The 57,671-nt window shown below is 58.6% G+C and carries 33 protein-coding genes, 1 other RNA gene and 1 pseudogene (1 of these 35 cut by a window edge); 21 read left to right on the top strand and 14 right to left on the bottom strand.

The window, feature by feature from the left end; all coding sequences use genetic code 11:
* From V9K67_RS04720 to V9K67_RS04705, 4 genes are all read left to right on the top strand, one after another.
* Positions 1 to 1,060, top strand: the end of a protein-coding gene (locus V9K67_RS04720) for a SusC/RagA family TonB-linked outer membrane protein (protein WP_336720448.1). Its footprint begins 1,946 nt before the window's first position; the window shows 1,060 of its 3,006 coding nt (coding positions 1,947–3,006); its start codon lies off the left edge, out of view; the stop codon is at positions 1,058 to 1,060.
* A gap of 29 nt (positions 1,061 to 1,089) precedes the next feature.
* Positions 1,090 to 2,610 (top strand): RagB/SusD family nutrient uptake outer membrane protein, encoded by a 1,521-nt coding sequence (locus V9K67_RS04715; RefSeq protein ID WP_336720447.1) that lies wholly within the window; start codon positions 1,090 to 1,092, stop codon positions 2,608 to 2,610.
* 43 nt (positions 2,611 to 2,653) lie between these two features.
* Positions 2,654 to 4,969 (top strand): arylsulfatase, encoded by a 2,316-nt coding sequence (locus V9K67_RS04710; RefSeq protein ID WP_336720445.1) that lies wholly within the window; start codon positions 2,654 to 2,656, stop codon positions 4,967 to 4,969.
* 181 nt (positions 4,970 to 5,150) lie between these two features.
* Positions 5,151 to 5,273 (top strand): hypothetical protein, encoded by a 123-nt coding sequence (locus V9K67_RS04705; protein WP_336720444.1) that lies wholly within the window; start codon positions 5,151 to 5,153, stop codon positions 5,271 to 5,273.
* A 34-nt stretch (positions 5,274 to 5,307) separates the two neighbouring features.
* Here V9K67_RS04705 and V9K67_RS04700 read toward each other — a convergent pair whose 3' ends face one another.
* Entirely contained in the window at positions 5,308 to 6,213 is a 906-nt protein-coding gene (locus V9K67_RS04700) for a DMT family transporter (protein WP_336720443.1), read from the bottom strand.
* Between the two features lie 87 nt (positions 6,214 to 6,300).
* On the opposite strand from V9K67_RS04700, the gene V9K67_RS04695 reads away from it, so the two are divergent.
* Positions 6,301 to 7,743, top strand: coding sequence for an aminotransferase-like domain-containing protein (locus V9K67_RS04695; RefSeq protein ID WP_336720442.1), 1,443 nt, complete (start codon positions 6,301 to 6,303; stop codon positions 7,741 to 7,743).
* 14 nt (positions 7,744 to 7,757) lie between these two features.
* Here V9K67_RS04695 and V9K67_RS04690 read toward each other — a convergent pair whose 3' ends face one another.
* The 5 genes from V9K67_RS04690 to V9K67_RS04670 form a co-directional block, all read right to left on the bottom strand.
* Positions 7,758 to 8,492: an SDR family NAD(P)-dependent oxidoreductase gene (locus V9K67_RS04690; protein WP_336720441.1), complete on the bottom strand. Its 735-nt coding sequence runs from the start codon at positions 8,490 to 8,492 to the stop codon at positions 7,758 to 7,760.
* Positions 8,493 to 8,554: 62 nt separating this feature from the next.
* Complete coding sequence (locus tag V9K67_RS04685; RefSeq protein WP_336720439.1) at positions 8,555 to 9,649, bottom strand: NAD(P)-dependent alcohol dehydrogenase; 1,095 nt, start codon at positions 9,647 to 9,649, stop codon at positions 8,555 to 8,557.
* Positions 9,650 to 9,828: 179 nt separating this feature from the next.
* A complete protein-coding gene (locus V9K67_RS04680; RefSeq protein WP_336720438.1) occupies positions 9,829 to 10,218 on the bottom strand; it encodes a YkvA family protein in 390 nt (129 codons plus the stop codon).
* 168 nt (positions 10,219 to 10,386) lie between these two features.
* A complete protein-coding gene (locus V9K67_RS04675; RefSeq protein ID WP_336720437.1) occupies positions 10,387 to 11,304 on the bottom strand; it encodes a helix-turn-helix domain-containing protein in 918 nt (305 codons plus the stop codon).
* Positions 11,305 to 11,393: 89 nt separating this feature from the next.
* Positions 11,394 to 11,552, bottom strand: a complete 159-nt coding sequence (locus tag V9K67_RS04670; RefSeq protein ID WP_336720435.1) for a hypothetical protein — start codon at positions 11,550 to 11,552, stop codon at positions 11,394 to 11,396.
* Here V9K67_RS04670 and V9K67_RS04665 point away from each other — a divergent pair.
* Positions 11,551 to 11,889 (top strand): L-rhamnose mutarotase, encoded by a 339-nt coding sequence (locus V9K67_RS04665; RefSeq protein ID WP_336720433.1) that lies wholly within the window; start codon positions 11,551 to 11,553, stop codon positions 11,887 to 11,889. The two genes, V9K67_RS04670 and V9K67_RS04665, sit on opposite strands and share 2 nt — an antisense overlap.
* Positions 11,890 to 12,087: 198 nt before the next feature.
* On the opposite strand, the gene V9K67_RS04660 is transcribed toward V9K67_RS04665, so the two are convergent.
* From V9K67_RS04660 to V9K67_RS04640, 5 genes are all read right to left on the bottom strand, one after another.
* Entirely contained in the window at positions 12,088 to 12,708 is a 621-nt protein-coding gene (locus tag V9K67_RS04660; RefSeq protein WP_336720432.1) for an alpha/beta hydrolase, read from the bottom strand.
* Positions 12,709 to 12,817: 109 nt separating this feature from the next.
* Positions 12,818 to 14,656, bottom strand: coding sequence for a UbiD family decarboxylase (locus tag V9K67_RS04655; RefSeq protein WP_336720431.1), 1,839 nt, complete (start codon positions 14,654 to 14,656; stop codon positions 12,818 to 12,820).
* A gap of 216 nt (positions 14,657 to 14,872) precedes the next feature.
* On the bottom strand, positions 14,873 to 15,670 hold the full coding sequence (locus V9K67_RS04650) for an SDR family NAD(P)-dependent oxidoreductase (protein WP_336720430.1): 798 nt from the start codon (positions 15,668 to 15,670) through the stop codon (positions 14,873 to 14,875).
* Between the two features lie 31 nt (positions 15,671 to 15,701).
* Entirely contained in the window at positions 15,702 to 16,559 is an 858-nt protein-coding gene (locus V9K67_RS04645) for an AraC family transcriptional regulator (RefSeq protein ID WP_336720429.1), read from the bottom strand.
* Positions 16,560 to 16,649: 90 nt separating this feature from the next.
* Entirely contained in the window at positions 16,650 to 17,687 is a 1,038-nt protein-coding gene (locus V9K67_RS04640; protein ID WP_336720428.1) for a hybrid sensor histidine kinase/response regulator transcription factor, read from the bottom strand.
* On the opposite strand from V9K67_RS04640, the pseudogene V9K67_RS27255 reads away from it, so the two are divergent.
* Positions 17,590 to 17,948, top strand: a pseudogene (locus tag V9K67_RS27255) (hypothetical protein). The gene V9K67_RS04640 and the pseudogene V9K67_RS27255 sit on opposite strands and share 98 nt — an antisense overlap.
* A 146-nt stretch (positions 17,949 to 18,094) precedes the next feature.
* On the opposite strand, the gene ssrA reads toward V9K67_RS27255, so the two are convergent.
* Positions 18,095 to 18,466: a transfer-messenger RNA gene (gene ssrA, locus V9K67_RS04635) on the bottom strand.
* A gap of 365 nt (positions 18,467 to 18,831) precedes the next feature.
* Between ssrA and V9K67_RS04630 the strand changes: the two genes are divergently transcribed.
* Positions 18,832 to 20,904, top strand: coding sequence for a TonB-dependent receptor plug domain-containing protein (locus V9K67_RS04630; RefSeq protein ID WP_336720427.1), 2,073 nt, complete (start codon positions 18,832 to 18,834; stop codon positions 20,902 to 20,904).
* 217 nt (positions 20,905 to 21,121) lie between these two features.
* Here V9K67_RS04630 and V9K67_RS04625 read toward each other — a convergent pair whose 3' ends face one another.
* Entirely contained in the window at positions 21,122 to 22,204 is a 1,083-nt protein-coding gene (locus V9K67_RS04625; RefSeq protein WP_336720426.1) for a heparin lyase I family protein, read from the bottom strand.
* A gap of 700 nt (positions 22,205 to 22,904) precedes the next feature.
* Between V9K67_RS04625 and V9K67_RS04620 the strand changes: the two genes are divergently transcribed.
* The 13 genes from V9K67_RS04620 to V9K67_RS04560 all read left to right on the top strand — a co-directional run bounded on the left by V9K67_RS04620 (position 22,905) and on the right by V9K67_RS04560 (position 55,806).
* Complete coding sequence (locus V9K67_RS04620; RefSeq protein ID WP_336720425.1) at positions 22,905 to 24,272, top strand: IPT/TIG domain-containing protein; 1,368 nt, start codon at positions 22,905 to 22,907, stop codon at positions 24,270 to 24,272.
* Between the two features lie 55 nt (positions 24,273 to 24,327).
* Entirely contained in the window at positions 24,328 to 27,432 is a 3,105-nt protein-coding gene (locus tag V9K67_RS04615; RefSeq protein ID WP_336720424.1) for a SusC/RagA family TonB-linked outer membrane protein, read from the top strand.
* A gap of 18 nt (positions 27,433 to 27,450) precedes the next feature.
* Positions 27,451 to 29,448 (top strand): RagB/SusD family nutrient uptake outer membrane protein, encoded by a 1,998-nt coding sequence (locus tag V9K67_RS04610; protein ID WP_336720423.1) that lies wholly within the window; start codon positions 27,451 to 27,453, stop codon positions 29,446 to 29,448.
* A gap of 32 nt (positions 29,449 to 29,480) precedes the next feature.
* On the top strand, positions 29,481 to 30,380 hold the full coding sequence (locus V9K67_RS04605; protein ID WP_336720422.1) for a BT_3044 domain-containing protein: 900 nt from the start codon (positions 29,481 to 29,483) through the stop codon (positions 30,378 to 30,380).
* Positions 30,381 to 30,558: 178 nt separating this feature from the next.
* Positions 30,559 to 32,745 (top strand): glycoside hydrolase family 43 protein, encoded by a 2,187-nt coding sequence (locus tag V9K67_RS04600; protein WP_336720420.1) that lies wholly within the window; start codon positions 30,559 to 30,561, stop codon positions 32,743 to 32,745.
* Between the two features lie 288 nt (positions 32,746 to 33,033).
* The gene (locus V9K67_RS04595) at positions 33,034 to 34,704 is read left to right on the top strand and encodes a sodium/sugar symporter (RefSeq protein ID WP_336720419.1); all 1,671 of its coding nucleotides are present in this window, start codon (positions 33,034 to 33,036) and stop codon (positions 34,702 to 34,704) included.
* A gap of 222 nt (positions 34,705 to 34,926) precedes the next feature.
* Positions 34,927 to 36,351 carry a TlpA family protein disulfide reductase gene (locus V9K67_RS04590; protein ID WP_336720418.1) on the top strand — a complete coding sequence of 475 codons (1,425 nt, stop codon included), beginning with the start codon at positions 34,927 to 34,929 and terminating at the stop codon, positions 36,349 to 36,351.
* Positions 36,352 to 36,677: 326 nt separating this feature from the next.
* Positions 36,678 to 41,585, top strand: a complete 4,908-nt coding sequence (locus V9K67_RS04585) for a cellulose binding domain-containing protein (protein ID WP_336720416.1) — start codon at positions 36,678 to 36,680, stop codon at positions 41,583 to 41,585.
* 303 nt (positions 41,586 to 41,888) lie between these two features.
* Entirely contained in the window at positions 41,889 to 45,113 is a 3,225-nt protein-coding gene (locus V9K67_RS04580) for a SusC/RagA family TonB-linked outer membrane protein (RefSeq protein WP_336720414.1), read from the top strand.
* Positions 45,114 to 45,139: 26 nt separating this feature from the next.
* Positions 45,140 to 46,951, top strand: coding sequence for a RagB/SusD family nutrient uptake outer membrane protein (locus V9K67_RS04575; RefSeq protein WP_336720413.1), 1,812 nt, complete (start codon positions 45,140 to 45,142; stop codon positions 46,949 to 46,951).
* A gap of 31 nt (positions 46,952 to 46,982) precedes the next feature.
* Positions 46,983 to 48,536 carry a DUF5123 domain-containing protein gene (locus tag V9K67_RS04570; protein ID WP_336720412.1) on the top strand — a complete coding sequence of 518 codons (1,554 nt, stop codon included), beginning with the start codon at positions 46,983 to 46,985 and terminating at the stop codon, positions 48,534 to 48,536.
* Between the two features lie 47 nt (positions 48,537 to 48,583).
* Positions 48,584 to 51,229, top strand: coding sequence for a glycoside hydrolase family 3 protein (locus tag V9K67_RS04565; protein ID WP_336720410.1), 2,646 nt, complete (start codon positions 48,584 to 48,586; stop codon positions 51,227 to 51,229).
* Positions 51,230 to 51,462: 233 nt separating this feature from the next.
* Positions 51,463 to 55,806 (top strand): hybrid sensor histidine kinase/response regulator transcription factor, encoded by a 4,344-nt coding sequence (locus V9K67_RS04560; RefSeq protein WP_336720735.1) that lies wholly within the window; start codon positions 51,463 to 51,465, stop codon positions 55,804 to 55,806.
* 42 nt (positions 55,807 to 55,848) lie between these two features.
* On the opposite strand, the gene V9K67_RS04555 is transcribed toward V9K67_RS04560, so the two are convergent.
* Positions 55,849 to 57,671 (bottom strand): beta-galactosidase small subunit-related protein (locus V9K67_RS04555; RefSeq protein ID WP_336720408.1); only part of this gene is annotated, 1,823 nt, incomplete at its 5' end.

The following is a 57,671-nucleotide window of genomic DNA, read 5'->3' as shown; positions in this document are numbered from 1 at the left end:
GTCGCTGTCCCGGCTTTCGAGCTACCTGTACACTTTTGGCAATAACCTGGTGAACGGCCTGGCCACCAGCAGCTTTGCCAACCCCGACCTGACCTGGGAAAAAACCAGCCAGTTCAACCTCGGTATCGATTTGGATTTATTCGCCGACCGGGTACAGCTTACCTCGGATGTGTACTACAAGAAAACCTCCGACCTGTTGCTGGAAGTTCCCGTACCTTTTTCCTCCAGCCTGACCAGCGCCTTTCAGAACCTGGGCGTGGTGAAAAATAAGGGGGTGGAATTCGGCGTGAAGACGGTCAACCTGAAGGGCGGGTTGGACTGGACGACCCACTTTATCTTTTCCGCCAACCGCAACAAGATCACCTCCTTAGGCGGCGCCCCTTACTTCTTTGTCACCGACCCGGCCAGCCCGACCACCCTGCCCACGCAGATCATCAAAGTAGGGGAGTCGGTGGGCGCCTTTTACATGTATGAAGCGGATGGCGTGGACCCTGCGACCGGCCTTCAGAAGTACAAGGACCTGAACAAGGATGGGCTGATCACACAGGACGCCGACCGCAAGATCGTGGGCAGCTCGCAGCCGAAGTTTTTGGCCAGCATCACCAATACGTTCCGTTATAAAAATTTCGACCTGTCGGTTTTCCTGAATGCTTCTTACGGCAATAAGATCTTTAACTGGACCCGGGCGAACCTGGAACTGGGCACCGGTTATACCGGGGCGGTGGCCACCTTGTTGAACCGCTGGACCCCAACGAATACCCACACCGATGTGCATAAAGCCATCGAAAACCCCGCGGTAACCATAAGCGACCGCTTTGTGGAAGACGGCTCTTTCTTACGGCTGAAGAACCTGTCCCTGGGCTATACACTGCCCAAAAACACCCTTTTTAAAGGGGCCCGCATCTATGTTTCCGGCGCCAACCTGCTGCTGTGGACGAAGTATACGGGCTATGATCCGGAAGTGAATACCAACGGACAGAACTCCATCAGTTCCGGCATGGACCGCGGCGCGTATCCCACCGCCAAATCGGTGATGGCCGGTATCAGCCTGACCTTATAATTCCTGACAACTAAAAATATTTTTTGATAATGAAGCCTGGATATTTCCTGATCGCGGCCGCCCTGGGTGCCTTGTCCTCCTGCATGAAGCTCACCGAGAAGCCCACCTCTTTCCTGTCGCCCGACCAGTTCTATAAAACCGCCAATGATGCCGTTTCCGCGGTCAATGCCATCTATTATCCCATGGTGGACAACAGCACCGGCGCCCAGCCCATTTACAACCGGCTGTTTTATACCGGCCTGGATTTTCTGACCGATGATATGGATGCCGGACCCGGCTCGCCCAACGGCGAGGTGCGGGCCCTGGCGAAGTTGACGCATGCCTCCACCAACCTGAGGATCCAGCAAATATGGACGGAGCACTACGAAGGCATCAACAAAGCCAACATTGCCCTGGAGCGGATCCCCGCCATCGCCATGGACGAAAAGCTGAAAAGCCGCTTGCTGGGCGAGGCGACGTTCCTGCGCGCTTTTTACTATTTCAACCTCGTTCGGCTTTACGGTGCCGTGCCCTTACTCTTGACGGACCAGACCAAGCTTTCCGTCGAAGAGCTGCAGGTGCCCCGGACGCCGGTGGAGGAGGTGTATGCACAGATCATCAAAGACCTGCAGCAGGCGGCCGTCCTTTTTAGAAGCGGTTCGGCCGGTGAGCCGGGACGTGCCACCGAAGGGGCTGCCAAATCGCTGCTGTCCAAGGTATACCTGACCAAAAGGGATTGGGCCAATTCCGTAAAACTGGCGGAAGAGGTCATTGACGGTCCGTATGGCTATGCGCTGCTGGACGACTATGCGCAGGTGTTCCTGCCGGCCTATAAAAACGGGAAGGAGCATATTTTCTCCGCGCAGATCAAAGGCAGCACCATCAGCACCGGGCACCTGGTTACCTCCAGCGATATCCGTTCCGGCGTGCCGGGATTAAAAGGATCTTATGGCAACCAGGTGGCTTTCTATACCGTAGGAACGGATAAATTCTTCAGCGTGTACAAGCTGTTTACGGAAAAGGATAAACGCAAAAGAGTCTCCTTCGTCACCTACTATACCAGCCCTACGGACGGCAAGCGGTACGCGACGGTGAATGCGCCCGGGGATTCCGTGCCCTTCATCAACAAGAACTGGGATCCCAACTATGCCACTACCGGCCAGTCGGATGCCAATGCGAATATTCTGCGCTTTGCCGAGGTGCTGCTGATCCATGCGGAAGCCGAAAATGAATTAAACGGTCCCACCACCAAGGCGTATACCTCCCTCAACAGGATCCGGAAAAGGGCCGGCCTGGACGACCTGACGCCGGGACTGAGTAAAGACCAGTTCCGCGACTCGGTTTACCTGGACCGCCGCCTTGAGCTGGTGGCGGAATACCACCGGTTCTTCGACCTGATCCGCCAGACCGGCACGGAAGTGACCGGCGTAGGGCCCGAAAACAAAGGCATCCTGATCAAAAACCTGAAGTTGGTCGGAAAAACCAATGTGGCGCCGCGGCATTACCTGTACGCCATTCCGCAGGGCGAGATCGACCGGAACCCGAAGCTGACGCAAAACCCGGGCTGGTAAGTGGAAAAGAGTTTTGAAACAAAATTTATACACGAAGATTACTATGAGCAAAATCCATTTAAAAACAGGAGCCCTGCTGCTGTGCGCATCCTCCCTGTTCATGACTGCCTCCGGCCAGCAGCCGGGCCAATGGTCGTCCGAGGACGGCTTTAAAGGAAGGATCGGCCGGACCGTGGCCGAATCGCAGGAATACCATCCCGAAAAGAAGAAAGCCCCGGCCGGGGCGCCCAACGTCATTGTGTTCCTGATCGATGATGCCGGTTATGGCACCTCCAGCGCGTTTGGCGGACTGATGCAGACACCGGTCCTGGACAGCCTGGCCAATAACGGCCTTCGCTATACCAATTTCCACTCGACAGGTGTTTGTTCGCCTACCCGGGCGGCCCTGCTCACGGGCCGCAACCACCATTCGGTGCATATGGGAACGCTGAACTACAGCTCCAGCGGTTTCCCCGGCTACGACGCCATCATGCCGGGCGACAAGGCCACCATCGCCGAAGTGCTGCACGAAAACCATTACAGCACCTTTGCCGTAGGTAAATACCACGTGGCGCCGCTGGAGGAGATCACCGCCAACGGCCCGTTCGACCGGTGGGCCGTGGGCCGCGGCTTCGACCATTTTTATGGCTTCCAGCTGGGCCATACCGACCAGTACCATCCCAATTTGTACGAGGATACGAAGGTGATCGACATCGAGCCGAATAAAAAGCACCTGACCACCTTGCTGGCCGAAAAGGCCATCAGCTATATCGGTAACCAGAAGTCCATCGACCCCGAAAAGCCGTTTTTCCTCTATTTCGCTACCGGCGCCATCCACTCGCCCCACCAGGTGGATAAAAAATGGAGCGACCTGTACAAAGGCAAGTTTGACCAGGGCTGGGACTGGTACCGCGAAGAGGTATTTGCCCGCCAGAAACGACTGGGCGTCATTCCGGCCAATGCCGTGTTGCCGGACCGCGACCCCACGGTAAAAGCCTGGGATAGCCTGACGCCCGAGCAGAAGAAGGTGTATGCCCGCTTCATGGAGGTGTATGCCGGTTTCCTGACCCATGCCGATTACGAGTTTGGCCGTATCCTGGATTACCTGAAAGAGATCGGGCAGTCGGAAAATACCGTGGTGCTCGTGAGCATCGGCGACAACGGCTCCAGCCACAGTCCCCGCAACGGCAGCCTGAATGGCTATATCAGCAGCCTGGACGAAGAAAAGCAGGTGGCGGAACTGTATAAAAACATCGATAAACTCGGTACCGAGCATTCCTTCCAGGATGCACCTTCGGGCTGGACCCAGGCCACCAATACACCTTTCCGTTTATGGAAAGCCGATCCCAACAGCGAAGGCGGCACCCACCAGCCCCTCATTGTCCATTTTCCCAATGGCGGTTTGCATAAAGGCGGCATCCGCAATCAGTACGGCCACGTCATTGACATTGCCCCCACCATTTACGAGCTGACCGGGGCCAAGGTGCCTGCCGTTATTAAAGGGTATGCCCAAAAGCCCATTGAAGGGACGAGCCTGGTGTATTCCTTAAAAAATGCGGAGGCCCCCAACCGCCACAATGTGCAGTATTACGAACTGTTCGGCAAGCGGGCGATCGTGAAGGATGGCTGGAAAGCTTCCGTCTTTCACCAGTCCGGGACCGACTTTTCCAAAGACGTCTGGGAGCTGTATAACCTGAATGAAGACTTTAATGAACGCATCAACCTGGCGGCCAAATTCCCGGATAAGGTAAAGGAGTTGCAGGCCGTGTTTGATGCGGAAGCCATCAAGCACAATGTGTATCCCTTAAATGACAATGCCCTGGGCCACAGCGCCGGCGGCAGGGAACGCAGCCCCTTCGGCCTGAAGAAAAAGGTGGTGTTGTATCCCGGCATCGACCAGTTCCTTACCTACAGCGGACCGCAGTTCCAGAACGATCCTTTCAGCATCACGGCGGATGTGGAGCTGAAATCCAGGGCGGAGCAGGGCGTGCTGTTTGCCACCGGTTCCGAGTTCGAAGGCTTAAGTTTATTCATCAAAGGCGGCAAATTCGTGGTGGCGCATAACACCGGCAGTGTTGTGAAGCACCTGGTATCGGATATTCCCGTGCCGGTAGGTAAATCGAAGCTCCGGTTCGATTTCAATTTCGAGGCGCCCGCCAAAGGCAAATTCGACCGGAATGCGCCTGCCGGGACCGAGGTCCTTTACATCAATGACCGGAAAGTGGCGGAACGCAGCATTACGGCCGCCGAAGGCCGGATCGCCGTTTACAAGGACGGCATCGACGTGGGAGCCGACCGCAATTCGCCGGTATCCGACCGCTACACCGTTCCCTTTGCCTTCACCGGAAAGTTGAATAACGTTACCGTTGAATATAAATAGTAGGTGGACTTCCATCCTTAAAACAAAAGCCCCCCGCTTATTTGAAAGCGGGGGGCTTTTGTTTTAAGGATCTTCTTAGCCGGCGGCTAAAGGTTTTTCCCTGATGTTTTCCGAAAAGCCCCGCAAGCGGACCGCGGAATGGGAGCGGAGCTCATTTTTGTCTTTTCAAAAAACACCAGCCATGAGCGTCGAAGAAGATCCGGATATCCGCCGGATAAAGCGGCAGAAAGTAAAGTTGATCCTCATTAATATCATTGGGTTACTGGTCTTGATGATCCTTGTTTACCTCATCAATAAAACCTGAGCTTTTCCGATGATGCTCCTGCAGGGGTTGAAGATCACTGGCCGGAAGTGGTTTTCAGCCGGAAGCCCGTATTGACCAGGTACACCCCAAACAGGATCACCACCGTGGCCACTACCGTATAGAGGGTGATCTGCTCGTTCAGGATCAGGAAGCCCAGGACCACCGCCACCAGCGGGTTCACATAGGCATACACGGTCACCAGTCCGACCGGCAATTTGGATAAGGCATACAGGTAGGCTGCAAAGGCCGCTACCGAACCGATCACCACCAGGTAGATCCAGGCGAACAGCGTGCTGGCCGATACCGGCGGCAGCGCCGTGTTCTTTTCAAACAGCAGGCTCAGGATCAATATGCCCGCACCGCCGGTAAACAGCTGCACGGAAGCATTCAGGAAGGGGTCGGTGCCTTTCCGGTTTTTTTGCGTGTATATGGTGCCTGCCGCCCAGGAGATGCAGGAGATGATGGTGATGATCATGCCGGCCAGGTATTGCCGGTTTTGCAGGGCCGCCAGCTGGTTGCGGAAGATCAGTACGATCCCTGCCAGGCCCAGAAAGGTGCCCACGCCTATCTGCCAGTTCAGGCGGTCTTTGCGGTCGAGGACCAGGTTGATCAGGATGACGTAGAGCGGGATCATGGAGCAGATCAGCGCCGCCAGCCCGCTGGGGATGTACTGGACCGCCCAGCCGATGATGCCGTTGCCGAACGTGATCATGCAGAGGCCGGGGACCAGCTGCTGCCCGAACAGGCTCCAGCTCCAGGCGGGCTTTTTACCCGACAGCCACAGGAATGCCGCCAGCAGCAGGCCCGCCATGGTCTGGCGCATGCCCATAAACAAAAACGGGGGGAAGTCTTTTACGCCTACCCGGACGGCCAGGTAGGTGGTGCCCCAGACAACACAAATAAAAGCCAGCGCAAGGTAAGCTTTCCATTTTTCCTTCATATGCTTCGATTAAGCAACCAAAGGTCCGTCCATTTTTCATGAGAAAACAGATGCACATTTTGTATTTTTGGCCATAACAGATTTAGGATGAAATGGACGACCCCGCCCCAGGAAGAGGAGTTTTTATACGTGCAGCTGGCCGAAAAGCTGCAGAAAAATATTATGGACGGCGTGCTCAAGACCGGTGAAAAGCTCCTGTCCGTGCGGGCCTTGAGCCGGGAGCAGGGCGTCAGCCTGTCCACGGCGTTCAATGCCTACACGCAGCTGGAGACCAAGGGCCTGATCGAGGCCCGGCCGAAGTCGGGCTATTATGTTTCCTACCGCAAACGGCTGGCGGGCCCGTCCGCGGCCATTGACCGGAAGCTGCCCGAAGAGGCCAGTGTCGATGACATGATTGCCCTGGTGTACCGGGACATCAATACCGAGGGGCTGATCCGGTTGTCGATCGCCGTCCCGGCCATCGAACTGTTGCCGGTGGCCAAGCTCAGTAAAACGATGGCGGAAGCGATAAGGCAAAGCCCGGACAGCTGCATGGGCTATGAGCACAGCCAGGGGAACCTCCGCCTGCGCCAGCAGATCGCCCGCTATGCGTTCAACTGGGGCGGGAACATTACGGAGCAGGAGGTGGTGACCACCCAGGGCTGCATGGAAGCACTGGTATTTTGCCTCAAAGCCGTCTCGGAGCCGGGAGATACCATCGCCATTGAAACGCCTACCTATTTCGGGATCTTCAGCGTCATGAAAAGCCTGGGATTGAAGGTGCTGGAGATACCGGTACATCCCGAAGAGGGGCTGGACCTGGACTACCTGGCCGGGGCCCTCGGGCGGGTGCCGGTAAAGGCCTGCCTGTTTGTGACCAATTTCACCAATCCTTTGGGCTGTGAGATGCCCGACGAAAAGAAAAAGCAACTGGTGGAGCTGCTGGCCGCCAGAGAGATCCCCCTCATTGAAGATGATATTTACGGCGAACTGTTTTTTGGCAAAAAGCGGCCCCGGACCTGTAAAAGCTTTGACCGCAAGGGCCTGGTGCTGCTGTGTTCTTCCGTCTCCAAGTCGCTGGCGCCCGGCTACCGGGTGGGCTGGTGCCTTCCCGGGAAATTTGTGGAGAAGGTAAAGCAGATCAAACTGATGCATATCGTTTCTTCCGCCACGCCCAACCAGGCGGCGGTGGGGCTGTTCTTCGAGACCGGTCGCTTCGACCTGCACCTGCGCAACCTGCGTAAGGCGTTGTACACCCAGAGCCTGCTGTACATAAAAGCCATCATGGATTATTTTCCAGCCTCCACCAAGGTCAGCCAGCCCAAAGGCGGCTGCGTGTTGTGGGTAGAACTGGATCAGCGGATCGATGCCTATGCGCTGTTCAAGTCGGGGTTAAAATACAACATCAGCATTTCGCCGGGTCATATCTTCAGCACGGATGCCCGCTTTACCAATTGCATCCGCATTTGTTTCGGCACCCCGCTCAATAAAGACATCGGGCATGCGCTAAAAATCCTGGGCAGGATCGCCGGCGATATGATCCGGAAGTAAATGGGAGGATGCCTTTATTCCGGAAAGGAAATACCGGTGATCTCTTCGCACCGGTGCAGAAACCGCTCCTGCAGGGAAACGTCATCCGCCCCGGGGTTCGAGCGCCGTTCTTTTTGATGGAAAAAATACCGGCCGCTTACCTGCGCCCGCTCCTCGTTGCTGACGGCCAGCCACACCTGCGTCTCGTATCCTTTTTGCAGGTCGTCCGGTGCGCCGCGGCCGCCCATCCGGGTAGGCACCCAGCCCGGGTCCACGGCATTGGATAAAACCTGCGGCCATCTACGTGCTGCTGCCTTGCACAGCAGCAGCACGTGCAGCTTGGAATCGGAATACGTGATGCGACCGGTATCCTTGTAGAAGTGTTCCAGGTGCGCACGTCCCTGCAAATGCATGCCCGAACTCAGGTAGATCAACCGCTTCGGCCGTTGCACCAGGCAGGTAAGGATATAAGGAGCCAGGGTATTGACGGCAAAAACTTCCGGTGCGGAAACCTGGTACACCCCTGCATTATGGATCACCGCGTCAAAGGGCCCCAGGCTATTTATTGCATGGGCCAGGCGGATCGTTTCCAGGATACTGGAAAGATCGCCGGTGACTACGGATTCGGCTCCCGGGTTTTTCTGTAAGGCCTCCCGTCCGCGTTGGGCATTGCGGGCATGCACGACCACTTTATGGCCCTGTGCGATCAGTGCTTTTGCCGCCAATTGCCCGAGTCCGTCAGCGGACCCTGTAATCACTATTCTTGCCATTTCACTGCCTCCCGGATGATTCCTGATTTGCCCTGTTTTCCTTTCCTGCCCGGATGCCGGTGCTATTTTTTCAAAGACGCCATATCAATGACGAAACGGTATTTGACATCTCCTTTCAGCATGCGCTCATAGGCTTCATTGATCTGCTGGATGTCGATCATTTCTATATCGGAAACGATATTGTGCTGGCCGCAGAAGTCCAGCATTTCCTGGGTTTCGGCGATGCCCCCGATCATGGACCCTGCAAGGTTTCTGCGGTAGGGGATCAGGCTGAAGGCGGCTACCAGGAGCGGCTGTTCGGGTGCGCCCACCAGGGCCAGGGAGCCGTCTACCCGCAACTGGTTTAAGTACGCATTGATGTCGTGCTCTGCCGCAACGGCATCCACGATAAAGTGCAGCTTGCCGGCATATTTGGCCATTTGCGCTTCATCTTTGGAGAGCACTACGTCGTCGGCGCCCAGGCGTTTGGCGTCTTCCACCTTCGAAGGCGAGGTGGTAAAGACAATCACCTCTGCGCCCATGGCTTTGGCGATCTTAACCGCCATGTGTCCCAGGCCGCCCAGGCCTACAACGCCCACTTTCTGGCCGGGGCCAACCTTCCAGTGCTTCAGCGGCGAATAGGTGGTGATGCCGGCGCATAAGAGGGGAGCGGTGGCCGCCAGGTCCAGGTTTTCGGGCACCCGCAGCACAAAGGACTCATCCACCACGATGCTTTCGGAATACCCGCCATAGGTGGCCGTGCCCAGGAATTTATCCGGCGAGTTGTAGGTTTGAACATTGCCCTGTTCGCAGTATTGTTCCAAACCTTCTTTGCAATACTGGCAATCCCGGCAGCTGTCGACCAGGCAACCTACGGCGGCTAAATCACCTTCTTTGAATTTGCTGACATGGCTGCCCACGCGAACGATCCGGCCCACGATTTCATGGCCGGGTACGCAGGGGTAGGTGGTAAAATGCCATTCGTTCCGGGCCGTGTGCAGGTCCGAATGGCAAACGCCGCAATACAATATTTCTATTTCTACGTCATGGGGGGTAGGGGTTCTGCGCTGGATGTTCAGCGCTTGCAGCGCTGCGTCTGCTGCCTCGGTACCAAATGCCTTAACTTCTTTTGTTTTAGGGATCGTGGCTCCTTCTGCTGTTGTTACTACTTTTTCCATAATAATCCTTTATTTATTTCCGGAAGGGGAACAATAATTATACTGTTTTTTAAACGGGTATAGCGTACTTTATGTGCTGCAAAAGTAAACGCCAGCTTTTTTTCCGGGGTAATGATTCTCAAACCAAAAATTAAGAAAATCAAACTTCCGCTGCAGGATTCGGGCCGTTGCCGGAACGGCTATTTCCAAAAATGCCGGGCCTGTTCAAAGACGAGGTAGATCACCGTAAGCCACATCAGGATAATGAGGATGCCCACTATCCAATTGTTCTTTTGATACTGCCGGGGAGCGTTTTTCAGGCGTTCCCTTGCCTCGATAACTACTATTTCAGGGATCAGCCGTAGGGACAGCACGATCAGCGCCGGTACGATGACCAGGTCGTCCAGTAAGCCCAGCACCGGGATAAAATCCGGAATCAGATCAATGGGGCTGAACAAATAACCGATGGTGATCCCGATCAGTATTTTGGCGGCCAGGGGTGTTCGCTTGTCCTGGTAGGCAATCAGTAACACCTGTGCTTCCGATTTCAGCTGCCTTGCCCTTTGTTTCAGGTTTGCCAGTAATTTCATCGCCTTATTTTAGGGGTCATCCAGCAACTCCTTGCAAGGGTACGGCGATTCTGGATGCCGTGCGTACCAGGTTCCTCGCTGTGCGCCGGATCGATCTTCCCTTGTACGGTAGCCATAGTTATTGATTTGTAGTTGGTGACCGTAAATTTTGCGCCAAAAGATCCAGGCTCATGGGTGCGGTCGTTGCGGTACGGTGTATTCATCCAGCGTATGCACCGATTGGTTGAGTCTCCGGTACTGGCCGGGGGTAAGGCTGGTGACTTTTTTAAAAATCCGGGAAAAGTAGGGCTGGTGCTCAAAGCCGGTTTCGGCGGCTATTTCCGAATCCGACAAATTGGTGGTGGTGATGAGGTATTGTGCCCTTTCGATGCGCTTTTCATGGATGTAGGTGAGCGGCCGCTCGCCGGTATGTTCCAAAAATACCCGCGAAAAATAGTCCGGGTGCTGGTTGGCCCTGGCCGCAAGGTGCGCCACCGTCAGGTCCTGGTCCAGGTGCAGTTGAATATAGCTCATGGCCTCCACGATTTTGGAGGGAACGGCCAGTTCGTCTTTCCGTTTGAACTGGGGCGAAGCCAGGAAGCGGGAGAGGAGCTGCATCAGGATGCCCGCGGTTTCCATACTGGTCGCGTCGCTTTGCTGGAGGTTCAGTTCCTTGTAGCTTTTATAAAAGTCGTTCTTCTCATAAACTTTCGGGTTGTCGGAGCGGTTGATGCCCCTGCCCGGGTTGATCTGGTACAGCCGCCGGACATTGGCGATATCCAGTTCCTTTGCCGGCACTTTCATGGGGGTCCGGTTGTTCTGAAACAGGGAAATCCCGTCCGGGGATTCTTCAAAAAAGTGCAGGAAATACTGGCTCAGGTAGTCCGGGCAACTGAGGTTGCAAAGGGTAAAGCTGGGAACGATATATAGATAGGGGGCTTCCAGCTTCAGCGTTTCCTTTGCGTGGGAAAGGAAGCCTTCCCCTTCATCAATAAAGTAAATGCGGAAGTACGGGCTGATCACATTGGTATAATTCCATTTGCGGTTCAGCTTTACATGATCCACATGCAGTAAGGAAAAGGAATGTTTGAGCAGCCGTTGGTTCATGCCGGAATTTGTTCCCGCAATTTAGGGTGAAAGGTCGGATTTGTATAAAGCAAAGTCTGTTTTCGATAAGATTAGCCGGAGGCTGACGGCTACCTTTGTGCGGTGGTAAAGCCGGCAGGCTGAAGGAGTTGTCCTGGTGCCGGACGGCTGCCGGAGGCCTCTGGAGCCAGGGGCTCCTTGCCGGGCAGGTCGGCAATGGCCTGTGCCGGATCATTGATCTTCCGAACGATTGAAACCCAAAATACCATGATGAAAAGATATTGCCTGGCGCTGGACCTGGTGGACGATCCCGTCCTGATTGCCGCCTACGAGCATTGGCACCAAAGAGAAAACGGCTGGCCCGAGATCCGGCAAAGCATCCTGGATGCCGGCATCGCCTCCATGGAAATCTACCGGACCGGCAACCGCCTCCTTATGGTGCTGGAAGCGAACGAGCACTTCTGTTTTAATAAAAAAGCCGCTATGGATGCTGCCAATCCCCGGGTGCGGCAGTGGGAAGAATTGATGGGGAAGTTCCAGCAGCCCCTGCCCTGGGCAAAACAAGGGGAGAAGTGGACGTTAATGGAAATGATCTTTCAACTGTAACCCATAAACAATAGCAACCAGGACAAAAGGATTCCTGCACCGGCTGTACGGAGCTTCCCTGCTCACACTGGTAATGGCGGCCGTGCCTGCGCAGGCGCCAACAAAAGTGGAAACCACTGCAAAACCACCGGAGGAGGTGCCGAAGCATGACCCGCCGGTAATGCGACCCGTAAATGCGGCGATCGGCGCAGCAGTAGCCTATGGAATGAATTTCATCTCCTTCAGCCATTGCGCCGAAAGTGCCGGCCACAGGGCAGCCGAGCCGGGGTTGTTCTCCATGCCTAACCGGTGCCCGCCCTGGGGAAAGATGTGCAGCGAGGCGGGAACGCCGGCCGCTTTCAGCGCCTGGTAATACACCACGCTGTTTAAAGGCGAGACCGCATTGTCGTCATGGGCGTGGAGCAGCAAAGCAGGAGGGGTTTCCTTGGTCACCCTGGTTTCGTTGGAATAGGTGTTGATTTGTTCCGCCGAAGGATGGGCGCCCAGCAGCCGGTCCCTGCTGCCTTTGTGAACAATGCCGTTCTTAAACGAGATGACGGGGGAAAGCAGGATCGAAAAAGCAGGTTTGTAGGGGAATGGATCCAGCGCATCGCCGATGGCGCTGACGTCTTCGGGGTGGGTGGCTAAGGTGGATGCGCCATGGCCGCCGGCGGAAGTGCCGAACACCCCGACCCGTTTGGGGTCGATGCCCCATTTGGCCGCGTTGGCATAGATCATCCGCATCGCCCGTTGAATATCCTGCAAGGGCGCCTTTTCCGGACTGACTAAATCCGGCGATGCCGGCAGCCGGTGCCAGACCACAAAGGCGTTGATGCCCATCGACTGGTAATACAGTGCCGCGGCTACCTTGGTAAAATTGGCCGTTAACCGCGGCGTTCAGAACAAAGAGCGCCAGGTAACCGCGGATTGTTTGAAGCGGGGGGATGACTTACAGAATTCCCTGCAGGCTGCCGCCTTTTTCCAGCAGGCGGTCCACCCGCTTTTCCACGGCGGGATCTTTCTCCAGCGGAGGGGCATGGTGGGGTTTTACCCGGGCGTCCAGCACCAGCGGCCCCCGGCAGCCCCAGTGCTTGTGGCGGGTAAACGCCGCCACTCCATGAATATCGTGGGAGGGGTTGCAACGGGTAAAGGCCACCCATAAAAAGTTATTGAGGGTCTGGCTGACAAACGAGCTGTCGTCGCACAGTACAATAAAGGGCGCCGATTCCAGGGCGGCCAGGTTTTCCTTTAACTGGTTGTCCAGCGCCGCCACTTCTTTTTCAGCGGCCTCGTACGATACAAAGGGCGCCGCCTGCAGCGCCACCACTCCCGGCAGGCACAGCTGCGGGTTGAAAAACTGTTGTAACTCCTTCAAGGCCTGCGGCACTTCGGTGCACAGTTCCCGCACCTTGGCGCCATAGGCGGCAAAAACCACTTTGCTGCCGCTGTTCAGGCCCGTTCCGGAATAATCCAGCGTGTCGAGCGTGGTGTGGGTATGGAAATGGATATCGCGGTCCAGGTGCAAGCGTTCCAGCAGGTAGCGGAAGAACGGCTCGATGTGGTGGGCCGACACCTGTTGTTCCTCGCCGGCGGTAATGAACAGGAATTTAGCCAGGCTGAGCTGCCCGGTACCCAGGACGTGGTTGGCGATGGTGAGCAACTCCGCCGGCTGCCGGGTGGGCATATAGGGCGTATACCGTTCGCTGCCCACCGCCAGCAGCAGGGGGTGCACCCCGGCGGCATCCACGGCGTTCACTTCTTTCAGTCCCGGGATCTCGTCTTTTAAGGCGTTGCCGGTGATCTCGTGGATCAGTGCCCCGAAGGAAGTGTCCTCCTGCGGCGGACGGCCCACTACGGTAAACGGCCAGATGGCATTCTGCCGGGCATAGACCTTATGCACCTTCATCAGCGGGAAGGGGTGCGTCAGGCTATAGTAGCCCAGGTGGTCGCCAAAGGGTCCTTCGGGCTTGTTTTCACCGGGATGCACCAGGCCGGTGATCACGAAGTCGGCATCGGCACTGAGGCAAAAGCCTTCTTCATAGAGGTAACGGAAGCGCCGCCCGCCCATCAGGCCGGCAAAGGTCAGTTCGCTGATGCCTTCGGGCAGCGGCATGACGGCCGACAGGGTGTGCGAAGGGGGACCGCCCACAAAGCAGCTTACCCTGAGCGGCTGTCCCTGTTGGGTCGCCTTGGATTGATGCACGCCGATACCGCGGTGCAATTGGTAGTGCAGGCCTATTTCCTTGTCGGGCACATAGTCGTTGCCGGTCAGCTGGATGCGGTACATGCCCAGGTTGGCTTTCATGATGCCCGGCTTGTCGACGTCCTCGGTATATACCTGCGGCAGCGTCACGAAGGCGCCGCCGTCCATGGGCCAGTGATGGATCAGGGGCAGGTCGGATATGCGGATCTGCTGGTGCAGGATGGGTTTTTCGGAGGGATTCTTCAGCGGCAGGGCTTTTAAAGCCGCCAGGCCCAGCGAGAAGTTGCGGACAGGGTGTTTGAGGGCCTGGACGGGGTCGCTGCGGTGCTCCAGCAGCCGCTGGACTTTCTCCAGCGTGTCGCGGAAGATGAATTTGCTGCGCTCCAGCGTTCCGAAAATATTGGAGGCCGCCCGGAACCGGGAACCTTTTACCCGCTCAAACAACAGGGCGGGGCCGCCTGCTTCGTGTACCCGCAGGTGGATGGCCGCCATTTCCAGGTGCGGGTCCACTTCTTCCTTGATGCGTACCAGGTGCCCATGTTTTTCCAGGTCAATCAGGCATTCCTCCATTGAACGATAACCCATAGCCAAACCAGATTGGGATTAAGTAGGAAAATAGTAATGTATCGCCGCAAAAGTAATGGCTGGAGAAATAAGGGTCTTTATTCATTTTCCGGCCTGGTCTCCTGGACCGGCGGCTAAATCCCCGTCCCAGGGGACCACCCGGGCCGGGGCTTTATTATGCGGCCAGTTTTTAGGGTAGGAAAAGGGAAGCGGTAAGCTCTTTTGCATCGGAAAAATCTAAATACTGCGAACAGTGCCGGCATCAACGCGCAGCAGCGCACCGCTGACATAATCGGCATAGGGGCTGGCAAGATAAACCACTGCGGCGGCCACTTCTTCCTGCCTGCCGAACCGGCCGGCGTCATTGGGAACCAGCTCCTTTACCGCAAGGCGTTCCATTTCCCCGAGCTCGGTTCCCCAACCTTTTTGAGGCGCTGCCTGGCGCAGCCATTGCTCCACACCTCCATTCATGATGGCGCCGGGCGCCACTACATTGGACGTAATGCCGGTGCCACTCAGCTGTCTTGCAAGAGATACGCTCAGATTATGGCGGGCGGCCAGGCTGGCATTGTAATGGGGCAGGTCATTAATAGGCTGTATCCCGAGGCCGCCGCCAATATTGATGACCCTTCCCCAACCCTGTGGTTTCATCGCCGGCACAATGCGCTGGATCATGCGTACATACGAGATCACGTTCACATTATAAACGTCCAGCCAGTCCTGGCAGGACGTGTTTGACCAGGAAGTATGTGCATAAAAGCCGGCATTGTTGACCAGGATGTCTACCGGGCCGCCGGCCAGGGCCAGCCGGGCTACATGGTCCGCCCCTTCATCGGTGGCGAGGTCCCCCAATGCAGCTTCCGAGGATCCGCCCGCTTCAATGATTTGCTGTACTACAGCATTGGTCCGATCTGCATTCCGTCCATGCACGATCACATGTACGCCTTCCGTTGCCAGCATAAGGGCAATAGCTGCTCCCAGGCCGGCACTGGAACCTGTGACCAGCGCGCGCTTGCCCGCTAATTTGTAATCCATGATAAGATGATTTATAGGTGAATATGTTTCGTTAAAGCCTCCCCCGGGAGGGCGCCTTTCCGTAAGCTTTCTTATAAGCGAATGAAAAATGAGACAGGTCTTCAAAACCAAGATCTAAATAGATCTCTGATGCCGTTTTACCTTTTTGGCCGATCAGGTAGTACGCCTCTTCCAGCCGCCGTTGGGTAAGCCACCGGCCGGCTGTAGTATTAAACGCCTTCTGGAAATCTCTTTTGAAGGTGGATAAACTGCGCCCCGTAAGAAAAGCCATGCGCTCCAGTCCCACGTTATACCGGTAATGTGTATTCATAAAGGACACGAGGTCTATTTTTCCGGGATCAGTAAAATCAAACAAGGCATGCCTGAGTACCGGGCGGGCCTGCAGCAACAGCAGTACCAGTTCTTTGGCTTTTAAAGCCACAAGCGCTTCTCCGTAAGCACCCGGTGGGTTGCCATAAGGGGCCAGGCTGTTTACATAACTTTCCAAAGATGCATTGGGCGGGAGCAGCTCAATATTCTTTCCAGGGTACGGCTTTTCCGAAGGCCCATACACTTCTGCCATCTCCCGGACGGTTCCCTGGTCGATATGTACCGCAACCGATTTGAATCCATGCTGCCCCGGGCGTTTTACATACTTGGTCAGCTGGTTTCTTCGGAAGAACCGGTAGTCCCCCGCCTTGAAAACATGGGTTTGATTGCCCGACCATACTTCCTGGATACCGGAGACGATATAGCTGAATATATGATCGGTAACAAAGGCTTCCCCTTCTTTAAACGCGCTGCCGTAATCATTGAAAAGAATGATGGGTTTTTGCAGGACCTGTATATCGTTACCGCTCGCCATCGCTCTCGATTTATAAGGCAAAGGTCGTTGATCCAATGAAAGCATTAATGGTTTAAACGGTCAATTTGGTTTGTTTAAAAGGCCAGGCTGGTCATTTGCAGCAGGGGCGGATCGGGAAAGGGTGCCGAAGCCAGCTCACTCCATCCCGCTTTCCTTTTTCTGCACGCTTTGCGGTTCTTTCCGCATCCGGGTCATGTATTCGGAAGGCAGCATATTGAATTTGACCTTGAACGCTTTAGCGAAATAAGTGGGGGTGGCAAAGCCGGTTGAGTAGGCGACCTGGGCGATGTTGAGGTGGCTCTTTTCCAGCAAAACGGCCGCCTTGTCGAGCTTCACCGAGCGAATATATTCCACCGGCTTCTGGCCCGTCAGCGCCAGCAGCTTGTTGTACAGCGAACTGCTGACGATCAGCTGAGGGTGGTGCGTCAGGGCTTTCTGCCAGCCTTCCTTGCCGTTGGCGGCTTCGTATACCTTGTAATGGGCTTTCAGGTTGTCCTTGAGGTAAAAGCGGAAATCCTCGTTGTCCTCCACCAGTAAAATGGCCGGAAGGGCGGTAGGCTCGGCGGAGGGCGGCGGCAGGTTTTCTGCCGGTTCAGGCAGGGCTTCCCGTTCGGCCTCTGCCAGGAAGGATACCGGTTCGGCAGTGGACAGGGGCGGTTCGGCCAGGGGCGTAAAGGGCAGGTGGATAGTAAAAGTGGCGCCCTTGCCTGGTTCGCTGTCTACCGCTATGGTGCCGCCGTGCAGGTGTACGAATTCCCGGGTAATGGACAGGCCGATGCCGCTGCCCTGGTTCAACACCGCGGCCGTACTATCCGCCTGGAAAAACCGATCGAAGATCTTTTGTTTTTTGTCTTCCGGGATGCCAATGCCGGTATCGCTGACCTTTACGGATACCCAGGTGCGCCCCGGGTCAGTTGCCGGGAGCAGCGGGTCCAGTGCAACGCGGATGGTGCCGCCAGTCAGGGTAAACTTAAAGGCATTGGACAGCAGGTTGAACAGGGTCCGTTCGAGCTTGTCGCGGTCGAAAGCCGTGTACAGCCGGTCCAGGGAGCTTTCAAACAGCAGGTGGATCTGTTTGCGTTCGGACAGGTCGCGGAACGAGTCGGTAACCTCCCGGGCAAAGGCCACCACCTCGCCTTCCGAGGGCTGCAGGTGCAGCTCGTGCTCTTCCATCGATGAAGAAGAACCGCAAATTATTAATATGCATGAAGGGGAGAAAAAGCCGGACTATGAATATGCAGCGTGGTGGGCAAATTCGGTAGCAGATCACATCAAGAAGAAACAATCCACGCATAAAGTAACACCCCGGGGGGGCACTCGCTTAAAATCTGGATGATAGATCCCGGTGTTGCCTTTCAGAAATTTGTTATCAGCACGGGCGGTTCACGATCCAGTTATCTCGGACCTCCGGAAAGCCGCTACCTGAAGCCCTGATTAAGATCGCTCAATCCTTAGGGATCAGGGGATGTCAGACTTCGGTGAACGCACCGTATAGCGCACCCCGATTAGCCGCATCTTGCTTTTAATTGAACTGCTGCTAAAATGCAAAAAGCCTGTAAGTGTTTGACTTACAGGCTTTTTAGTGGAGGTGACCGGAATCGAACCGGTGTCCAAACATATTCCCCAAAAGCTTTCTACATGCTTATTCCTGAATTAATTGTCGGGAAGGTGCCGGGACAGGACAAACCAACATCTTCCTTAGCTGAATGGTCTTAAGCAACGGTCACAGCCTTCCGTTGCAGCAGCTTTTACGAGGTTTGATTAAGCGGAGACTCCCCGAAAAGCTAAAGGGTGGTCTCGGCCATAATGGGTGCGCTAATTACTAATTAGGCAGCCATGGCGTAAGTAGATTCGCCATTTGAAGTTTGAATATTCAGATTATCGAGCTAATTATCCAACGCTCGGCATGCTTACACTTTCAAAGACCTATGCTGTCAAAACCAAGCACCCCCAATTGATGTTCCCTTTCGAGGATCTTGTCGGTTTCCCGACAGCTCCCGGCCCTTTTTATCGGAACCGGACAGCAAACTTAACGAACTATCACCAGAAATCCTGTAAAGGATTTAATAAAAAAAACTTTCCATCTTCTTAAAAGATTTCCGGCTGGCAGCCTGTTGGGCCCAGGCCGCCCTTCAAGCAAATGTTTGGAGGTTGCCGGGCTATGTACGATGAAGCCCTTCAGGCTTCTTCTTTTTAGCAGTTGCTTTTCGCCTGTTGGCAGGGGCGTTGCACGGCAGCAGGGGTATTGCCGGTTCCTAAAAACGCTTATCTTCCCCTTCCCGAGAAAAGATTTTACCAACAGCTCAACGCTATGGCCATGAAGAAAACACTACTTGCCCTTTTGCTCCTGGACGCCTTTTCCGCCTTTTCCCAAAAAATCGAAGACCCCGACCGGTACCGGGCATTTGATACGGTCACCATAGCGGCGCTGCGGCGGCAGCTCTACCGCCAAACACCCTTCGCCCTGCAGCAGGTGCGGCTGGCAAAATTGCAGGAAGCGCCGCGGCCCCTGCTGATGCACCACCTTTCCCGCCTGCCTCAGCTCAGCAGCATTTCCTCGGGCAGCGGCATCAACAAGCCCGCCCTCCGCGGCCTGTCGTTCAACCACATCCAGCTCTTCGCCCAGGGTACCCGGCTCGACAACCAGACCTGGGACGACCGGCACGACCTCGGCATTTCGGAAAACGGCTTCGACCGCGTGGAGATCGTCAGCGGCCCGGCAGCCCTGCTCTACGGCCCCAACGCCATGGGCGGCGCCCTGGTCTTTTCGGAACAACCCCCACCCGTAACCGAAAAGGCCAAAGGTTATGTACAGAACGCCTTTTTCGGCAACAGCATGGGCGGAAACGTGGCCGCCGGCGTCCGCAAGGGCTCGGAACATTTTTATTATTCCCTGAACGGCAGCGTGCAGGTCCATGCCAACTACGTGCAGGGACGCGAAGGGGAGGAGGACAAGCCCCTGGCCTTTAACTCGAAATACACCAGCGGCGCCCTGAAAGCCTTTGTCGGCACCCGCAGCGAAAAAGGGTTTCACCAGCTAACCTATAACGGTTACCAGCAGCTGTTGGGCATCATCGAGGACGAAAGCCTGGAGCTGGTGAACAATCCCAATATGAAGGAGGAGCGGGATTACGAAATGGAAGCGCCCTACCAGGACGTGATGACCCATGTGCTCAGCACCGAGCACCAGTTTGCCCTGGGCGGCTCGGCCCTGCTGGTCAACGCGGGCTACCAGTTCAACCGCCGCAAGGAGTTCGAGCCCGGCGCCACGCCCAAATCAAAATACCTGGGCGTGGGCCTCGACCTGTCCACCCTTACCGCCGACGTGCAGTTCCAGACGCCCAAACAACGGGCCGCCGGCCTGACGGTGGGCGTCCAGGGCTTTTACCAAAACAATGGCAACACGGGCAGCCGCATCCTGGTGCCCGACGCCCGCATCGGCACCACCGGCAGCTACCTGCTCGGCCAGTGGAATACCGCCCGCTGGAGCTTCCTGTCCGGCCTGCGGGTAGACCGGCACCACATGGAATTGCGAAAAACCCCGGCACCGGTGGCGGATACCCTGCACCCGGTCGTGCCACGGCCCGGCCAGCAGCTGGAGCGTTCGTTTACACCGGTATCCTTTTCACTGGGCACCGTTTATCACCTCAACTCCTCCTGGCGGTTGAAAGGGAACCTGGCCAACGGCTACAGCGCCCCCAACTATGCCCAGCTGGCTGCCTTTGGCGTGCACGAAGGCACCTATCGCTTCGAGGTGGGCGATAACCGCCTGGACCAGGAACGCAACCTGCAGGCCGACCTGTCGCTGCAATGGGAACGGCCGGGGGTGGCACTGTCGCTGAACGGCTACTGGAACGGCCTTCGGAATTATATCTACATTGCCCCGACGGCCGAAAGCGTAGGCAGGTTCCGCATTTACCGCTGGCGGCAACAGGATGCCCGGATAATGGGAGCCGAGGTAAGCCTGGAGCTGAAGCCGCGGCACCTGCCCTGGCTGGAAGGCTTTGTCACCGGGGGCTATATGCGGGGAAAACTGCAGGAAGGGGGCGGTGACCTGCCCTATACAGCACCGGCCAAGCTGCATACAGGCCTGACCTTTAAAAAGGAAAGCTGGGGCCACTGGCAACAGCTGTATGCCCGGGTGGAGCTCTTTGCCAACAGCCAACAGGACCGGGTAGCGGCCTTCGAGTCGTCCACGCCCGGGTTTGTGCTGACCGATCTTTTCGTGGGCGCCCTGCCGCCGATGGGCAAACACCAGCGCTGGAAGGTGACGGCCTTTTGCACCAACATTTTTGACATTGCTTATTACAACCACTTATCCCTGATCAAATCCATCGGCGTGCGGGAACCGGGCCGCAACCTGGGACTGCAATGGCGGTACGAATGGTAAGGCCCTAATTTGCAGGAACGAAATAAGGCCACCTGCGCCAGATAACCACGGCAAATGTTCGTCCCGGGACGGCCGACGGGAACAATGCAATTAAAACCAATTCCGTGAACCTGTTGCTTGGGTTTACGCACCAGTTGTAAGTCCCGGACGTTCCCCTGGCTATCGATGCTTCCGGCAGGGTGCCGGATTGGTTGCTCCGGCCCCTGTTCCGGCCACCTTAGTGGGTTACCAGGAACTTTTGCCGCTTTACCTGCCCCGACCCAAACAGGTTCAGGATGTAGAGGCCCGGCGGCAGGCCGGCGGTGGACAGGCGGGTCGTACCGCTGAAGAAGGTAGTATAAACCACCCGGCCGCCACCATCGGCGACCAGCAGGCGGTAAGGGACGGTGCTATAAGTATTCACCGTCAGCACCGAACCTTTGGGGGCCGGGTTGGGGTAGAGAAGCAACCGGGGCGTAGTAATGACCATTGTTTGTTCCTCTTCGGGCAGCTCCGCGGCAATGGGGGCCGCCGCCGCCTTCCCGCTGCCTTTAGGCGTCACTTTCATTTCTGCATAGGAGGCCCTGGCATTCCCGAACCTTACTTCGTCCACATACCATATTCGTTTGCGGGTCTCCGTGGTACCTTTCTTGTTCCAGTCACTTTTATAGATGCCGATCTTCCAGCGCCCGTAAGGCCCCTTGTACATGGTGGGGCCCCGGAAATCCATTTTTTTCTTACTGTTCATCCACAACTGGAAAATGCCGTTTTTGACGTCCTGGCGGAGGTGGATCACAAAGGTCACCCATTCGTCGTAGGGGATCTTTCCCAGGTCGTAGACCGTATAATAATGACCGCTGGCCGAGCGCCGCTGCACCTTCAGCCTTCCGTTCACGGTCCGAACCGTCATCATGGGCGTACCGTACTCCCCGCCCTGGTGCCATTGGTTGATGCTCTCGTCATCGTCGTCGGGCCGGTAATGGTCGGAAGGGAAATAAGCCGCGAAGGAATGCCAGGTTTCCTTCAGCCGGTACTTTTCGTCGAACAACACCTCCGCCCGGGTGCCGTCGCTGGCCATGGGGTCCTTATCGCGCAGCTCCCAGCGGCCGGCCCTGTCGCCCGCATAAGAGGGCTTGCCCACGATGGTGAACCCGTAATCGGTGGAGATCTGCAGGGTCTGGCCCGTGAATTTTTTCCCGCTTTCAAAATCTTCTGAGAAAAGGACCCCCGACGATTTTTTGGGGGCCGCCTGGGGCTGGGGGCAGGTACGGTGGGCGGCCCATAGGACCATCCACAGCAATAGAAAGGTACATCTTTTCATATGCATACTGGTTTTTTATAGGAACAACTGGTAGTTGCGCCATAAGGCCGGGGAAGCTTACGGAAGGGCGGAAGGCAGCACAGCTGCGGAAGTGTTTTTGGGAAAGGGCTGTTTCCAGACGGGGCCGGTGTACCAGGAGCCGGGGGCTATTCTGGCAGGCCCACCAGGCTCAGGGCTACAAGGTAGGAAAACTTTACATATAAATAATTGATCAGGTGATGGATGCGGCCCCTTTAAGACGGGGGGTAAATCATACAAAGAGGGGTTTCTAAGGGGAAATACGGATTCGTCCCCCTTTTTTATCGGTTTCTCCCCGCCCGCCCGGCGCCCTTGCCGCTAATTTGCTAACGGGTCCAACGAACCGGCCGCTAACGGCTGGGGGTAGAGGGACCCGGAAAACGATAAATCCGGTTGTATGATCTACCAAAATTGCTATGAGCTGTACGGCCCCGCCACCGGGGCGTTTCCCAGATGTCCCTGTTTCCCGTTTCACTTCTTTTCCGGGTAAGGACGACCCGCCACCAGGTGGAACCGTCTTTCCCCATCGCTCCGCAGGCCGGGTTCGGCATAGGCCGGCTATCGCCATCCGCATTGCCGGGTGTAAGGGGAGCTGCTGCCTTTGAAAAACACCCCGCACATCAAAACGCCGTCCCGCAACGAGCGCGGGAAGGCCTATTCCCCACAAAGAATACTTGCTTATATGAAAAGAGAAATCAGCAGCCTGCGGCCCCTGAGGGCGGCCGCCCCCTCCGCCGCCCGGCGCCTTTTCGGCGCACCGCTCCGAACCCTGGCGGCCCTGTTCCTGGCCGGCCTGGCGGTGACTTCCTGCGACAAGAACGCCCAGGAAGACGCCCAGGGAACGCCCTACAATCCCAACCTCCCCATCACCGTCAACAGCTTTACGTCCGACTCCGGCGGCATCCGCACCAAGGTGATGATCCAGGGCGCCAACTTCGGCTCCGACACCGCCCTGGTACGGGTCTACTTCATCGACAACGAGAAGGAACGCAAAGCCCCGATCGTGAACATGAACAGCGAAAACATTTACGTGCTGGTGCCCAAGCAGAACGGGGGCAACAACCGCATCAAGGTGAAGATCGGCAAGGACTCCGTCGTCACCACCAAAACCTTCAAGTACGTGGTGGCCCAGAGCCTTTCCAACGTGGTGGGACTGACGGGCGTGGCCGGCTCCGTCGACGGCTCGCTGGCCGATGGCCGCATCCAGCGCACCTTTGGCCTGGCCGCCCTGGGCAATGACGAGGTGATCTCCTTTGAAATGCTGAACCGCACCGTCCGCTACATCTCCATGAACGACAACAAGATCACCACCCTGCAAACGGGCTTCGGCGCCGGCCAGCCCGCCATGAACCAGCAGCGCAACCGCCTCTACGCCATTGAATATACCGCTCCGCATAAAGTGATCCAGTACAAAAAGGAAAACCTGTGGGCGCCGGAAGTGCTCTCCTCCGGCATTTACCGCACCAACGGCACCGCCGTGGCGGGCACCATCGTGGCCGCCGCCCTGGACGATACCGAGCAGTGGCTCTACTTCCGCGACCGCAACGGCGTGTTCGGCCGCCTGGAGCTGGCCAACCCCTCCAACGTGCAGGTGCTTAACGAAACCTGCGGCCCCGTGGGCGCGGCCGACTACAACTACATGGTATACAGCCCGGTGGACGACTGCTTCTTCTTCGGCGTACAAAACATCCACAACATTTACAAGGTGAGCAAGGACGGCCAGAACGTGCAGCTGTATGCCGGCTCCAGCCAGGGCACGGTGGACGGCCCCCGCCTGGAAGCCAAGTTCAACAGCCCGGGCGGCATGTCGGTGGACAGCGAAGGCAACCTCTACGTGATGGATACCAACAACAACACGGTGCGCAAGATCAACCGGGGCTCCGGCTACGTGTCCCGCATCGCCGGGGTGATCGGGGTGTTCGGCTTTACCAACGGCCTGCCCCTGGAATCGCAGATGAACTACCCCTACAGCATCTGCGCCGACGACCGCGACAACTACTTTATCGGTGAAAGCTGGGGCGTCACCCTGCGCAAGCTGGCCATCGAATAAAGAAGCGTTCCCCTTTGATCCCCAAAAGAATTTTTACCCAACACACATTCCCAAAATGAAAAAGTTACTCAACATATACCTGCTCCTGGCCTGCATCGCCCTGCTGCCCGGGGCCGTATGGGCGCAGGCCGGCGGCACGATCACCATCTCCGGCACGGTGATGGACGTCAACGGCAAAGAGATCGGCGGCGTCACCATCGCCCTGCAGGGCAGCGCCTCCAAAGCCACCACCTCCGACGAAGAAGGCCGTTTCCGCCTGCAAAACCTGCCCGCCAACTCGGTGGTCGTTTTCTCGCACGTGAATTTCAAACCCTACGAGCTGCCCGTCTTCGAGTCGAAGGACAAGCTGAAGGTGGCCATGGAGGTAAAGGTGAACGACCAGGAAGAAGTGGTGGTGGTGGGCCGCGGCACCCAGCGGAAAATTACCACCACGGGCGCCGTTACCTCCGTCAACGTCAAAGAGCTGCAACTGCCGGCTACTTCCGTGAGCAATATGCTGGGCGGCCGCGTGCCGGGCATCATCGCCGTTACCCGCAGCGGCGAACCCGGTAACGACTTCGCCGAGTTCTGGGTGCGCGGCATCAGCACCTTTGGCGCCTCTTCCGCCGCCCTCATCCTCATCGACGGGGTGGAAGGAAACCTCAACAACGTCGACCCTTCCGACATCGAAAGCTTCGCCATTCTCAAGGACGCTTCCGCCACCGCGGTCTACGGCGTCCGGGGCGCCAACGGCGTGGTGGTCATCACCACCAAGCGCGGCAAGGCCGGCTCGCTGAAGGTGAACTTCCGGGCCAACACCACCGTTTCCCAGGCCGGCCGCATGCCCGAGTACGTGGATGCCTACGAGTATGCGAAGCTGGCCAACGAGGCCCGTACCGGACGCGGCTTTGCGCCCGTGTATTCTCCCGTGGAGCTGGAGCTCTTCAAAACCGGCCTCGACCCCGACCTGTACCCCAACGTCAACTGGCGCGACGTGATCCTGAAAGACCGTGCCCGCTACGACCAGTACAACCTCAATATCTCCGGCGGCGGCACCAACGCCCGCTACTATATGAGTCTCGGTTACCTCAACAAGGAAGGCACCTTCAAGCAGGACAAGTCGGTGACCCAGTACGACGTCAATACCAATTATAAAAAGTACAATTTCCGGGCAAACGTGGACGTGGACCTGACCCGGACCACCAAGCTCTCCCTGCTGCTCGACGACGCCATCGTGATGCAGGGCGCCCCGGCCTTTGCTACGGACAACAGCTACCTGTGGTCCTCGCAGGCCAACATTACGCCGGTGAGCGTGCCGGTGCGGTTTTCCAACGGCCAGCTGGCGGCCTTCGGCCAGAACGGTACCGACCTGACGCCCTACTTCCTGCTGAACTATACCGGCTTCCGGAAAACCAATGCCAATACCGTTAATGCCAAATCCGCCCTGGAGCAGGACCTCAAATTCATTACGCCCGGCCTGACCGCACGGGGCCTATTCTCCTGGACCTACACCGGCTCCAACGACGCCACCCGGGCCGTGATCGGCGCCGAATCGTTCCGGGCCATGGGCCGCGCCAACGACGGCAGCCTGGTGACCATGCGCACGGTGAACAGCTCCACCCCGGGCTACGGCCAGACCGCCGGCATCAACCGCAGCATGTACATGGAAGCCCAGCTGAACTACAACCGCCGCTTTGCCGGCGTGCACAACGTTTCCGGCCTGGTGCATGCCTACCGCCAGGAAGACGTCACTTCCAACGTGGGGGCTTACGAGCTGCCCTACATGAGCATCATCCCGCTGCGCCTGCAGGCCGTGTCGGCCCGCGCCACCTATTCCTACAAGGATATTTACCTGGTGGAAGGCAACGTCGGCTATTCGGGTTCGGAAAACTTCAAGCCCGGCGAGCAGTACGGCCTGTTCCCCGCCCTCTCCCTGGGCTGGGTACCCACCCAGTACGGCTGGACCAGGGACCACCTGCCCTTCCTCAACCACTTCAAGGTGCGCGCCTCCTGGGGCCAGGTGGGCAACTCCCAGATCCGCAACAGCAGCAACCAGCTGGTACGCTTTCCCTTCCAGACCATCCTCTCCGGCGGCAGCAACGACTGGGGCGGCACCCTGTCGGAAACCAAGATCGGCACCGACGACCTGAAATGGCAGACCTCCACCAAGGAAAACCTGGGCCTGGAAATGAAGCTGTTCCGCAATGCCCTGGACCTGACGGTAGATTTCTTCCGCACCAAGGCCGAGGATATTTACCAGAGCCGCGTGTCCATTCCCGAAGAAGTGGGCGCTCCCCAAGTGCCCTGGGTGAACACCAGCTCCATGAAAAGCTGGGGCGCCGACGGTACCGTGGCCTACACGCAGGCCATCAAAAAGGATTTCAGCCTGACGCTGCGCAGCAACTTTACCTTTACCCGCAACCGCGTCACCCATTACGAGCAGACCGGCATCAACTTCCCCTACCAGTCCTTTACCGGCGTGCCCTGGGGCGTGCAGCGCGGACTGGTGGCCCTGGGCCTGTTTAAGGACGAGGCCGACATCGCCAGCAGCCCCCGCCAGACCTTCATGACCAACTACCTGCCCGGCGACATCAAGTACAAGGACGTCAACGGCGACGGCATCATCAATACCGACGACGTAGTGCCCCTGAACTATTCCAACGTCCCGCGAATCATCTACGGCTTTGCCGCGGCCCTGAACTACAAAAAGTGGTCGGCCAGCGCCCTGTTCAACCGCAATTCGCAGGTGAGCTACTTTTTGGGCGGCGCCGGCTACTATCCCTTCTCGGGCGGCGCTACCGGTAACGTGCTCAGCATCGTGGCCGATCCGGCCAACCGCTGGATCCCCGCCAGCGGATCGGTGAAGGAAGGGGCCGAGAACCCCAATGCCCGCTTCCCGCGGCTGACCTATGGCGATAACCCCAACAACAACCGGGCCTCCACCTTCTGGCTGGCCGATGCCTCCTTCCTGCGCCTGCAGAATGCCGAGATCAACTACCGCTGGGAATCGGACTGGCTGAAGCGCAAAGCCATCAGCGCCGTGACCATCAGCCTGCTCGGCGCCAACCTGGCCGTATGGGACAACGTAAAGCTGTGGGACCCCGAACAGGCTTCCGGCAACGGTGCCGCCTACCCGCTGCAAAAGACCTATACGCTCCAACTCTATGTAAACTTTAAATAACCGCAACGCATTACCGCCATGACTAGAAATAACCTGAAATCGGCATTCTTTGCTTCGCTGGCCGCCCTGGCGCTGGCAGTGGGAGGGAGCTCCTGCAAAAAAGAATACCTCAACGTGGACGAATACATTTACGATATGGTGAACCTGGATACGGTCTTTGCCAAACAGGAACGCCTGCGCCAGTACATCAACGGCATCGCCTCCTACCTGCCCGGTGAAAGCCGCCTGTGGACCAATAGCTGGGCGCCCTTCCAGGGAGCGTCGGACGAGAACTTCACCTCGTGGAACGACGACCGCCACGCCGGCATCAAGTTCCTGCTGGGAGAAATAACGCCCTACACGGCCAACACCTACTTCAACAACTACGGCACCTGGTACAAGGGCATCCGCAAGGCCAATACCGTGCTGGCCCGCATCGACGAATGCAAGGAGCTGTCGCTGACCCAGAAGCGCGAATACCTGGGCGAGATGTATTTTTTCCGCGGCTATTTTATGTACCTGCTGCTCCAGCAGTACGGCCCCGCCGTGATCCCTTCCGACGAACTGCTGGACCTGGGCGGCGATGCCGCATCCATGGTGCAGGAGCGAAGCACCTATGACGACTGCGTGGACTACGTGGTCAAAAACATGGAAAAGGCCTACACCTACCTGCCGGTATCCAAGGACGCGCTTTCCGAAGTGTACCGCCCCACCACGGGCGCCGCGCTGGCCGTGCTCTCCCGGGTGCTGCTGACCGCCGCCAGCCCTATGTACAACGGCAACCCTTCCTATGCCAACTGGAAGCGGTCGGATGGCAAACCGTTCATTTCCCAAACAGCCGACAACAGCAAATGGGGGAGGGCCGCCGCTGCCGCCAAACGGGTGATGGAAACCGGCCGCTACGAGTTGTATACCTACCCCTTCGACAAGGCGACGACCGACCCGCTGGCACCCAACGTGCCCACGGCCCCTTATCCCAACGGGGCCGGCGGTATCGACCCGTACCGTTCGTACAAATACAGCTTTATCGGCGAGGTGCCGGCCACTTCGAACCCCGAGGTGATCTGGTGCACAAGGGTGAACCCGGCCGCCGGCGATTCGCCGCTCTGGCTGTCGTCGCCTTCGCACATCGGCGGGGGCAACGGGTTGAACATCACCCAGGACCTGGTGGACGCCTATAAGATGAAGGACGGCCGCGACATCAACAACTCCAGCGCCGCCTTCCCGTACCCCGACGCTGCCAGCGCCTCCCTGACCATCGGCACCGCCAAGAACATCTCGGATGTGCAGCTGGTGGCCAACACCCCCCGGATGTACAACAACCGCGAGGCCCGCTTTTACGCCACCATCGGCTTCAACCACTCGTACTGGAAGGGCACTTCCTATACCGGCAGCACCGCCAACATCAAGAACGTGGAGATCACTTATTATTCCAACGGCAACACCGCCCCGGTGAATACCCGTCCCAACGACTACAACCATACCGGCTATACCGGCATCAAGTACAACCACTTTGCCGACAACATGTCGCAGACCGGCTCGGTGATGGCCAAGGTGTTCCCGGTCTTCCGCTATGCCGAGATCTTGTTGAATTATGCCGAAGCGCTGAACGAAATGAGCGGTGCGTATACCGACACGGTCTCCTCCATTACCGTCAGCCGGGACGTAGCGGAGATCGCCGCCGCCGTCAACCGGGTGCGCTTCCGGGCCGGACTTCCGGGCATGAGCGCCGAGGAGCTGGCCAGCCCCGCCACCATCCGGGCCGCCATCAAGGCGGAGCGTCGCGTGGAGTTTGCCCTCGAAGGCCGCCGCTACCACGACCTGCGTCGGTGGCTGGATGCGCCCGAGGCGTATTCCGTGCCGGTGACGGGCATGAACGTGGTAGCCACCAGCAGCCAGCGGCAGCAGTTCTTTACCCGCACCACCATCAGCAACGCCCTGACCCGCCGGAACTGGAGCTTTAAAATGTACTTCTGGCCTATTCCGAAAAACGCCCTGGACAAGAATTCCAAACTGGTGCAAAACCCCAGCTGGTAATCCTTATTTCATTCATTGTAACCTGATCAAACATGAAAGCAGTAACATATTTAGGCATCATCGGCCTGGCCCTTTCCCTTGGCGGCTGTGAAAAACTGGAAAGCCCGCTGGATTCGGAACAGTACCTCAAAAGCGTGTACCTCGTAGGCGCCAACCAGTCGAGCAACGAAGGAATGCAGGTGGTGAACCTGCCCTATAAATCCGGGGCCGGCGATACGGCGGCCACCTATATTTCCGTAGCCACGGGCGGCAGCCTGGTTATCGACCGCGACCTGACGGCCCAGGTGCAGGAAGCCGGGGGCGAGTCGGTGAAACAGTACAACAGCATGTACCTGTACAAACCCACCGACATCAAATACAGCCTGTTGAACAGCGCGTCGTATGCGATCCCCGATTTTACCGTGCCGCTCAAACGGGGCGCTACCTACGGCCGCCTGCCGATCGCGATCAAAACCGCCGGCCTGCACCCCGATTCATTGTACGCCCTGACCTTCAAGATCGGGTCCGTGTCCGATCCGGACTATATCGCCATCCGCAAAACCGACTCGGTGCTGCTGTTCTCGTTCCGCCTGTACAACGCTTATTCGGGCACCTACCAGGCAACGGGCCGGTTCTATACTTTTAACAATGCCGCCGTCAGGGATACCGCTTCCTTGTCGCTGGGCCGGACGATGAAGGCCATCAACCACAATACGGTGCGCTTCTTTCACCTGGCGACCACCGAAAGCATGGCCAACGTGGCCGCCGGCGGGGTAACGGCCACCGTGAATGCGGACAACAGCCTGACGGTCAGTCCCTGGGGCAGCCTGGTGCTCTCGGCCAGCGGCGGCACCTACGATGGAGCGACCGCCACCTTCACCATCTGGTACAATTACCAGGAGGGCAGCGTCACCAAGCAGTTTAAAGGACAGTTTACCAAAAGCGGCATATAGGGTCCCGCAACCAAAACGCAGCAGGCGGCTCCCCCGGGGCCGCCTGTCTTTTTGGGCCAAGTGGCGATTTAGCCCCCGTTTAATACCATTTAGCCCCGCTTTTGTTCCGTCTTCCCGCGTAATTTGCGCCTTCGTTCCGTACCTGCTATTTATTGACCATAACCTGATTTGCATTTTTATGAACTACCGTAACGCATTGCTGCTCCTGCTGGGCCTCAGCCCCCTGGCCCCCTTTGCCCAGGGCACTCAATGGGCGGGCGCCAAAAACAGCCGTCCGGCCGTGAAACAGGCCCGGGCCCCCTACAGCGCCTATCTGTTCGCCTATTTTACCGGCAACCGCAAGGAAGAAGAAGCGATCCGCTTTGCCCTGAGCCCCGACGGCTACAACTTCCGGGCCCTCAACGGCAACCGCCCGATCCTGTCTTCCGAAACCATCGCCTCCACCGGCGGCGTCCGCGACCCGCATATCATCCGGGGTGCCGACGGCAAGACGTTTTACATGGTGGCCACCGACATGGTCTCCGCCAACGGCTGGAGCTCCAACCGCGCCATGGTGCTGCTGAAAAGCACCGACCTTATTAACTGGACCTCCTCGGTGGTGAATATCCAGAAGAAATACCCCGGCCAGGAAGAACTCAAAAGAGTATGGGCGCCGCAGACCATTTTTGACGAACAGGCAGGCAAATACCTGGTCTACTTCTCCCTGCAGTACGGAAAGGACCCCGACAAAATTTATTACGCCTATGCCAACAAGGACTTTACCGACCTGGAAGGCGAGCCGAAGCAGTTGTTTCAAAGTCCCGATAATGCCGCCTGTATCGACGGCGATATTGTGAAAAAAGACGGGAAGTATTACCTGTTTTTCAAAACCGAAGACCGCCACCCGGGCATAAAGATCGCCGTGTCGGACCGGCTCACCGGCGGCTACACGATGCAAAGCCCCGATTACGTGCAGCAGACCAACCGGCCGGTGGAAGGCGCCGGCACCTTCCCGCTGAATGACGGCAGCGGCTATATCCTGATGTACGATATGTACACCAGCGGCCGTTATCAGTTTACCAAAACCAAGGACCTCAAAAACTTCCAGGTGGTCGACCAGGAGGTGAGCATGAACTTCCATCCCCGCCACGGTACGGTGATGCCCATCACCGCCGAAGAATCGGCCAGGCTGGTGCGCCAGTGGGGATCGGCCGCCGACGTGGCGCCCGCCGCCGCTGCCCCTGCCATTAAAAAAGGCAACGTTGCCTGGGATACGGCCGCCAAAAAACTGTTCCTGCCCGTGAAGCCCGGGACCAACCTGGCCTCCTTTGACCCCCAGTTCAGCACGGTGCCCGGCGTGGGCATGCGCCCCGCAGGCGCCCGCAACTTTGCCAAAGGCCCCGTGAATTACACCCTGGCCCTGGAAGGCCGGCAGGCGCAGACCTACGCGGTGACCGCCCAAGTGGCCCGCAACCCGGTGCTGGAAGGCTTTTATGCCGATCCCGATATCCTGTATTCCGAGAAAACCGGCCGCTTTTATATTTATCCCACCAGCGACGGCTTTACCGGCTGGTCGGGCACCTATTTTAAAGCCTTTTCCTCCGCCGACCTGGAAACATGGAAGGACGAAGGCGTGATCCTGGACCTGCCCAGGAACGTAAGCTGGGCCAACCGAAATGCCTGGGCCCCCTGCATCATCGAGAAGAAGATCGATGGCAAATACAAATATTTCTACTACTTCACCGCCGCCCAGAAGATCGGGGTGGCCGTGGCCGACGACCCGGCCGGTCCCTTCGTGGACTCGGGCAAACCCCTGGTGGATGCGCGGCCCGAGGGCGTATCCGGCGGCCAGCAGATCGATCCAGACGTATTCACCGATCCCCAAACCGGCAAAAGCTACCTGTACTGGGGCAACGGCTACATGGCAGGAGCGGAGTTGAACGACGATATGGTATCCCTGAAGGGGGGCACCACCAAAATACTGACCCCCGACGGCACGTTCCGCGAGGGTACGCATGTGCTGTACCGCAAGGGCACCTATTATTTCCTGTGGTCGGAGGACGACACCCGCAGCGAGAACTACAAGGTACGCTACGGCACCGCCTCGGGGCCGCTGGAAAAAATCAGCGTTCCGCCCAACAACCTGGTGGTTGCCAAAAACAAAGAAGCCGGCATTTATGCCACGGGTCATAATTCCACCATCCAGGTGCCGGGCCGCGACGAATGGTATATCGTGTACCACCGCTTCAACTATCCCAAGGGCATTACCATGGGCGACGCGGCCGGCTTCAACCGCGAGGTCTGCATCGACCGCATGGAGTTCAATGCCGACGGCAGCATCAGGCAGGTCATTCCCACCCATGAGGGCGTGAAGGCCGTGAAATAGATTTCGGATGTCGGATTTCGGATCCCCTTGACAGCAGAAAGTGTTTTACATTAAAAAATGCCTCCGTGATCCGGGGGCATTTTTGTTTCGTTTATCGATCATTTCCACAGAGGAAAGAACCCATCGATTGTCAAGGGGATCCGAAATCCTCTCGCCTGGGGCGAGACGACATCCGAAATCCCAATCTCTCCCTCTTTTATGCTAATTGTCCCCCTGTCGGTTGGCTTTTTCCGGGGTTAATTTGCCTTCTCAAAACACTTATACCCTTAAAACCCCGGTTCGCTGCTTATGAAAATGCTCCAAACCTCCGACTACGTTGTTTTTCTCACTTACTTCCTGATCGTGGCCCTGTACGGCTGGTGGGTGTACCGGCGCAAGAAAACAGAGCAGACCTCTACAAAAGACTATTTCCTGGCCGAAGGTTCTTTGACCTGGTGGGCCATCGGCGCCTCGCTGATCGCCTCCAACATCTCCGCCGAACAATTCATCGGCATGTCCGGCTCGGGCTTTAAAATGGGCCTGGCCATTGCTACCTATGAATGGATGGCCGCCATTACCTTAATTGCCGTCGCCCTGTTCTTTATCCCCGTATATTTAAAGAACAAGATCTATACGATGCCCCAGTTCCTCTCGCAGCGGTACAATTCCACCGTCTCCATGATCATGGCCGTGTTCTGGCTGCTGCTGTACGTGCTGGTGAATTTGACCTCCATCTTGTACCTGGGCGCCATCGCCATTTCCTCTATTTCGGGCATTAACCTCTTTGTATGTATGGCCATCCTGGCCATACCGGCGGTGTTCATTACCCTGGGAGGCATGAAAGTGATCGGGTATACGGATGTCATTCAAGTATTTTTCCTGATCCTGGGTGGTCTGGCCACGACTTACTTAGCCCTCAACCTGGTGGCGGAGCACAATGGCCAGAGCGGCGTACTGGCCGGCTTTGATTTATTACAGGAAAAAGCCGGCGACCACTTCCACATGATCCTCAGCCAGGGCGACGAGAACTACATGGACCTGCCCGGCCTGACCGTTTTATTGGGCGGCATGTGGATCGTGAACCTGAACTACTGGGGCTGTAACCAGTACATCACCCAGCGCGCCCTGGGCGCCGACCTGAAAACGGCCCGCGGCGGTTTGCTCTTTGCCGCTTTTTTGAAATTGCTGATGCCCCTGATCGTGGTGATCCCCGGCATTGCGGCCTACGTATTATTCAAGCAGGATGTGTTCGCTGCGCAGATGATGCAGGGAGGGGAGATCAACCCCGACAAAGCCTATCCCGTGCTGCTGAACCTCCTACCTGCCGGCCTGAAAGGCCTGGCCTTCGCCGCCCTCACCGCTGCCGTTGTGGCATCGCTGGCCGGTAAATGCAACTCCATCTCCACCATCTTTACCCTGGATATTTATAAAAAGAAAATCAATCCCGAAGCCGATGACAAGAAGCTGGTATGGATCGGCCGTGCGACCGTAGTAGTAGCCATGGTGCTGGCCCTGATTGTGGCCCCCTTCATGGGCATTGACAAAAAGGGTGGTTTCCAGTACATCCAGGAATACACCGGCTTTGTATCACCGGGCATCTTCGCCATGTTTATCCTGGGCTTTTTCTGGAAAAAGACCACTTCCAACGCGGCCATGTTTGCTACCATCGGCGGTTTCGGGATGTCGCTGGTGCTGAAATTCCTGCCGAAATTCCTGGATCTTTCGGGGCTCTTTTCCATGGGCTATTCGGTGCGCAATGCCGAAGGCGTTTACGAGATCCCCTTCCTGGACCGCATGGGTATTGTGTTCGTGCTGTGTATCGCCGGCATGTGGGTCATTAGCTTGGCCGAGTCCCGGCCCGGCCGCGAGCCCAAAGGTCTGGAGGTGGACACCCGCCTGTTCCGTCCCTCGCCTTCCTTTGCCGTAGGCTCGCTGATCATCTGCGGCATCCTGGCGGCCCTGTACACTATTTACTGGTAGCGGACCGCTGGTCCCTCCGAATTCTTTCTGTTCATACGCATCAATCAGTTGTTTAAGGCGCCTTGTTTCCACAAGGTGCTTTTTTAGTTCCCTACCCGGAAAATCAGGGGATATGCTTATTGCAGATAGGGCAATTGGAGCATAGATTTGCCCTCAGCCAGCCGGCTGCTGTTCTCCTGCACGAAATTATCCCTAATCATTCTTTCGTTTAATCCCAGGCATATGAAACCGTTTGCTTCCATTCTTTTGTTCCTGTTATTGGCCGCCTGCAGTTGCCGCACCCTTGTAGGGTTAAAGCCGGTTTATTTTTCTGCCGACAGTTCTGTTTTTGCGGACACCTTCTCCCGGGCACATTGGGTGATCTATCCGGGCGTGAAGGGACTCGCTTATCCTTGTGCGGAAATAGTAGAACTCCTCCCCGGGCAGGAGGTAACGGCCTTTGTGGCGGGACCGACCTTTTTCATGAGAGACGGAAGGGAGTTTCTGGTTTATCCCGGCGAGCATATTTTGGTTACCGAAAAGAATTATGTGCCGACGTTCGCCACCGCTTCGCAAAACAAGCTGCGCGACCGGGAACTGCTGGTATTGAAAACCTTCTTCGAGCGGGAGAAAAAACCGGGGTATCCCTTTTTGCCCAATTGCGGTTACCTGACCCTCCTGGGGATGGAGCAGGAATTGAAAGAGCAGGTGGCCGGTGCCGAAAGCGCTTCCCAACGGCTGTTGGATTCGCTCTGTACCGCTTACCAGGTGAGCCCGAAATTCAAAAAACTGACCAGGGATTATGCCCGCAACCGCTATGATTTGTCTGTCCTGGACCTGTATCTGACGTACCGCGATACCCTGCTGGCGCATGGGGCCTACCGGTATAAGCTGAAAGCGTTGCTGCCGGAAGTAAACCAGGTAAAGAAGGTCAGCCAGTTTAATAGAAATGTTCAAAATAACGCCAACGAGCTGCATGACTGGCTGTATGATTCGGGTATGCGCAATAGGGCGGAACAGGGCGGCTTTCAGGCGAGCTTTGACACGGTGGCGGCCACCTTCAAAGGTCCTGTTAGGGATTATTTGCTGAGCCGCCTCCTGTACCGGGCCAGCAATGCAGGAGTAGACATCTCTGCCCGCTACCGGAGGCGCTACCGCCGCTATTCCTACAACAGGGACTACCGAAAGATCATTGCCGGTTCTATCCGGCAGCAGCGGTCCCTTGCTAAAAACAGCCCTGTTCTGCCCAATGAGCTCCTGGCAGCGGACGGCAAAACTAAAAAAAGCCTGGAAGAAGTAATTTCCCGGCACAAAGGCAAATACGTATTGGTGGACCTGTGGGCCAGTTGGTGTTTGCCCTGCATCGAGGCCATGCCGGCCCTGCAGGAACTGAAAAAAAGATATCCTTCGGAAAAGATCGCGTTCCTGGGCCTATCGGTGGATAAATATGCCGCCCCCTGGCAGCGCCGCCTGTCGGACCTGCGTGCCGACAGCAGTACCAGTTATTTGCTGGTGAACCACCACAACGCCGCCCTGGCACGGCAGATCGGGCTGACCGCCATTCCCCGCTACCTGCTCTACGACCGCGAAGGAAAGATCATCCATGCCGATGCGCCCGGCCCCGGAGACCCTGAATTGCAGCAATTGCTGGATAAGCTGCTGTTGTAGTGGGCGTAAAACCTCTCCCCGGCCCCCGCAAGCGGGGGCCGGGGAGAGGTTTTACGCCGGTCTGAAAAACACCCCCTTTTTTACAATTTTCTCCCCTCCCTGCTGCACGTTCATCGGCTAACATTGCCGTGTCAATCCATCGGACCCAGTCGTCCGGACGGTTGCCGTTAAAAATATTGCCGTATGAATTGCCTGCTCCCCCTCCGCAGTCCCCCGAAACCGGGTAAAGGGCTGTGCCGCTATTTTTCTGTTCCCGCCTGGCCGGGACCCAGCCCCCGGACCTTCTCTTTATTCTTCTATTGTTTACCCGCTTGTTCCTGACTTACATGAATCGAATTCTATTCCTGATCACCACCCTCATGGGCGTGTGCAGCCTGGAGGCCTCCGCGCAAGCGCCCAGCCTGCCCACCAAAGGAGCGCTCAGTGAAACGCTCCTGTCTTCCAAAAGCTTTACCAACGGGACGCAGACCGACACCGTCATGCACCTGCGCCCCATAGCCGATAATTACACACTCGAGCTGGTGGGCCGCATCAATGCCGCCACCGGCCGCGGCCTGGATATCGAGGCCCGCAGCGCCCGGCTCAAAGGCTTCCGCCTGTCGCTCGACGCTTCCGCCCTGAAGTGGACCTCCGCACTTTCTTCCGCTTCCTCCCTTTCCGCCAACACGGCCGGCCAGGACCAGAAGATCCGCCTGGCGGTCGCCGGCGACTCGGTCTACCTGTACCAGAACGGCCTGTACCTGCAAACCTTCCCGCTGGCCGCCATAAAAGATATCGCCGCCGGCGTGGAAACCTCCAACCTGCTGAATACTACCAAGGGCGCCAACCTGATTTCCAACTGGGCGGGCGGTACCACCACCGGCACGCTCAGCAAACCCAGCGACTTCGGCTGGCAGCTGAACCCCGCCAACACCACCCTGTTTGCCACGGCCAACTCCACCACCGCCGGCACCTCCCGCCTCATGGACGTGAACACCTCCTCCGGCGGTAACCTCCACACCCTCAACGGCGCTACGTATACCGGCCGCCTGCTGTTCGTGCGCTGGGACAACAACGCCCTGGCCAGCACCGTTTACGCCTACCCGGTAACGTTGGAGGCCAACACCACCTACGACTTCTCCATGCTCACCGGCTATATCTCCAATGCCACCTCCGGCACCACCCTCACGGTGGGCATCGGCACCAACAACACCACCGCCGGCCGCCTTTCTTCCAAAACCTTTACCAATACCGGCACCCGGGCGCTGAAACGCGACAACTTCGTCTTCACCACCGGCGCTGCGGGTACCTATTACCTGACCGTCACCGGTCCCTGGGGACTTTTCTCCATCGGCGAGCTGGCGCTGAACAAGGTAGATGCCCTGCCCCGCTTCATTTTTGGGAAGAACTATCCCACCGGTTCCGTGGACCTGCAGCTGTCCTCGGTTACCTACGAAGAAGGCGCCTATGCCCCGGCCCAGGTGGAAACGGGAGCAAAGCAGAACGTTACCCTCACCGCCCCGGTGGTTTCGGTGCTGCCGACCTTCAATACCAACTTCGTGCTCAACGGCAAGACCGACCTGCACCTCACCGGGGAAACGGCGCCCCTGGCCAATTCCTCCGTGGAGCTGAATTCCCCCGACGCCTGGCTGTTCTTCGACAACCTCCGTCCCTCGGTGGTGCAGGCCGACTGGCTGGACCAGGTGACCATCAACGGTATGCCCGCCCTCAACAATCCCAACATCCGGCTGGCCATCTACAAGAACGGCACCGTGCTGATCCCCAACGGCAACACCGAATCGGCGCACGCCCTGCAGGTGTACGACCAGCCTTCGCTGGCCGGCGATACCGCCACCTATGCCACCGACGCCTTTAACAACAACCTGGGCGCCTGGAACAACAAGATCCGCTCCTTCAAATTGCGCCGCGGCTATATGGCCACCCTGGCCACCGGGGCCGACGGCTCGGGCTACAGCCGCGTGTTCATCGCCAATGACGAAGACCTCGTGATCAACACCATGCCCAACGGCCTGGATACTTCGGTTTCCTTTATCCGCGTGCTGAAATGGGACTGGGTGAGCAAGAAAGGAAAAGCCGGCTGGTCGCCCGCCAAGGTAGGCGCCACCTGGTACTACGACTGGAACATCGGCGGCAGCGCTGCCGCCGATTACGGCTATGCCGCTATCCGGCAGAACGGCGGATGGCCCTCCTGGAACGATATCAACAACAAGAAGAATATCAACCACGTCCTGGGCTTCAACGAACCCGACCGCCCCGACCAGGCCAACATGACCGTGGACCAGTGCGTGGCCCAGTGGCCGGACTTCATGAAGTCGGGCTTCCGCATCGGCTCGCCGGCGCCCGCCAACCCCGAAAGCTCCTGGATCACGGATTTCCTGGCAAAGACAGACGCCCTGAACTACCGCGTCGACTTCGTGGCCATCCACTGCTACTGGGGCGGGCAAACGCCGCAACAGTGGTACAGCCGCCTGAAGAATATTTACAACCGCGTCAAACGCCCCCTCTGGATCACCGAGTGGAACAACGGCGCCAACTGGACCACCGAAACCTGGCCCGCCGACCAAACGGCGCAACTGGAAAAGCAGCTGGCCGACCTCAAGGGCATTTTGCAGGTGCTGGACACCGCCTCCTTCGTGGAGCGCTACGCCCTGTACGACTGGGTGGAAAACAAGCGCGCCCTGGTGCTGGCCGATACGCTGACCCCCGCTGGTAAGTATTACTATGCCGACAAGTCGGATTTCGCCTTCAACCCCCAGACCGCCTTCGTGCACAACTGGAAGCTGGTGGCGCCCACCCTTGCCAGCAGCATCAACAGCGACGACTACTTTAAAGCCACCCTCAGCTGGAAAGACCTGAACGGGGAGCTGGGTGCGAAATACATCCTCGAACGCAAGATCAACGGCCGGGACGCCGACTTTGTGGCCGTGGCCGAACTGAGCGGCTATACCGCTGGCGGCACCGTCACCTTCGTGGACAGCGTGTTTGACAAAGCCACCTACCGGGTGAAGGCCCAAAGCCCCGGCGGCGAGGTGTCGGCTTATTCCGCCACCCTCGACATCGTCCGCGATGCCGCTCCCGCCGCCCCGGCCAGCCTTACCGGCGAAGTGGTTTCCGCTACCCGTACTCAATTGAAATGGCCCGCGGTAACCGGGATCCGCTCGTATAACCTGAAGCGTTCGCTGAACCCCGAGGGTCCCTTTGAAACGGTGGCCGCCCGCACCAGCCTGCTGGAGTTCCTGGACGAACAGCTGGCACCGGCCACTACTTATTATTATGCCGTTACCGGCCTGAACTCCGCCGGTGAAAGCGCCCTTTCCACCGTGTTGCAGCTGGCAACCCCGGAACTGGTAGCGCCCACGGAGGTGAAAAGTCCCCGCATCGGGTCGGGCGATGCCGCCGTTACGCTCACCTGGGAACGCCAGTACGATGTGGTGTACGACATCTTCCGCTCGCAAAACGCCGGTGGCGGGTTTGCCCTCCTGGCCGGGGGCGTGGATGCCCAGCGCTACAGCGACTCCACCACTGCCAACGGTTCGACGTATTATTATAAGGTAGAAGCGTACAATGCCAAAGGCCGCAGCGCTGCCTCCGCCGTGCTGACCGCCCTGCCGGCAGCAGGACGCCACCTCTATATTCCCTTTGATGAAAGTGAAGGCACCGTAGCCGAAGACGTTTGGGGCGGCCACCACGCCACCCTGGCCGCCACGGCGGTCCGCGACAGCGGCTATACGAGGGGCAGCCTGAAGCTGGATGGTACCGCCACCGCCTATGCCGCCGTGCAGCCGGGCGCCCTCAGCACCCTGCGCGATTTCACCATTACTACCTGGGTGAAGCTGGATGCCCTGAGCAACTGGATGCGCATCTTCGACTTCGGCACCGGCACCTCCAAATACATGTTCCTGACGCCGCAGGTGAGCGTGGCTACCGGCAAGTCCACCGTCCGCTATGCCATCAAGAACGGCGGCAGCGAGCTGAGCGTCAGCTATGTCGACAGCCTTTCGCTGAACACCTGGACCCACTTTGCCGTGAGCCAGAGCGGCGATACCGCCCGCCTTTACATCAACGGAAAGCTGGTGGCGGCCAACAACGCCGTGACCATCCGCCCGGCCGACCTGGGCAGCACCAACCTGAACTACATCGGAAAGTCGCAGTTTGCCGACCCGATGCTGAAAGCCTCGGTCGATGAATTCAAGATCTACAACCGGGCGCTGACGGTTTCGGAACTGGCCGACGCCATGAGGGAAGAACAGATCATCAGCTTCCCTGAATTGACGCAAAAAAGGGTAGGGGATGCAGGTTTCGCCGCCGGGGCCACCGCCTCCTCCGGACTGGAGCTTACCTACTCCTCCTCCAATGAAAGTGTGGCGACCGTGGTCAATGGGCAGGTGCAGCTCAAAGGAGCGGGTACCGCCACCATTACGGCTACCCAGGCAGGCAATGCTACTTATGCCCCCGCTTCGAAAGAGCAGGTGCTCACCGTGCTGCCCTTCCACCTGCAGGTATGGCACAAGGATGGCGACGGCGGCAAATCGGCCAACAACAATATGCGTCCCCACCTGAAGATCGTAAGCCTGGACACGGTTCCCGTGCCCTTTAGTGAGCTCACCGCCCGCTACTGGTTCACCCCGGAAAACGCCGGCGCCCTTATCATGAATATCGACTGGGCCAAGATGGGCGCCGCCAAAGTGACGGCCCGCTACGTAGCCCTGGCTGCGCCCCTGCAAGGTGCTACGGGCTATGCGGAGTTCAGCTTCGATACGGCCGCCGGCCTGCTGAAGGCGGGCGCCAACTCGGGCGACATCTTCGGCAAGGTGTACCACGGTAACTGGAAAAATCTCGACGAGCTGAATGACTATTCCTTTGCGGCCACCAGCGCTTACGCTGCCAATAACAAGATCACCCTGTACCGCAACGGGCAGCTGGTGTGGGGCGTAGAGCCCACGGAAGGCGGAACACCCTCCGCTGCCCGCATCGGCGTGCAGGAAGAGCAACTGCAGGCAGAAGGTTTCTCGGTTTATCCCAACCCGGCGCAGGACGTGCTCTACATCCGTGCCGGCAAGGTGGAAGCCGGAGCAATCGTGGAAGTGTACAATATGGCAGGTGTCCGGGTGCACAGCGCCCGACTGGTCAATGGTACGCAATCCCTGTCGCTGGAAGGCCTGGCAGCAGGTACCTACCTGGTGCAGCTGAAAAACGGCACTACCGTTAAAACCGAGAAGATCGTCAAGCAATAACGGTCCCGGTATTTAGTTCCCAATATAAAAGGAGGCTGTCTCAAATAGAGGCAGCCTCCTTTTTTTATGGCAGCTTCCGGTTGTTCCTTTTTGTCGGATGGTAATAAAATTATTTTATAACCTGCTGGTGGTTAATGGGTGAAAATTTTGAAGCCGGAATTTTGAACCCATTTATTGCAAATTTGAACCCCTTCCTTTCGCCGGCAGGGTAGGTTTGCTCCACAACGGTTACCGCATCCATCGGTCCTTAAAAACGCTTACTCCGATTCGTCAAACAAACTGCAACTTCAAATTGATGCCATTATGAAAGTGAAACTTCCCCTGCTACTGCTTGTGTGCCTTTCTGTCGGTACGGCCTGGGGCCAGACCCGAAAAGTCTCCGGGCGGGTACTGTCCGACAGCACCAGACTACCCTTGGGCGGCGTGTCCATCCAGGTAAAAGGCGGCCCCACCTCCACGGCCACCGACGAGGACGGCCGCTTCTCCATCGACGTCCGCGAAGACGCCAACCCCGTCCTGGTCATCACCTCCGTAGGCTTTAACGAACAACAGGTGCCGGTGGGCAAAAAGACCGCCCTTAGCGTCACCCTTTCCCCCGTTTCCCTGGCCATGAACGACGTGGTGGTGATCGGCTACCAGGCCGTGAAAAGGAAGGACCTGACCGGCACGGTCTCCTCCATCACCGGCGCCCAGCTGGAAAAAGTGCCCGTGGCCTCCGCCGCCGAAGCCCTGACCGGCCGCCTGCCCGGCGTGCAGGTAACCACCGTCGACGGCCAGCCCGGCGCCGATATCGTCATCCGCGTACGCGGCGGCGGCTCCATCACCGGCAGCAACGACCCTTTGTATATCGTGGACGGCTTCCGCGTCAACAACATCAATGATATCCCCGCTTCGGATATAGCCTCGATCGACGTATTAAAAGATGCCGCCACGGCGGCCATCTACGGCGCCGCCGGTGCCAACGGGGTAGTGATCGTCACCACCAAGAGCGCCAAAAGCGGCAAAACCTCCATATCGTACAATGGCTATGCCCAGGCACGCCAGTTGCCCCGCAAGCTCGAGGTGCTGAACCCCTACGAATTCGTGCTGGCGCAGTACGAGCAGGCCCGCATCGCCAGCCAGGCCTCGGTGGATAATTTTGCCAAATTCTTCGGCACCTACGAAGACCTGGAATTATACAAATACCAAAAGGGCACCGACTGGCAGGACAAGCTGTACGGCAGTGCCTCCCAATCGCAGCAGCACAGCCTGAGCGTGAACGGCGGCAACGAGAAAACGAAATACGCCCTGAACTTTACCAACAATACCGACGCCGGCCTCATCAAGCGCAACAACTACCAGCGCAATTACATCAGCTTCAAGCTGAACCATGAGATCTCCAAGGCCCTGAAGTTCGACGTGGGCGCCCGCTACACCCACCAGATCGTGAACGGCGCCGGCTCTTCGGGCTCGTCCAACTTCCGCATCGGCGACGGTATCACCACCCGCCCGGTCAACGGCATCGCCGACATGATCCTCCTCGACCCGGGCGCCAGCGACGACAACTACGAACAATTCCTGGCCAACCTGGTGAACCCCCTGAAACTGTCCGAGCAGGACTACCGCAAGCGCATCAGCCGTGCCTTTGCCCTGAATGCCGGCGGCTCCTGGGCGATACTGCCCAGCCTGACCTTCCGCACCGAGTTCAGCTACGGCTTGGGCTTCGGACAAAACCGCCGCTACTACGGTCCGCTGACCGGTACGGCCCGCGACATCGGCAGCAACCTGCCCCTGGGCGAGATCACCCAGAACCAGTCGGAGGACAGCCGCCTGTCCAATACCCTGAACTACGTATTCCGAAAAGGCAAAAAGCACGACCTGAACCTGCTGGCAGGGCAGGAGCTGCTGCGCCGCGGCCAGGGCTTTGAAGAGTACAGCCGCGCCAAGTATTTCGACCTGGGCATTACCCCCCAAAAGCTGTTCGCCACCATGGGCCTGGGCACCCAGGACCTGCACAGCACCACCGAGATCGCCGCCGATAAAACGGCCTCCTTCTTCGGCCGTGCCATTTACCAGCTCGACGGCAAGTACATCCTGAACCTGACCGCCCGCTACGACGGTTCCACCCGCTTCGCCCCCGGCAAGCAATGGGGCCTGTTCCCGGCCGCTTCCGCTGCCTGGCGCATTTCCTCGGAAGAGTTCATGAAAAGCCAGAACGTCCTGTCGGACCTGAAGTTCCGCGCCTCCTACGGCGAAGTGGGCAACAACAACATCGGCGCCGACCAATGGCGCATGCTGTTCAAACCCGAGAACAACCGTCCCTACGGCGCCGGCGACGTGCCCAACCCGTACTACACCTTTGCCTCCACGCAAATGACCAACCCCGACATCCAGTGGGAAACCACCGTCACCCGCAACCTGGGCCTGGACTTCGGCTTCCTGCGCGGCCGCCTCACCGGTACGCTGGATTTTTACCACAATACCACCAGGAACCTGCTGGTGCAGTCGCTGATCCCGCAAACCACCGGCTTCAGCACCCAGCAGCAGAACCTCGGGCAGACCTCCAACCGGGGCGTGGAGCTGGCCCTGATCGCCAACGCGGTGAATAAAAAGGATTTCCAGCTAAGCCTGAATTTCAACGTGGGCGTCAACAAGTCGCGCATCGATAAGCTGGACGGCGTGAACGAACGTACCTACAACTCCAACTGGGCAGGCACCGACCTGAAAAGCCCCGACGACTACCGCCTGATCGTGGGCGGCACCTTCGGCCTGATGTACGGCTACGTATCCGACGGCATGTACAGCGTGGAGGATTTTGAATCCTACGACCCCGTCACCAGGAGCTATAAGCTGAAGCCGGGGGTGCCCTCCGTGGCGCTGGGCGGCATCAGCCTGCGGCCGGGAGTGCTGAAACTCAAAGACCTCGACGGCGATAGCGTGATCACCGCAGAGGGCGACCGCCAGATCATCGGCAACGCCCTGCCCAAGGCCACCGGCGGCTTTGGCGTCAACGCCGCCTGGAAGGGACTGGACTTCAGCGCTTTCTTTAACTGGGTGTACGGCAACGACGTGCTGAATACGGGCAAGATCTCGTTCAACATGAACTACCGCACCACCTACGGCAACCTGCTCCACACCTCCAACTACGCCGACCGCTTCCACTACATCGACGGGGCCGGCAACCTGGTGACCGACCTGCAGGAGCTGGCGAAGCTGAACCCGAACCCGAAAATCTGGTCGCCCTTTTCCATGGGCAACACCTCGCCCTGGTTCCATTCCTGGGCCGTCGAGGACGGGTCGTTCCTGCGCCTGAACAACGTGTCGCTGGGCTATTCGCTGCCGAAGAAATGGATCTCCCGCCTGTACATGACCAAGTTCCGCGCCTACGTGACCGTGTACAACGCCTGGCTGTGGACCAACTACAGCGGCTACGATCCCGAGGTGAGCACCACCCGCAACAGCGGCTACAACCAGCTGGTGCCCGGCGTGGACTGTTCGGCCTACCCCAAAAGCCGCAGCTTTACCGCGGGCCTGAACATCACCTTCTAATTTTCAAAAATCAACCCTCCTAAACAATGAAACGCTTTCTATATACCGTGCTGGCCTGCTCCTCGCTCTCCCTGGCCTCGTGCAAGAAATACCTCGTCTCCGATTCACCCTCCAAGTTCCCCGAAGAATACGTGTTCGGCAGCGAGTCGGACGCCAGGAAATCCGTGAACATGGTGTACGCCCTGTTCAACCAGGATGCCTTTACCTCGCGGGTGTCGACTCTCTTTGCCGGCAACACCGACGTGGAGGTGGGCCTCACGGTAGGGGCCACCCCCGACGGCGCCCGCCGCGACCTCTGGTCGTTCGAAGCCACCAATTCCAATTCCGACCTGCTCAGCGTCTGGAACAATGCCTACAATGCCATCAACCGGGCCAACGAGTGCGCATTCGGCCTCACCACCTACGCCCTGGCCCAGGACCCGGAAAACAAGACCTATAAAAACCTGCTGGGCGAAGTGAAGGCCCTGCGGGCGTACTGGTATATGCTGCTGATGCACCACTGGGGCGACGTGCCGTTCAGCACCAGGCCCACCCGTGCCGGCGACAACTTTTACCTGCCCCGTACCGGCCGCGACTCTATCCTGACTTTCCTGGTCAACGACCTCCGCTCCATCGAACCCCAGATGCAGTGGGCCGACCAGCTGGACTACGGCATCGAGCGCGTCAACCGCGAATTCGTCATCGGCCTCATTGCCCGCCTGTCGCTGCTGCGCGGCGGCTATTGGCTGCACCCCGACATGACCATGAAGCGCCCGGCCGATTTTCTCGACTATTACCGCATCGCCAACGAGTATTGCAAAAAGCTGGTGGACCAGAAGCCCCGCGCCCTGCCGGATTTTGTCACCGTCTTTATGAACGAGAACAAGTACGTCAAGCCCGTCAACAGCGACGTGCTCTACGAGGTGGCCTTCGCGCCGGGCAGTGGCGATGTGGGCTGGTGTACGGGTGTGGGGGTGTCCAACGGCATCAGCTACCATGCCTACGGCGCCACCACCATCTCCATGGGCCTGACACCGAGCTACTATTATTCCTTTGATACCACCGATGTGCGCCAGGGCGCTACCTGCTCCCTGATCTCGTACAACGATACGCTGGCGCAGGTGACCGGCACCGTTACCGGCATCACCATCAACAAGTGGAACCGCCTGCTGGTACCCACGCCGCTGGGACCTTCCTCCAGCAAAGGCACCAGCATCAACTGGCCCCTGCTGCGCTATGCCGACGTGCTGCTGATGCTGGCCGAAACGGAGAACGAGCTGCATGCCGGGCCCACCGCCCTGGCGCAGGAAGCCCTGCGCAAAGTGCGCCAGCGGGCCTTCCCGCCGGCGGTGTGGAGTGAAAAGGTGGAAGGGTACATCGCTACCGTTTCCGCCGGTAAGGACGCTTTCTTCAACGCCCTTGTCCAGGAGCGGGCCTGGGAGTTCGGCGGCGAAATGACCCGCAAGCTCGACCTGGTGCGCTGGAACCTGTATGGCAAAAAGATCGCCGAGGCCCGCAACACCATCAACCAGATGGGACAGGATGCCGTGGGCGGAGTTGGCACCTATGCAAAGCTGCCCGACTACCTCTATGCGAAGCGCAATGCCGACAAGTCCCTGACCTTCCTGAACCGCTTCCACCGCGTAACCGGCACCGTGCCGGCCGAGTACACCATCAAAACGACCTGGCTGCGCAACCTGTGGAACACCACCACCAACGGGCCGTCCAACTACGCCTTATGGCAGTGGCGGGGTTATGCCGACAACACGGGCGAGGCGCCGGTGCGCTACGTGCTGCCCCTGCACTCCTCGGTCATTGCCAACAGCCGCGGCATCCTGAAAAACGAATACGGTTATTAATCCATTAAGACGCAGAAAATATTCAGCCATCATGAAAAAAACAGTTTTCACCTTTGCCGCCGCCCTTTCCCTGCTGGCGGCCTGTAAAAAATCAGAAGACCTGGAGGCCCCGCGGCTGTTCCGTCCCCAGAAGGCGGAGGAGCTGTCGGCCGATTCCAATACCATCGTGGCTTCCTGGCTCAGAGTGGCCGAAGCCCGCAGCTACGAAGTACAACTGAGCCGCGATACCTTCAAGACCGTGGATGCCACCCTGACGCTGGATTCCAACCACGCGGTGTTCAAAAAGCTCCGGTTCAACCAGCTGTACCAGGTGCAGGTGAAAGCCCTGGCCCCCGACAGCCTGAAGCATTCCAGGTGGTCCTACCTGGGCGCCCTAAAAACCCTGTCGTCCATCCTGAAAGTGCCGGCCATCGACGACATTACCATGAACTCGGTGCGCGTGCGCTGGACCACCAAGGGCGCCCCGGTCACGTCGGTCAAAGTGATCAAAACCGCCGACAGCGCCGTCGTGGCCACCGCCGACCTGACGGCAGCCGACCGGGCATCCGAAAGCAAGATCCTGGGCGGGCTGGAGCCGGGAACGGAGTACACGATCCTGATGTACAGCGATGCCGATTTGCGGGGCGACGTGCCGTTCCGTTCCAAGGCGCCGTTTTCCGGCGTGGTCATCAACCTGACCGGCATCACCGGCCGCCCCAACGTGCTGGCCGATACCCTGCCGCTTATTCCTGCCGGCAGCACGGTGCTGCTGAAAAGAGGGGAGACCTACACCATCGCCACCGGCTACAGCTTCGATAAGTCGCTGGTGATCATGAGCGGCCCCGACCTGGCCACCACCGCACAGGCAAAGCTGCTGTTCACCAGCAGCTGGAGCTTTGCCGGCGGCGCCAACGTGGACTCGGTGGAATTCAACGACGTCTACCTTTATGGCGACAACGTCGGTTCACGCTACATCTTCAACAACACCAACAGCGCCAACATCGGCAAGCTGAAATTCATGAACAGCCGCATGGAAATCTTCCGCGGTATGGTGCGCCTGCAATCCGGCACGCTGAACCTGGGCCACCTGGTGATCAACAACAGCATCGTGGACAGCATCGGCAACTACGGCATGATCAACATCGCCGCCTCGAGCAAAATTGACAACATCACGTTCACCAACAGCACGTTTTACAAAATTGAGGGCGTGGTCGCCTCCTCCAGCGCCGCCAACTCGGTGCTGATCGACAACTGCACCTTCAACGAAACGCCGCTGGGCAACAACAAGAACTTCTATTTCGACTGGGGTTCGCAGAACGTGGCAGCCGGCATCACCGTCAGCAACTGTATCTTCGGTACCGGTAAGAACAGCAATAACGCTTTTACCGTAAAAGGGATCCGCGCCGGCTCGGCCACTACCATCGGAACGATCAACAATTACCGTACGGCGGACTATGTATCGGGCGGCAATGATTTTACCAATAGCATCATCTCCAACCGCACCTCCCTTCAATTATGGCAGGCCCCGGCCAGCGGCGATTTCAAAATCATGGACGCCACCTTTCCGGGACGCAACACCACAGGGGATCCCAGGTGGCGGCCGTAAGCAGGCAATTTTATTCAAGCATTAAAATATTTTCACAAAGAGCTACAATGAAACACAAGATCAAAAAAAGGCGGAACCGCTGGTCCAAAGCCTTGCTGGCGGTGCTGCTGCAGGCGGCTGCGGTGGGTTCCTTCGCGCAGGCCGGTGTACACAAATATCCTTTCCAGAACGCATCCCTTTCCTTCGAGTCGCGGGTCAATGACCTGGTGTCGCGGTTGACGCTGGAAGAAAAAGTAGGGCAGATGCTGAACGCCGCCCCCGCCATCAACCGGCTGGGGATCCCCGCCTACGAGTGGTGGAACGAGGTGCTGCACGGCGTGGCCCGCACCCCCTACAAGGTAACCGTATACCCCCAGGCCATTGCCATGGCGGCCACCTTCGATACCTCGGCCCTGGCGCTGATGGCCGACTATTCGGCCACCGAAGGACGGGCCGTGTACAACAAGGCCCTCGCACAGGGACGGACCGGCCAGCGCTACGTGGGACTGACCTACTGGACCCCCAACATCAACATCTTCCGCGACCCCCGCTGGGGCCGCGGTCAGGAGACCTATGGCGAGGACCCCTTCCTGACCTCCATGCTGGGCCGGGCCTTTGTCCGCGGCCTGCAGGGCAACGATCCCAAATACCTCAAGGCGGCGGCCTGCGCCAAGCACTATGCCGTGCACAGCGGCCCCGAGCCGCTGCGCCACACCTTCAACGTGTCGCCGAACAATTACGACCTGTGGAATACCTATATGCCGGCCTTCCAGGAACTCATTACCCGCACCGACGTGGCCGGCGTGATGTGCGCCTACAACGCCTTCAAGGGCCAGCCCTGCTGCGGCAGCGACCAGCTGATGACCCAGATCCTGCGCAACCGCTGGAAGTTCACCGGCTACGTTACGTCGGATTGCGGCGGTATCGACGATTTTTTTAAAAAGCACAAGACCCACGCCACCGCCGAAGAAGCGTCCGCCGATGCCGTCTTCCACGGCACCGACGTGGAGTGCGGCCACGACGCCTACCTGTCGCTGGTGCAGGCGGTGCAGAACGGGCGCATCTCCGAACGCACCATCGACGAATCGGTAAAGCGCCTCTTTATGGTGCGCTTCCGCCTGGGCATGTTCGATCCCGCTTCCCAGGTGCCCTTCAACCGGGTGCCCCAAAGCGTGCTGGAAAGCCCCTCGCATAAGGCCCATGCCCTGCAGATGGCCCGCGAATCCATCGTGCTGCTGAAGAACGAAGGCCGCACCCTGCCGCTGTCCAAAAACCTCAAGAGCATCGCCGTGGTGGGTCCCAATGCCGACAACGCCCTGGCTGTTTTAGGCAATTACAACGGCACGCCCTCCGCGATCGTCACGCCCTTGCAGGGCATCCGCGAAAAGCTGGGCGCCGGTGCGGAAGTAATCTACGAACAGGCGGTGAACTACACCAACGACTCCCTGTTCCAGTCGTCCGATAAGGCCGGCAGCTTTGCCTGGCAGGGACAAAAAGGCTTCCAGGCCGAATATTTTCCCAACCGCGAGCTGAAAGGAAACCCCCTGGCCACCCGTATCGAAGAACGGCTGGACAACGAATGGCAGGAAGGAGAGGTGTTTATCGATACCCTGAAGGCGCTGGCGTTTTCGGCCCGCTACACCACCGACTTTACCGCAGCGCAGGCCGAAACCATCTTCGAGCTGGCGGCCGATGACGGTTACCGCTTTTTCATTGACGGCAAGGAAGTCCTCAATGCCTGGAAGAACAGCGCCGGCAATCCTTCCACCTGCAAGCTGGCCACCGAAAAAGGAAAGACCTATCGCCTGGTGGTGGAGTACCAGCAATATGAAGGCAAGGCCGGCGTGCACCTGAAGGTGGGCCACCTGGCCAAGACCGACAGGGCCGCCCTGGCCGCCCGCCTCAAAAACGTGGACGCCATCGTATACGTAGGCGGCATTTCGCCCCAGCTCGAAGGCGAGTCCATGCGGGTCAATTATCCCGGCTTCAACGGCGGCGACCGCACCTCTATCCTGTTGCCCTCCGCCCAGACCGACCTGCTGAAAACCCTGCAGGCCACCGGCAAGCCGGTGGTGTTCGTGATGATGACGGGCAGCGCCATCGCCGTTCCCTGGGAAGCCGAAAAGATCCCGGCCATCGTCAACGCCTGGTATGGCGGGCAGTCGGCCGGCACGGCCCTGGCCGATGTGCTCTTTGGCGATTACAACCCTTCGGGCCGCCTGCCCCTGACCTTTTATAAGGGCGACAGCGACCTGCCCGATTTCAGCGACTATACCATGCAGGGCCGCACCTACCGCTATTTTTCCGGCAAGCCCCTCTTCGCTTTCGGCCACGGCCTCAGCTATACTACCTTCACCTACAGCGGGCTGCAGCTGCCCCCCATGGTGGCCAAAGGCCAGAGCGTCCCGGTCCGCGCCCTTGTGAAAAATACCGGCAACCAGGACGGCGAGGAAGTGGTGCAGCTGTATGTGACGGGTACGGGCAAAGGCGCCCCCATCCGCTCCCTGAAAGGTTTTTTACGCGTATCGCTGAAAGCGGGGGAGAGCCGGGAAGTGACCTTCCGCCTGCGCCCCGAGGACCTTTCCATCCTCAACGATGAGGGCGTGGCGCAGCCCTTTACCGGCAAGGTGACCCTATCCGTCGGCGGCGCCCAACCTGAAAGTACGGTGCTGGCCCGGAAGGCAGCCGTGCAGGGAATCGTACAAGTGAAATAATACGCCGGCTTTGTTACAGGATTCATGCCGTGCAGATACCGGCAGGCGGGGAGCGGGGCTCCCCGTCGCCGTTTGTACCCTGTGTGCCGAAGAAAAGAAGTCGTATTTTCACCGCCCTTTGTGTTGTGAACCAATGTCCTGAACAAAATTTCGATAACCTTTTGCATTGCCATTTGATGATACGCCGAATTGCCCGTCAGGTAATCTGTTTCCTGGTACCTCTTTTCTTGCTGGTGACAACGGCCGGTGCCCAGCCCAAATGCACTATCGAACACTATTCCACCGAACAGGGCCTGTCGCACCAGTACGTGACCTGCATCCACAAGGACCGCGAGGGCTTTATGTGGTTCGGCACCTGGAGCGGCCTGAACCGCTTTGACGGCCACTCCTTTATTTCCTACCGCTCTGCCCCCGGCGACAGCTCGCGCCTGCTGAACGACCGCATCGATACCATCGTGGAGGACCAGTCGGGCCACCTGTGGCTGAAAGCCTACGACCGGCATATTTACCGCTTCGATAAAAAGACCGAGCAGCTGCTGCCGCTGGCCTCCCTGACCGGGGAGGAAAACAGGCCGCCGCTCATTTGCGACCGCATCTTTTCGGCCGCCCACGGCCGGGTATGGCTGGAGGGGGGCGGGGAGGGCCTTTTCTGCCTGCCCCAGTGGGGCCCCTCGGCCAACCGCCTGCAGCGGTATGCCCGGGGTGCCGCCGCTCCCTTCCGCCTGCCGTCCAATACCATCAGCTTTTTCCACCTCGACCGGCAGGGCCGGGCATGGGTGGGCACGCCCGACGGTCTGGCCTGCCTGCAAGCGGGGGGCGGCGGGCTGTACCGGAACGCCCCCTTGCCCCCCGCCCTGGCCGGGAGCACGGCGTTTACGGCCGTGGAGGAGGATGACGCCCGCCTGTATTTCGGTACGGCGGACGGCCAGTTGCTGGTGCTGGATAAAAAGTCGCGCAGGGCCTTCCGCCGCCCCGTTGCCGGCAGCCGGCTGAACGCCCTGCTGCGGGCACGGAACCGCCCCGTGCTCTATGCCAGCACGGCCGCCGGCGAACTGGTGACCCTCGGCCTGGACGACTCCTCCCGGGTGGCGGTGGCCTGCCGGCCGGCAGCGGCGCTGCATACCCTGTACGAAGACCGGACCGGCGCCCTCTGGATCGAGCCCGACCGGCAGGGCGTGTTCCGGTACGATCCCGCCGCCCGCTCCTTCCGGGCCTTCCTGCACCACCAGCAGGACCAGCTCAACTTCATCGGCAACCGCTTCCGGGTGTTTGAAGACAACAACGGCCGGGTATGGGTCAACATGAAGGGCGGCAGCGGTTTTGGCTATTACAATGCCGCCACGGCCTCCCTGGAATATTTTTACAACCTGCCGGGCAACCCCGGCCAGCGGTTCTCCCACATCCTCCGCAACATTTTTTACGACCCCACCGGCGTGCTTTGGTTCACCACCTACGAGCGCGAGCTGGTGAAGGTGATCTTCCAGTCGGGCGAATTCCACCAGCAGCTGCTGGTGGAACCCGCGGTGCTGCGGCCCGACAATGAGGTGCGGGGCCTATTGTTCGACCGCCAGCGCCGGCTGTGGGTGGGCGCCAAAAGCGGCGTGCTGTACGTGTTCCGCGACGGCAAACGCCTGGACGGACTGTTCGTCAACCCCCCGCCGGGCGGGCTGGGCGGCGTCTATTCCATGATGCAGGACCGGGGCGGCAACCTCTGGCTGGGTACCAAGGCCCACGGCCTGTATAAGGCCATCCCCCTGGACACCGCAGGGACGCGCTACCGCCTGGCCCATTTCGTAGTGGATAAGGCCGACGCCCGCAGCCTGCCCGGCAACGATATCTACGCCCTGCTCGAGGACCGGCAGGGCCGCATCTGGATCGGCAGCTTTTCCGCCGGCCTGATACAGGTGGAGGGCCGGGGCGACTCCCTGCGCTTCCTGCGGTCGGGGCCCGCCTTTGCCCATTACCCCAAAAGCGGCTTTCGCAAGATCCGCCACCTGGCGCTGGACGGCGCAGGCCGCCTTTGGGTGGCGACCACCGACGGCCTGCTGGTGCTCCAAACCGGCGAGCGGGCGCTGCCCGCCTGGCGGTTGGCCACTTACAGCAAAAAGCCCGGCGACCCCTCCAGCCTGGGCAACAACGACGTCCAGTTCGTGTACCGCGACAGGAAGGACCGCATGTGGCTGGCCACCTCCGGCGGCGGCCTGGCCCGGGCCCGGGGTGAAGACCCCCTGCGGTCCCTGGTTTTTCGCAACTACACCAGCCGCGACGGACTGCCGAACGACTACCTCCTGAGCCTGGCGGAAGACCGCAGCGGCCACCTGTGGCTGGCCACCGAAAACGGCCTGTCGCGCTTCCAGCCCGAGGGACAAATTTTTCGGAACTACGACTCCTACGACGGCCTGCCCCGCCTGGGCTTTTCCGAAGCCTGCGGCCTGGCCCAGCCCGGCGGCACCCTGGTGTTCGGCACCGACAAGGGCCTTATTTCCTTTGACCCCGACCACCTCCGCAGCCCGCGCTTTCCCGCGGCCATCGCCCTCACCGGCCTGCACATCAACAACGAAGAGGCCGGCCCGGCCGGCAAGCCGGCCGTAGTGGAAGGCAACATCAATTACCTGCCCGGGCTGACCCTGCGCTACAACCAGGACATCATCAGCATCGACTATGCCCTTCTGGACCCGCGCGCCGGCGACCGCCAGGGCATGGCTTACCGCCTGGTTGGCTTCGACACCACCTGGTACAACAACAAGCAGCAGCGCCGCGCCACCTATACCAACCTGCCGCCGGGGCGCTACCTCTTTGAAGTGAAAAGCCTGGACAACGACCTGTACACGGGCACGCCCTACCGGCGCCTGCCCATCACCATCCAACCGCCGCCCTGGCGCACCTGGTGGGCCTACCTGCTGTACCTGGTGGCCGCGGGCCTGCTCATCGCCTCGCTCCGCCGCAACGCCCTGACGCTGCTGCGCCTGCGCCAGAAGATCGCCGTGGAGCAAAAGCTGGCAGCCCTGAAGATGAGCTTTTTTACCAACGTCTCCCATGAGCTGCGCACGCCGCTGACCCTCATCCTCAACCCCATCGAGCAATTGGCCCGAAAGGAAAAATTATCTCCCGAAGGGAGCGCCCTGGCCGAGGTGGTGCGCAAGAATGCCCACCGCATGGTGCGCTTCATCAACCAGCTGCTCGACCTGCGCAAGGTGCAGAGCGACAAGGCCCGCCTGCAGCTGGCAAGGGTGGACATCATCACCCTGGTGCGCTGTACCAGCGACTATTTTGCCGAAGCCGCCCGCACCAAGCGCATCAAATTCCAGGTGGCATCGGAGCAAAAAGCCCTCTTTGCCTGGGTAGATGCCGAAAAGATCGAAACAGTGCTCTACAACTTGTTTGGCAATGCCTTGAAGTTCACCCCCGCGGGCCGGGAGATCCGCGTGGACATCCGGCCCCTCGCCGGCGAACCATATTTTACCATCGACGTGCAGGACGAGGGACCCGGCGTGCCCGCCAGCCAGCTACAGGATATTTTCGAGCTCTATTACGAGGGCGGGCAGCGGGCCGGCACCGACCTCAAAGGCACCGGCATCGGCCTGGCGCTGGCTAAAGAGCTGGTTGCGCTCCATGGCGGCACCATAAAAGCCGCCAACAACGAAACGGGCGGGCTGACCGTATCGGTGCGGCTGCCCCTGGAAAAAGAGCAGTTCGACCCCGCCGCCGTCACCTTTACGGAAGCCCCCGCTTACCCCATGGCCGATGAAGCGCCCCTGGAGCAGCAGGTGCTGCCCAGCGCCCTGGCAGCCGTTGCGCCCAAGAGCGGCGACGTGCCCCTGCTGTTGTTGGTGGAGGACAATGACGAGCTGCGTGCCTTCCTGAAAGCCCAGTTGGGCGAAGTGTACCGGGTGGAGGTGGCCGCCGACGGCCTTGAAGGCTGGGAAAAAGCCCGGGGGCTGGCGCCCGACCTGGTGGTCAGCGACATCATGATGCCCCGGATGGACGGCATCCAGCTGCTCGACAAGCTGAAGAACGATGCGGAGACCAGCCACATTCCCGTGGTGCTGCTGTCGGCGAAGTATTCGGTGGAAAGCCAGGTGGAAGGGCTGAAGTACGGGGCCGACTATTACATTACCAAGCCCTTTGCCAACGAGTTCCTGCTGGCCTGCATCGGCAACCTGCTGCGGCAGCGAAAGGCCCGGTTTGATGCCCTGGTGGACCAGAAGAAGCCTGTACCCCTGAGCCCCGAGCCCATCGTCATCACCTCCCGTGACGAAACTTTTTTGAAAGAGGTAATACGGGTGGTGGAGGAAAAGATGGCGGACCCCGACCTGAACATGGAAGTGGTGTCGGAAACCATGGGCATGAACCGCAACACCTTTTACAAAAAGTTCAAGAGCCTGACCGGCATGAATCCCGTGGAATTCGTGCGCGACATGCGGCTGCAGCGGGCGAAGCAGTACCTGGACGGGGGCAGCCACAACGTGTCGGAAGTGGCCTACCTGTCGGGTTTCAGCAGTCCCAAATACTTCAGTACCTGTTTCCGGGAAAAGTACCATATGTCGCCTTCGGACTACCTGAAAGCAAAGGAATAGTCCCCGGCCTCTCCCGCCTGAGCGGGAGGGGCCGGGCTGAGGTTAAAACGGCCGGATCATAAACCGGAATTGATATTCCTGTAAGGGCAGTTGGTATTTTTCCAGCGGCCTTGAGCGCCAGCTGTCCACACCTCCTACGCCCATCTGCCGGTAATCGATGTTCACCTGCGTTTGCGGGCGGGGTTTGAGGTCGGCGGCATGGCGCAACTGGCGCTTTTCCCCGTCGTCCAGGTCGCTGTCGAAATAATGGCGGGCGCTGATGCTGAGCGGAATGTCCGAAAAGAATTCCACGCCCTGTCCCTTTTGGGTTTTCACGCGGAACCAGCGGACATCCGTTTTGTTGCCGGTTTCCTGCGGCATCACGTAGGGGAAGTACTGATCGGCCACGGTTTGGCGGTAGAGGCCGATGGGGTAGCCGAAGGAGCGGTCCTGGTAGTTTTCCTGCGGTCCGCGCCCGTAATATTCCACCTGCTCGAAGCCCGGGGGCAGCACCAGTTGCATGCCGAAGCGGGGCAACATATCGGGTTTTTTGGAGGTATCCGTTACCCTCAGCTTTTCTTCGATCAGCAGCTCTCCGGCGGCGTTCAGCGCATACTCCAGCGACAGCTGGGCGCCCGCCTGCGGCAGGTCGTAAACGGCCGTCACCGAGCTGGATGTGCCGGTGCCGGCGGAACGCAGTTCCTTTAATTGCAGGACCGCATTCTTCCAGGCTTTTAACTTCACCGGCAGCTGAGCCCCGAAATCATTGTCGTTGGGTGCCCGCCAGAAGTTGGGCCGGATAGTGGAACCTCCGTCCAGCAAGGATTTTCCTTTATAGTCGTACCGGCTTAGGTATCCGGTGGCCTTATCCCATTCCAGCCGTGCGGCCCCGGAAATAAATTGGATCGTTTTGTTGTCCTCCGTTTTCTTCAAAGAACCCTTTTCCTTCAGGGCTACGCCAAAGGGGTAGGCGCCGCCGATCTTCAGCTGCTCGGTGGCCACGATATGGTCTTTCGGTACCAGCGGCTGGGCCAATTTGAGGGAGTAGCTAAGGTTCAGGAAGCTTTCACCCGTAGAAGGGGTTTTATAGGGAAGGGTAACCAGGACAGAATCCTGTGGGGCCACCCGGAGGTCGCGGATATGGCCGGCCTGCACCCGCTTTCCGTCGGCGATCACTTCCCAGTGCAGCTGCACGTTGGACAAGTCGGTAAAGAATTTTTCGTTGTACACCCGGAGCTGCCCGTCACCCTGCAGGCGGGAATGGATGTCCTGGTACACCTTCTTCATTTCCCAGGCATGGGGGTAGGGCGTGCGGTTGGCGTAAAAGATACCCTTGGAGGCGTAGTTCCAGTCGGTGACCGCTTCCTTGGGTTCGTAATCGCCGCCATAGGTGTAGACCGTGTCGCCCCTGGCGTTGACCTCCTGGAAACACTGGTCCACGAAGTCCCAGATGAAGCCGCCCTGGAAGGCATGTTTGTTCTGGCGGATGATGTCCCAGTAATCCGTAAAATTCCCCAGCGAGTTGCCCATGGCATGGGCGTATTCGCACATGATGAAGGGGCGGTCGGGGCGGGGGTTGTTCCGGGCGTAGGCGGTCATGGCCTCGGGGGTGGGGTACATGGGGCAGACGATATCGGAATTCCAGTCCCACTGCAGCTTGCGGTAATCCGCCACGGCCCGTTCGTACTGGACGGGGCGGCTGGCATCCCGTTTTTTCATCCACAGGTAGCAGGAGTAGAAGTTGTAGCCGTTGCCCGCTTCGTTGCCCATGCTCCAGGTAACGATGGAGGGGTGGTTCTTGTCGCGTTCCATCATCCGCTGCACGCGCATCAGGTGGGCGCCTACCCAGGTGGGTTTGTTGGCCAGGGTGCGGGTGATGTCGTAGC

The sequence above is a fragment of the Huijunlia imazamoxiresistens genome (genome assembly GCF_037132455.1).
GTDB lineage: Bacteria > Bacteroidota > Bacteroidia > Chitinophagales > Chitinophagaceae > Flavisolibacter > Flavisolibacter imazamoxiresistens.
The sequence above is the reverse complement of the archived record's forward strand: the minus strand, read 5'-3'. Positions and strand labels throughout refer to the sequence as shown.

What these genes read in the sequence shown, in the direction of transcription:
- V9K67_RS04645 (WP_336720429.1), bottom strand. Translation starts at nt 16,559, where the DNA reads ATGCTTTCATTGGATCAACGACCTTTGCCTTATAAATCGAGAGCGATG.
- V9K67_RS04595 (WP_336720419.1), top strand. Translation starts at nt 33,034, where the DNA reads ATGAAAATGCTCCAAACCTCCGACTACGTTGTTTTTCTCACTTACTTC.
- V9K67_RS04625 (WP_336720426.1), bottom strand. Translation starts at nt 22,204, where the DNA reads ATGAAAAGATGTACCTTTCTATTGCTGTGGATGGTCCTATGGGCCGCC.
- V9K67_RS04570 (WP_336720412.1), top strand. Translation starts at nt 46,983, where the DNA reads ATGAAAAAAACAGTTTTCACCTTTGCCGCCGCCCTTTCCCTGCTGGCG.
- V9K67_RS04705 (WP_336720444.1), top strand. Translation starts at nt 5,151, where the DNA reads ATGAGCGTCGAAGAAGATCCGGATATCCGCCGGATAAAGCGGCAGAAA.
- V9K67_RS04710 (WP_336720445.1), top strand. Translation starts at nt 2,654, where the DNA reads ATGAGCAAAATCCATTTAAAAACAGGAGCCCTGCTGCTGTGCGCATCC.
- V9K67_RS04580 (WP_336720414.1), top strand. Translation starts at nt 41,889, where the DNA reads ATGAAAGTGAAACTTCCCCTGCTACTGCTTGTGTGCCTTTCTGTCGGT.
- V9K67_RS04675 (WP_336720437.1), bottom strand. Translation starts at nt 11,304, where the DNA reads ATGAACCAACGGCTGCTCAAACATTCCTTTTCCTTACTGCATGTGGAT.
- V9K67_RS04660 (WP_336720432.1), bottom strand. Translation starts at nt 12,708, where the DNA reads ATGGGCATCAACGCCTTTGTGGTCTGGCACCGGCTGCCGGCATCGCCG.
- V9K67_RS04670 (WP_336720435.1), bottom strand. Translation starts at nt 11,552, where the DNA reads ATGGTATTTTGGGTTTCAATCGTTCGGAAGATCAATGATCCGGCACAG.
- V9K67_RS04690 (WP_336720441.1), bottom strand. Translation starts at nt 8,492, where the DNA reads ATGGCAAGAATAGTGATTACAGGGTCCGCTGACGGACTCGGGCAATTG.
- V9K67_RS04565 (WP_336720410.1), top strand. Translation starts at nt 48,584, where the DNA reads ATGAAACACAAGATCAAAAAAAGGCGGAACCGCTGGTCCAAAGCCTTG.
- V9K67_RS04620 (WP_336720425.1), top strand. Translation starts at nt 22,905, where the DNA reads ATGAAAAGAGAAATCAGCAGCCTGCGGCCCCTGAGGGCGGCCGCCCCC.
- V9K67_RS04600 (WP_336720420.1), top strand. Translation starts at nt 30,559, where the DNA reads ATGAACTACCGTAACGCATTGCTGCTCCTGCTGGGCCTCAGCCCCCTG.
- V9K67_RS04615 (WP_336720424.1), top strand. Translation starts at nt 24,328, where the DNA reads ATGAAAAAGTTACTCAACATATACCTGCTCCTGGCCTGCATCGCCCTG.
- V9K67_RS04715 (WP_336720447.1), top strand. Translation starts at nt 1,090, where the DNA reads ATGAAGCCTGGATATTTCCTGATCGCGGCCGCCCTGGGTGCCTTGTCC.
- V9K67_RS04630 (WP_336720427.1), top strand. Translation starts at nt 18,832, where the DNA reads ATGAAGAAAACACTACTTGCCCTTTTGCTCCTGGACGCCTTTTCCGCC.
- V9K67_RS04655 (WP_336720431.1), bottom strand. Translation starts at nt 14,656, where the DNA reads ATGGGTTATCGTTCAATGGAGGAATGCCTGATTGACCTGGAAAAACAT.
- V9K67_RS04610 (WP_336720423.1), top strand. Translation starts at nt 27,451, where the DNA reads ATGACTAGAAATAACCTGAAATCGGCATTCTTTGCTTCGCTGGCCGCC.
- V9K67_RS04665 (WP_336720433.1), top strand. Translation starts at nt 11,551, where the DNA reads ATGATGAAAAGATATTGCCTGGCGCTGGACCTGGTGGACGATCCCGTC.
- V9K67_RS04695 (WP_336720442.1), top strand. Translation starts at nt 6,301, where the DNA reads ATGAAATGGACGACCCCGCCCCAGGAAGAGGAGTTTTTATACGTGCAG.
- V9K67_RS04585 (WP_336720416.1), top strand. Translation starts at nt 36,678, where the DNA reads ATGAATCGAATTCTATTCCTGATCACCACCCTCATGGGCGTGTGCAGC.
- V9K67_RS04680 (WP_336720438.1), bottom strand. Translation starts at nt 10,218, where the DNA reads ATGAAATTACTGGCAAACCTGAAACAAAGGGCAAGGCAGCTGAAATCG.
- V9K67_RS04700 (WP_336720443.1), bottom strand. Translation starts at nt 6,213, where the DNA reads ATGAAGGAAAAATGGAAAGCTTACCTTGCGCTGGCTTTTATTTGTGTT.
- V9K67_RS04650 (WP_336720430.1), bottom strand. Translation starts at nt 15,670, where the DNA reads ATGGATTACAAATTAGCGGGCAAGCGCGCGCTGGTCACAGGTTCCAGT.
- V9K67_RS04575 (WP_336720413.1), top strand. Translation starts at nt 45,140, where the DNA reads ATGAAACGCTTTCTATATACCGTGCTGGCCTGCTCCTCGCTCTCCCTG.
- V9K67_RS04605 (WP_336720422.1), top strand. Translation starts at nt 29,481, where the DNA reads ATGAAAGCAGTAACATATTTAGGCATCATCGGCCTGGCCCTTTCCCTT.
- V9K67_RS04640 (WP_336720428.1), bottom strand. Translation starts at nt 17,687, where the DNA reads ATGGAAGAGCACGAGCTGCACCTGCAGCCCTCGGAAGGCGAGGTGGTG.
- V9K67_RS04685 (WP_336720439.1), bottom strand. Translation starts at nt 9,649, where the DNA reads ATGGAAAAAGTAGTAACAACAGCAGAAGGAGCCACGATCCCTAAAACA.
- V9K67_RS04590 (WP_336720418.1), top strand. Translation starts at nt 34,927, where the DNA reads ATGAAACCGTTTGCTTCCATTCTTTTGTTCCTGTTATTGGCCGCCTGC.